Genomic DNA, 57,671 nt, shown 5'->3' on the forward strand with positions numbered 1-57,671 from the left:
CGATGATGTGCGCCAAGCTACTACGCCGGACCGAGGAGGCAACGGAAGGCCGCTTCCACCGCGCCACGGGCCGCTTCTTCGACCGCATGATCGCGGGCTATGGCCGGATGCTGGAATGGGTGTTGCGGCATCAGGGCGCGACCCTGCTCGCGGCGCTGTTGACCCTGGCGCTGACGGTGGCGCTGTATGTGCTGGTGCCCAAGGGCTTTTTCCCGGTGCAGGATACCGGCATCATCCAGGGCGTTTCCGAAGCGCCGCAAAGCATTTCCTTCGCCGCCATGGCCGAGCGCCAGCAAGCCCTGGCCCGCGTGGTGCTGCAAGACCCGGCGGTGGAGAGCCTGTCCTCCTTCGTCGGCGTCGATGGCACCAATCCCACCCTCAACGCGGGCCGCTTCCTCATCAACCTGAAGCCCCTGGAAACCCGCCGCATCCATGCCTCGGCGGTCATCCGGCGGCTGCAACCGCGCCTCGCCCAGGTCGAAGGCATCCAGCTCTATCTACAGCCGGTGCAGGATTTGACCATCGAATCCCGTATCAGCCGCACTCAATACCAGTTCACCCTGGAAAGCGTCGATCCCGATGAATTGTCCCTCTGGACCCGGCGCTTGGTGGAACGGCTGGCCGCCGCCCCGGAACTGGCCGATGTCGCCAGCGATCTGCAAGACCGGGGCTTGCAGGTGTATCTCGCCATCGACCGCGCCACCGCCGGGCGGCTGGGCATCACGGCGGCGGCCATCGACAACGCCTTGTACGACGCCTTCGGGCAACGCTTGGTCTCGACCCTGTTCACCCAGTCCAATCAATACCGGGTGGTGTTGGAGGTGAAGCCGGAATTCCGCGTCGGCCCGGCCGCTTTGGACCAGTTGCGCATCCCATCCAGCAATGGCACCCAAGTCCCGCTGTCGGCCATCGCCACGGTGTCGGAACGTCCGGCCCCGCTAGCGCTGAACCATCTGGGCCAGTTCCCGGCTTCCACTATTTCTTTCAACCTGGCCCCCAACGCGGCGCTGGGCCAAGCGGTGGACGCCATCGAACACGCCAAGGCCGACATCGGCCTGCCCACCAGCGTGCATACCGCCTATCAGGGCGCGACCCTGGCGTTCGGCGCGTCGCTGTCCAATACGCTGTGGTTGATCCTCGCCGCCCTGGTCACGGTGTACATCGTGCTGGGCGTCCTCTACGAGAGCTATATCCACCCCATCACCATCCTCTCGACCCTGCCGTCCGCCGGGGTGGGTGCGCTGTTGGCCTTGCTGCTGGCGGACACCGAACTCGGGATCATCGCCGTCATCGGCCTGGTCCTGTTGATCGGCATCGTCAAGAAGAACGCCATCATGATGATCGACTTCGCCCTGGAAGCCGAGCGCAAGGAAGGCAAGCCGCCGCGGGAAGCCATTTTCCAAGCCTGTTTGCTGCGCTTCCGCCCGATCCTGATGACGACCTTGGCGGCACTGCTCGGTGCTTTGCCCTTGATGCTGGGGAGCGGCATGGGCTCGGAACTGCGCCAACCGTTGGGCCTCGCCCTGGTGGGTGGCTTGCTGCTCAGCCAGGTGTTGACCTTGTTCACCACGCCGGTGATTTATTTGGCTTTCGAGCGGCTGGCGCGGCGGGAGGTGGCGGGTGATTAAGCAGCCGCCAGAAAAACAGAACGGGCGGCCTAAGCCATGAACCTCTCCGCCGTGTGCATCCGCCGCCCGGTCGCCACCACCTTGCTCACCCTGGGCGTGGCCTTGGCCGGGATGTTCGCGTTCTTCCGGCTGCCGGTCGCGCCTTTGCCCCAGGTGGATTTCCCGACCATCGCGGTAATGGCGAACCTGCCCGGTGCCAGCCCGGAAACCATGGCGGCGACAGTGGCGACACCCTTGGAGCGTTCCTTGGGCCAGATCGCCGGCGTCACCGAGATAACCTCGTCCAGTGCCCAAGGCTCGACCCGGATCACCCTGCAATTCGATTTGAACCGGGATATCGACGGGGCCGCCCGCGATGTGCAAGCGGCCATCAACGCGGCGGCGGGACTCTTGCCCACCAACCTGCCGAGCCGCCCCAGCTATCGCAAGATCAATCCGGCGGACTCGCCGATCATGATCCTGGCCCTGACCTCGGACACGATGACCCGCGGCCAGATGTACGACGCGGCCTCCACCGTGCTGGCCCAGAAAATCGCGCAAATCCAAGGCATCGGCCAAGTCACCGTCGGCGGCAGTTCATTACCCGCCGTGCGGGTGGAATTGAATCCCGCGGCCCTGGGCCAATACGGCATCGGCCTGGAGGAAGTCCGCGCCGCCCTCGCCGCCGCCAATGCCAACCGGCCCAAGGGCGTGGTCGAGGCCGGAAACCGGGTCTGGCAAATCCAGGCCAACGACCAAGCCCAAACCGCCGCCGAATATCTGCCCTTGATCGTGGCCTACCGCAACGGCGCGGCAGTACGCATCGCCGATTTGGGCGGGGCGGTGGACTCGGTGGAGGATATCCGCAACGCGGGCCTGAAAGACGGCAAGCCCTCGGTGCTGTTGATCCTGAGCAAACAGCCCGGTGCCAATATCATCGAGACCGTGGAGCGGATCAAAACCCTGTTGCCACAGTTACGGGCCTCGATTCCAGCGGCCATCGACCTCTCCCTGGCCATGGACCGCTCCGCCACCATCCGCGCTTCGGTGGACGAGGTGGAACGCAGCCTCTATATCGCCGTGGGGTTGGTGATCTTCGTCGTGTTCGTGTTTCTGCGCGACCCGCGCTCGACCTTGATCCCCAGCGTCGCCGTGCCAGTATCCCTGATCGGTACCTTCGGCGTGATGTCCCTGTGCGGCTATAGCCTCGACAATCTCTCGCTGATGGCCTTGACCATCGCCACCGGCTTCGTGGTGGACGATGCCATCGTGGTCCTGGAAAACACCGCCCGCCATATCGAGGCCGGCGAGCCGCCGTTCCGGGCCGCGGTGCGCGGGGCGGGGGAAGTGGGCTTCACGGTGCTGTCGATGAGCCTGTCCTTGATCGCCGTGTTCATCCCCTTGTTGCTGATGGGCGGGATCGTGGGGCGCTTGTTCCGGGAATTCGCGGTCACGTTGTCCAGCGCGGTGCTGGTGTCGCTGCTGGTATCGTTGACCACCACGCCCATGCTGTGCGCCCGCTGGCTGAAACAACCCGAACCCCGGCGGCTGGGCCGCGTCCCGGCCTGGACCGAAGCCGCGTTCCTGGGCCTGCAACGGGGCTACGAACACAGCCTCGGCTGGGCCTTGAACCATGGGCCGCTGATGGTCCTGCTGCTGTTGGCGACGGTGGCTTTGAACTTCCATTTGTACGCCATCATCCCCAAGGGCTTTTTCCCGACCCAGGACGGCGGGCGCTTGATGGGGGCGATCCAGGCCGACCAGGGCATTTCTTCCCAGGCCATGCGGCAGAAACTGGCCGATTTCGTGGATATCGTCCGCCACGACCCGGCGATTTCCAGCGTGGTGGGCTTCATCGGCGGGCAACAGGGCGGCAACAGCGGCCTGATGTTCGCGGAGCTGAAACCGCCCGCGGAACGGGGTGCCTCCCTGGACCAGATCATGGGCCGCCTGCGCCAACAACTGGGCCGGGAACCGGGGGCCAACCTGTTCCTGCAACCGGCCCAGGACCTCCGGGTCGGCGGCAGGATGGCGGGGGCGCTGTTCCAATATTCGCTACAGGCGGAAAGCCTGGAAGACCTCCGCGCCTGGACACCCCGGATCGTCAAGGGCTTGGCCGGCCGCCCCGAACTGGCCGATGTCAACACCGACCAACAGGACAAGGGCCAGCAAATCGATGTGGTGATCGACCGTGCCTCGGCGGCGCGGCTGGGCCTGACCCTGGCCCAGATCGACGCCACCCTGAACGACGCCTTCGGCCAGCGCCAGGTCTCGGTCATCTACAATCCTTTGAACCAATACCATGTGGTGATGGAATTGGCCCCCGAATATTGGCAACAGCCGGACAGCCTCAAAACCCTTTACCTGCGGGTTCCGCCCAGCGCCACGCAACCGGACGGCGCGAACGTGCCGCTGACGGCCATCGCCCGGTTCGGGCCGACCAATGCGCCGCTTTCGGTCAACCACCAGGGCCAATTCGCGACCGCGACGGTTTCCTTCAACCTCAAGCCCGGCGCTTCGCTGTCGGACGCGACCCGCGCCATCCGCGCCACCCTGGACGAACTGGGCGTGCCGGAATCGATCCATGGCAGCTTCCAGGGCACGGCCAAGGTGTTCCAGGAATCCCTGGCCAACCAGCCCTGGCTGATCCTCGCCGCCCTGGCGACCGTCTATATCGTCCTGGGCATCCTCTACGAGAGCTATGTCCATCCCTTGACCATCCTTTCGACGCTGCCGTCCGCCGGGGTCGGGGCTTTGCTCGCCCTCCTCGCCTCCGGGACCGAATTCAGCCTGATCGCCCTGGTCGGCGTCATCCTCCTCATCGGCATCGTCAAGAAGAACGCCATCATGATGATCGACTTCGCCCTGCACGCGGAGCGGGCGCTCGGCATGGACCCGCGCGCCGCCATTTCCACCGCCTGCGCCTTGCGGTTCCGGCCCATCCTGATGACCACCTGCGCGGCCTTGTTCGGAGCCTTGCCCTTGGCCCTCAGCACCGGCTATGGTTCGGAACTGCGCCGTCCCCTGGGCATCGCCATTTTCGGCGGTTTGATCGCCAGCCAGTTGCTCACGCTCTACACCACCCCGGTGGTTTATCTCTATCTGGACCGGTTCCAACGTTGGATCGGCCCCCGTCCCGGAAAGACCGCGCCATGACCCAAGCCACGAAACCCTCGGGAACCGCCGTCGCGCTGGCCTTGCTCGCAGGCTGCGCCGTCGGGCCGGATTACGTCAAGCCGGCAGCGCCCGCACCGGAGGCTTTCAAGGAAGCGCAAGGCTGGAAACCGGCGCAACCCCGCGACCACGCCCTGCCTGGCGCGTGGTGGGAAATCTTCGGCGACCCGCAATTGAACGCGCTGGAACAAGCCGCCACCCACGACAATTTCTCCATTGCCCAGGCCGAAGCCCAATACCGCCAAGCCCAGGCCTTGGTGCAATCGGCCTGGTCGTCCTTCGCCCCGACCGGCTCGGCCACCGCTTCGACCAACCGCTCGCGGTCCGCCAGTGGCCAAAGCGTGGCGGTATCGGGAGTGCGCAACCTGTTCAATGTGGCCCTCAGCGCCAGTTGGGAACCGGATTTGTGGGGGGCGGTGCGGCGGCAAGTGGAATCCAGCGAAGCCAGCGCCCAGGCCAGCGCCGCCACCCTGCAAGGCGTGCGGCTCTCGGTCCAGGCCACCCTGGCCCAGGATTATTTCCAGTTGAGGGCTTTGGATGCGCAGAAAAAGGTGCTGGACGATACCGTGGCCGCCTATGCCAAGACCTTGGAACTGACCCGCAACCGCTATGGCGTGGGGGTCGCGGCCAAGGCCGATGTGGTCCAAGCCGAAATGCAACTGGAATCGGCGCGGGCGCAGGCCCTCGACCTGGGCGTGCAGCGGGCGCAACTCGAACACGCCGTGGCGGTGTTGACCGGGAAACCGCCCGCCGCGCTGGACCTCGCCGCCGCGCCGCTCACCGCCAAGCCGCCGCCGGTTCCCGTGGGCCTCCCGTCGGAATTGCTGGAACGCCGGCCCGACATCGCCGCCGCCGAGCGCCAGGTCGCCGCCGCCAACGCCAAGATCGGCGTGGCCAAGGCGGCGTATTTCCCGACCCTGACCTTGTCCGCGTCCAATGGCTTCCAAAGCTACAGCCTCTCCAGCCTCTTCAACGCGGCGCGGCGTTACTGGGCCTTGGGTCCGGCTTCGCTGTCCCTGCTGGTGTTCGACGGCGGTGCCCGCAGCGCCCAGATGAAACAGGCCATCGACGCCTTCGACGCCAGCGCCGCCGCCTACCGCCAAACGGTGCTGACCGGCTTCCAGGAGGTGGAGGACCAGCTGGCCGCCCTGCGTATCCTGGAACAGGAATACGCGGTGCGGGCCAAGGCCGTCAAAGCCGCCCGCGAATCGGTCGCGCTGACCCACAACCAGTACCAAGCGGGCACCACCGGCTATCTCGAAGTGATGGTCGCCCAAGCCGCGGCCCTCGACAACGAGCAAGCGGCGGTGCAGGTGCTGGGCAACCGCATGGTGGCGGCGGTGCTGCTGGTCAAGGCATTGGGTGGTGGCTGGCAGGCATCGGCCCTGCCCAGCCCGGAACAGGCGGGTGGCGAAGTCGAATGGTACGAATATTTCCCAGTGCCGGTGCCGGTGCGCTAGCCCGCATTCGGTTTGGGTGTACGGATAATTCCTGGAGTCCACAGCTTGCTTTGGACGCCGGTTGATTGGCCAGGACCGGACGCCCGCTCCGAAAATCCCCTAGCCTGAAACAATGGGCCGCAGTACAGTCCCGCCCACCCGCCGGTCCAAGCCGGTCTTTTCATCCCCAGCCCTTAGGAGGCTTCCATGCGTCACGCGATCATCCTGGGCTTCACCGCCCTCTTATCCATCGGCAGCGCCCAGGCCGAAACCTATACCATCGATCCCAGGCACACCTTGCCGGTGTTCGAGGTCAACCACCTGGGTTTTTCGACCCAGCGGGGCCGTTTCGATAAAACCTCCGGCAAGATCGAACTGGACCGGGCCAAGCAAACCGGCCAGGTCGATTGGACCATCGACGCCAGTTCCCTCGACATGGGCGAGGATAAATGGAACGAGCATCTGAAATCGGCGGATTTCTTCAATGTCGCCCAGTTCCCGACCATCACCTACCACGCCGACAAATTGGCTTTCAAAGGCGGGGTGCCGGTGGCCGCCGAAGGCACGCTGACCTTGTTGGGGGTCACGAAGCCGGTGAAGCTCGCCATCCACCACTTCACCTGTGGCAGGAACCCGCTCAACCAGAAGGAATTGTGCGCCGCCGATATCGAGGCCAGCCTCAAGCGCTCGGAATTCGGCATGACCAAATACCTGCCTGGCGTCGGTGGCCTGGCCAAAGACCTGATTCCCGGCGTCGGCGACGAGGTGAAGGTGTTGGTGCCGGTGGAGGCGTATAAGGATTGACCGATTTTCCGCCGCGGCGGAATCCAGGCTTCCCGGATTCCGCCGCCCCCGTCCGCAATATCCCCGCCCCCGTAAAACCCCTTACCAATTCCCACCGTCTCCGCAGTCTAACCGCCTGTCCGCCCGGCGGATAAACGCATCCCCTTGGGATGCCGACAGCGACGCACCCGGCCTAGGACAGGCCGGAATAGCCCACAGAGGAAACTTTATGGCCAGCCTGCACCAATCCATCGAGATCGACGTTCCGGTCCAGACCGCCTACAACCAATGGACCCAGTTCGAGGATTTCCCCAGCTTCATGGAGAACATCGAGGAGGTCCAGCAACTCGACGACCAGCACCTGCATTGGCGGGCGTCCATCGGCGGGGCCGAACGCGAATGGGAGACCGAGATCACCGAGCAGATTCCCGACCAGCGCATCGCCTGGCGCACCGTGTCGGGCGCGGAGAACCGGGGCGTGGTGAAATTCGAGCCTTTGGGGGCCGACCGCACTTTGCTCACGGTGGATGTGGAATACCAGCCCGGCACCGTGACCGAAAAGATCGGCGACATGTTGGGCATGGTGTCCGCCAATATCGGGGAGGATTTGGAGAACTTCAAGGAGTTCATCGAAAACCAAGGCGGCGAAACCGGCGCTTGGCGCAGCGAAATCCACTGAGTCCGGTCTTGCGGGTTCCCAGGCATGACTTGGGAACCCGCGCCCCGGACCCAAGGATTATTTGGGCTTGACCGCCAACCCCTTGGCGGTTTTTTTATGCCGGATAACCTTCGTGGGTCTGCGCCTGAAGATCGCCGCAGGCTACAACTCAAGGTGCCCGTGGCGTCGCCGGGGGCGGGGGCGGGGGCGGGGTTGCGGCGACGGCGCCCGGCGGGGGCGCGGGGGCGTCGAGGGTGACTTTGACGATCTGGCCGGTGAAATGGTTCTCGCCCTGTTTGTAATCCGCCGATACCGGGGTTTCCCCGTCCACTCCGACATTGGCGGTTTCGTCCGCCGAGAACAGGTTGGGCACGGTTTTTTCGATCCGGCCTTCCGCGACCTTCTTGCCGTCGATGAACAGGCGACCCGTGCCGCCCTTGCCGCGCCCGCCGCCGTCGTAGGCGAACTCATAGCGCAGGGTGGCTTTGCCTGCGTGCGGAGCTTCGGGCGCGGCGATTTTGTATTGCTCCATCCCCACCCAGTTATAGAGATACACCGGCTTGCCGTCCTTGAAATACAAGCTCCAACCGGCGAAACGCCCGCCCTGGGCCACGACCACACCCTCGGCCCCGCCCTTGGGAATCTCCAGTTCGGCGGTGATGCTGTGGGAGCGGTTCTTGATGTTGATGAAGGCGTTTTCCGCCATGCCCACGCCGCCCGGATACAGGGTGAGCGAGGTGCGCCCGGCCATCAGGTCGGGGCGGCCGGCCACGGTGGGATCGAGCCGCTCGACGGTGCGGTCGTCCAGCGGCAGGACTTGGTATTTCACGGCTTCCTTGAGGAACAGGGCTTGTAGCTCTTTCAGCTTGGCCGGGTTCTTCGCGGCCAAATCCTGCGCCTGGCTGAAATCGTCCACCACCCGGTAAAGCTCCCATTGATCCTGGTCCAGCGCGGCGCGGGGCTTGGGTTCCCACGGTGCCTTGTGGACGGTCCCGGCGAACCAGCCGTCGTGGTAAATCCCCCGGTTGCCCACGATCTCGAAATACTGGGTGTGGTGGCGCGACCCGGCCTTGGCATCGTTGAAGGTGTAGGCGAGGCTGACGCCTTCCATCGGTTTTTGCGTGGTGCCGTTGACCAATTTGGGCTGGGGGATGTGGGCGGCTTCCAGCACGGTCGGGGCGATATCGATCACATGATGGAACTGGCTGCGGATTTCGCCCTTGGCCTGGATGCCCTGGGGCCAGTGGATGACCATCGGGTTCTGGTTGCCGCCGAAACGGGAGGCGACCTGCTTGCCATAGTTGAACGGCGCGTTGCCCGCGTTGGCCCAGCCCACGGCGTAGTGCGGGAAGGTTTCCGGCCCGCCCCAGCTGTCCAGCCGCTTGGTTTTCTGCTCCAAGGATTCCGGAATGCCGTTGAACAGCGAGTTCATCTCGTTGGCGGCCCCGGCCATGCTGCCTTCCGGGCTGGCCCCGTTGTCGCCGACGATATAGACGAACAAGGTATTGTCCATCTCGCCCAGTTCTTCCAAGGTCTGCACCAAGCGACCGATCTCATGGTCGGTGTGTTCGCCGAAACCGGCGTAGACCTCCATTTGCCGGGCGTAGACCTGGCGCTCCGGTTCGCCCAGGGTGTTCCAGGCCGGGATGGCCTCGGGCGTGGGCGCGAGTTGGGTATTGGGCGGGACGACGCCGAGTTGCTTTTGCCGGGCCAGGGTTTCCTCGCGGTAGCGGTCCCAGCCTGCGTCGAAGCGGCCTTTATATTTATCGGCCCATTCTTTCGGCACATGGTGCGGGGCATGGGTGGCCCCCGGCGCGTAATAGACGAAGAAGGGCCGGTCCGGCGTCAGGCTTTGCTGTTGGCGCACCCAGGCGATGGCCTGGTTGGTCATGTCGGTGGTGAAGTGGTAATGGGGATCGCGCGGCGGTTCGACCCGGGCCACGCCGTCGTAGATCGTCGGGGCCCACATATTGGTTTCGCCGCCGATGAACCCGTAGAACTTGTCGAAGCCCGAACGGGTCGGCCAGCGGTCGGTGGGACCAGAGGGGCTGACTTCCCAGGGCGGGGTTTCATGGTATTTGCCGAAGGCGGCGGTGCTATAGCCATTCAGGCGCAGAATTTCGGCCAGGGGCGCGATGGCGTTGGGCCTAACGCCGTTATAGCCGGGAAAGCCGGTGGCGATATCCATCACCGCGCCGGCGTTGGCCGAATGATGGTTGCGCCCGGTGAGCAAAGCCGCCCGCGTCGGCGAGCACAGGGCGGTGACGTGGAACTGGTTGTATTTCAAGCCTTGCTGGGCCAGCCGGTCCAGGGTCGGCATGTTGATCGCCCCGCCGAAAGCGCTGGACTGGCCGAAGCCGAAATCGTCCAGCAACACAATGACCACGTTGGGCGCGCCTGGCGGGGCTTTCACCTCGAAACGCGGCGGGATTTTGGCCTTGCGGGCGTCGAGTTCTTTGATGGCGGGATATTGGGGCGGGGCGATGGGCAGGACCGAGCGGTCCAACGCCGCCGGACCGGGCGCGGGTTTGGCACCCTTGGCGGCGGCGGGAACGGCGGACACCAGGCCCAACAGCGCCAAGGCATAACGGGACAGCGGAAATTTCAGCATGAAGATGCGCTCACGACAGGGTTAAAAATTGAGGGCCACGGAGACCATACCGAGATTACCCTCGAAACGGTGCTGCACATCGTATTCGTGAATCCATTTGCCGATGAAATGCACCTGCTTGTCGCCGAGTTTGGGGCTGTAGCGCACGATGGGACCGACCCCGGCGGCTTCGCCCTGGAACCCGCCGACCTGGGGCAGCAAAGGCTGGCCGGTGGCGTCGCGCATCTGGTTGAGCGCGTTCACCACCCCCTGGAGCTGGCTCAGCATCGGGCTTTTGTCGTTGCTCAACTGGCTGAAATAAAAGCCGGTCACGCCGATGCCGAACGCCTCCGAGAAATGCTGGGCCACGGTGTAATCGAGGTGGAATTCGTCGCCGCTCTGGTATTCGGTGGCGTCGTTCTTGGTGTTGCTGAGGAAGCCGACATTGAACGACACTTCGTGGCCTCGCGTCGGATGCACCCAAGTCAGGCCCAGCACGCTATCGAAGGACCAATAATTCTTGCCCAGGTTGACGATCTGGTCCGGGTTGTAGAAGCCGGTGGGCATGATGATGAATTCGTCCAGTTTCACGTTGAAATCTTCCCACTTCCACACCAGGGACAAGGGCGAAACCCCCATATCGCCCATGCCGCCCTCGTTGCCGCTCCCGGAGCCTTGGCGCGGCCCGGATTCCACCGTGCCCCGCAGATGGGCGTCGAACACGATGGGCATAAAGAGGCTGGCCCCGTAGCGCGCGCCCAGGATTTCGAAATCGCTGACCCAGCCCATCTTGGCGATGGTGAGCCACAGGTCGAGATCGGCATTGACCGCGGTATTGCGGCCCAGGGTCACATCGGGCAAGCGTCCGCCGTAATAGACCAGGTCGTCGCGGAAATACACGCCGGGGTCCATTTGCTTATTCATGAAGAAATCGTTGTAGGCACCGGGGAAATAATGGCTGGTGCCGCCTTCGGTGGCGGGGGCGCAGGCCGGGACCAAGGCCAGGGCCAAGGCGGCGAGCGCCGGGCGCGGGCGGGAAGACAGGGTTTGGAACATGGGTTATCGCTCATGGGGTCGTGGTTTTCGGAGGGGGGTCCCGCGGCTCGTTCAGGTCCGAGCGCACACTGGCCGGGAATTCCAGGCCGCGGGTTTCGGCGATCAACCGGAATTGGCACTCGGGCGCTTCGGTCCCGAGTTCCATCAGCGCGGCCAATCGACTGAAATGCGGCGAGCGGATCATCTGCCGCACCGCCTCCTCCGACTCCCAGGTTTCCACATAGCAGATACAGCGCGGGTCGCCATCCGCCAGGAACAGCCGGGCCGACAAGCAGCCGGGTTCGGCCCGCGCCCAACGGGCCAGGGCGCGGAAGGCGGCGATGACCGGACGGGTGTGTTGCCGGGAGGTGCGGATGAGAAGGCGCAGTTCGATCATGTCCACCGCTATGGCTAAGATCATGCCAGTTCGGCGGCGGCGTGGAAACGGCTTGCGGCGCGGGAGTTTAGCGGCGGAATGTGGCCCTGTCACGACACGGCGGCGCGTTCGATGCCCCGAAATATCGGGGATTCCACGGGATGGCGTGCCCCGGCCCCGCGTTGGACGCCGGCCCAACCGCCACGCCCTCGCGCCCGGCCCGCGGCGGACAGCCATGTCCGGTTTCCTGCTATCGTTACGCTTTTGCCCCAAGGTCGCGCCCCATGAACACGACAACCCCCACCCCCCTGGCCAAGATCATCCTGGTCGGACTCATCGGCAATGTGATGGAGTGGTACGACTTCGCCGTCTACGGCTATTTCGCCACGGTCATCGGCAAGCTGTTCTTTCCCGCCAGCGACCCGGTGGTGTCCTTGATCGCCTCGTTCGGGGCGTTCGCGGCGGGCTTCCTGGTCCGGCCCTTGGGCGGGCTGGTGTTCGGCCGGATCGGCGACAAGGTCGGGCGGCGGCGGGCCATGATCCTCTCGGTGATCGCCATGGCCGTGCCCACGGTACTGATGGGATTCCTGCCGACCTATGGGGCGGTGGGTATCGCCGCGCCCCTCCTGATCATCGCCCTGCGTATCGTCCAGGGCTTGTCGGTCGGCGGGGAATTCACCAGCTCCTTGATCTTCTTGGTGGAACACGCGCCCGAGAACCGGCGTGCCTTCAGCGCCGTCTGGGGGTCGTGGGGGGCTTCGGCGGGGATTTTGACCGGGTCCGGGATGGGTTGGCTGATGAATTGGCTGCTGGACGATGCCGAGATCGTCGCCTGGGGTTGGCGGATTCCCTTCATCCTCGGCGGCTTGATCGCGCTGGCCGGGTACTGGATACGCAATAGCCTGCATGTGGATATCCCAGTGGGCCGCAGCGCCAACCCGGTGCGGGATATTTTCACCCAATACCGCTTGCCGGTATTGCGGGTCGCCCTGCTGAATATCGGCTTTGGGGTGGCTTTCTATACCGTGTTCATTTACGCGGTCAGCTATATCAAGAACATCGACCATTTGTCCGAAGGCGTCGCCCTCAAGCTGAATACCTGGGCCATGTTGCTGCTGCTGCTGGTGTTGCCGTTGGCGGCCTGGCTGTCCGACCGCTTCGGGCGGAAACGGATACTGGGCGTGGCCTCGGTGTTGTTGGCGGCGGGGGCGGTGCCCTTGTTCCAATTGATCCACTCGGGGGATGAATCGGTGATTTTCCTGGGCGAATTGAGTTTCGCCCTGATCGTGGGGCTGATCTCCGGGGGAATCGCGGCGACCAATGTAGAACTGATACCGGCCCCGGTCCGCTGCACCGGCCTGGCCTTCGCCTATAACGCCTCCATCGGGATTTTTGGCGGCAGCACGCCGATGATGGCGGCTTGGCTGATCGATTACACCGACAATCCCATCGCCCCGGCCTATTGGGTGGCGGCGACGGCCTTGGTGTCCTTGCTCACTTTGATCTTCATGATCCACGAGACCCGGTTCCAGCCCTTGCACACTTGAGGCCGACGGCGACGGCCCGGCCTGGATTGGCGGGTTCCCAAGCCCTGCGCGGGAACCCGCGTATGCGCGTCAAACCGGGCGGCGGATGCCGAGCTTGAGCATCCGGCTTTCCAGGGTGCTGGGCTTGAGCCCCAGGATTTCCGCCGCGCCCGCCGCGCCGCGCACCCGCCAGCCGGTAGCTTCCAACACGCGGAGGATATGGCTCCGCTCCACCTCGGCCAGGGTCGCGGGACCGGCCTGGGCGGCGGACGCCGACCCGGCGGCGGGATGCCCCGCCAGCGTGGGCGGTTCGATCCTGAGCAGCGACCCGGAGTTGAGGATCACCGCCCGCTCGATGACGTTACGCAATTCGCGGATATTGCCCGGCCAGGGGTAATTCAGCAGCGCTTTCAAACTGGATTTGGCGACGGCCTCGATGGGTTTGCCCATGGCCTTGGCGAACTCCTCGACGAAGGATTCGACCAGGGGCGGCAGGTCGTCGCGCCGCTCCCGCAAGGGCGGCAGGTGCAGCGGGAACACATTGAGCCGGTAATACAAATCCTCGCGGAACCGGCCTGCGGCGACTTCCCGGGCCAAATCGCGGTGGGTGGCGGCGATCAGGCGCACATCCACCTTGATCGGCCTGGGATTGCCGAGCCGCTCGATTTCCTTCTCTTGCAACACCCGCAACAGCTTGGCCTGGGCTTCCAAGGGCAATTCGCCGACCTCGTCCAGGAACAGGGTCGAACCGTCCGCCAACTCGAAGCGGCCGATCTGCCGGGCCAGCGCCCCGGTATACGCGCCCTTTTCCCGCCCGAACAATTCGCTTTCGATCAAGGCCGCCGGGATCGCCGCGCAATTGACCCGGATCATGGCACGGCCCCGCCGGGGGCTGGCTTCGTGCAGGGCGGTCGCCAGCACTTCCTTGCCGGTGCCGGTTTCGCCGGTAATCAGCACCGAGGCCGGGGTCGGGGCCACTTGGCCGACCTGGGCCAGGACGCGGCGCATCGAGTCGCTGCGGCTGGCGATGCGGGTCGCGCCCTGGTGTTCCTCGATTTCGCGGCGCAGGTAGACGTTTTCCTGTTGCAACTGGTCCTTGAGGGTTTGGATTTCGGCCAGGGCCCGCCGCAAAGCGGTTTCCGCCTGTTTGCGCTCGGTGATGTCGATGCCCGCGCCCATCATCCGCCCAGGACGGCCATCGCCGCCCCACTGGCATTGGCCGGTGGCGCAAATCCACCGGGTCTGGCCGTCGGGATGGCGGATGCGGTATTCCTCGCGGTAGGTGCCGCCCCCCGCGAGCGCCTGCTGGATCGCCCGCTCCACCCTGGGCCGGTCTTCCGGCACCAGCCGGTCCAGGAACAGCCCGATGGTGACCGGCGCGTCCGCCGCCATGCCGTAGAGGGTCCGCGCCCGGTCGGTGCCCCAAAGGGTGTCCCCTGGAATATCCCAGACCCACAGCCCGACCTGGGCGGCCTCGGCAGCGAGGCGCATCTGGGCCTCGCTTTCCCGTAGCGCCTGGTCGGCCCGCCGCCGCGCCAGGGCGTTGGCGAACACATCGGCGATGAGGCGCAAGCCCCGCACCACCCGTTCCGGCCAATCGCGGGGCGTGGCCGAGGAAAACGCCAGGCCGCCGCGCAACTCCCCACCAACAATCAGCGGGAAAACCAAATCGGCGCGGGTGCCATAGCGCAGGAAATTCTCGCGGTCGGTGGCCTCCTCCAGGTCGGCCACATCGCGGACAATCAAGGTTTCGCCTGCGAACAGGGTTTTCATGACCAGGGGCACTTCGGTCATGACCGATTGGACCTTGTTGGGGGGAATGCAGGCTTTGGCATAGCAATGGGTGACGAAGCCGTCCTGGCCGTCGGCGGTGACTTCGCCCAGGGTGGCGCGGTCGATGCCCAAGGTTTCGGCGATACGTTGCAGGCTGGCGTTGATGACCCCGTCCACTCGGTCCGAAGGCAGGTTGACGAATTGGGCGGAGAGTTCCGCCAGCAGCATCTCGAAATGGGGCATGTCCATGGGTCCGGGCTGGGTCGTGGGGGGGCGGTAGTTTAATGCCACGTTATTTCGGAGCGGCAATCCCCGCGTCCGCCGCGTAACATAGGCGGTATGAAAAAACACACCCGCCCACATCGATCCCGGCCCCCTGGACATCCAGCCCGGTCCGGCGTGTGGGCCGCGCTGGCAGCGGCGCTGCTGTTCGGGGCCGGGACGCCTTTCGCCAAGCTATTGCTGGCCGGGGTCGATCCCTGGCTGATGGCGGGTTTGCTCTATCTGGGGTCCGGCTTGGGCCTGGGAATCTACCGGGCCTTGCGCCGGGCACCCCGCGCCGGGCTGGCTCCGGGCGAATGGCCTTGGCTGGCCGGGCGGTGTTGGCGGGCGGCGTGGTGGGTCCGGTGGCGCTGATGTTCGGATTGCGGGGCATGCCCGCCTCGGAAGCCGCCTTGCTGCTCAACGCGGAGGGCGTGTTCACGGCGCTGCTGGCTTGGTTCGGCTTCCGGGAGAATTTCGACCGGCGCATCGCCTTGGGGATGGCCTTGATCGTGGCCGGGGCGCTGGTGCTGGGTTGGCCGGAACGGGCCGGTGTATCGGCGTCCTGGCCCGCGCTGGCGGTGTTGGGGGCATGTTGCGCCTGGGGTTTGGATAACAACCTGACGCGCAAGGTGTCCCTGGCCGACGCGGGTTGGCTGGCGGCGGTCAAGGGCTGGACGGCGGGGACGACGAACTTGGCCCTGGCCTGGACCCTGGGGGCGGCGTGGCCGTCGGCGCGGGAAGTGGCGGGAGCGCTAGTGTTGGGCGGTTTGGCCTATGGGGCCAGTTTGAGCCTGTTCGTGGTGGCTTTGCGCCACCTGGGCACGGCCCGCGCCGGGGCTTATTTCTCGGTGGCCCCGTTCTTCGGAGCGGCGTTGGCGCTGCCGCTATTGGGCGAACCGGCGGAACCGCGCTTGCTCCTGGCCGGGGCGCTGATGGGCTGGGGCGTCTGGCTGCACCTGACCGAGCGCCATAGCCACGAACACCGCCACGAGGCCCTGGAACACTCACACGCCCACCACCATGAGGACGGCCATCATGACCACGGGCACGAAGAGTCGGTACCCGCCGGCACGCTCCATAGCCATCCTCACCGCCACGCGCCGCGAATCCACGCCCATCCCCATTTCCCCGACGCCCATCATCGGCATCGGCATTGACGGGCCGGACGTCAGGTCGAACCATCCCCGAACAAGCCGCCCCAGGTCTGGACCTGGGCCACGCTGCCCACCATGACCCGCTCGCCCAGTTTATCGTGCCCCGGCATCCTGGCTTTGTGGACGACGATCAGCGAATTCCTGAATTCGATGGCGTCGATCCAGCCATCGAGGATGAAGGCCGGGGTATCCTTGACGGGGAAGAAAGTGTGCAGATGGGTGTTGAGGGTCGCCTGCCCGCTCCAGAACTGGAAGTTCACCACATCGGTCAGGCGCTTGAAGAAAGCGTGGGCGGCGACTTCGTTCAGCAAGCCGCCGCCGAAATCGTCCATGTACAGGCAATGGGTGTCCTCGATCACATAGACGCCGCCCGGTGCCAGCCGGGGGAAATAGCCGACGAAGGCTTGGATGATATCGGCGGAGCGGTGGGAACCATCGTCGATCACGATATCGAATTGGGGCGCGAGGGCGGCGATGCGCTGGCGGGCGTCCTCGCCGTTGGCGTCGCCGACCACGACCGTGATCCGGGGGTCTTCGTAGCGCAGGGCGGCGCAACGGGGATCGATGTCGCAACCGACCAGGATTGCCGCCGCGTGGAAATACCGCGCCCAGGTTTCCAGGGAACCGCCGTTCTGCACGCCGATTTCCAGCAGGCGCACCGGGTGGTCGCGCCAGGGCCGGAACAGCCGGTCGTAATAGGCGAGATAGGAAGACCATTTATCGCTGACCTTGCCGGTCTTGCCACGGTGCAAGGCTTCTATCGAACCGGATTCCATCGTCGTGGCCTGCTCTATGTGGTGGGGGCGGAACCGCCCCGGTGGAACGGATCGGCGGGCCCGGCGCGCGGACGGGACGCCATGGGAACGGGCCGCCAAGCCGCGCCGGCCCGGTTTATTTGAACGCTGGGAAGCCGGTTTCCAGCAGCCAGCGGTTCTTGTCCTCATCGTAGCGCCAGCGTTGGTCCTGGGTCATGCTGCGCTCGACCATTTGGTTGCCCCGGACATAGCGGATTTCCACCGTCTGCAACACCACATTGCCCTCGTCCAGCACATCCCGGAACAGCGGCTGGTAATAGGTGACTTTGATGTCCTTGAGCGCCTGCCAGTCCGGCAAGGGCGAAGGGGGCCGGGCATAGTAGTCCAGCGACTTCTTGAACAGGCTCCAGCGGATCGCTCCGGCATAGCCGTTCAATTGCTCGTCCATCCGCATCAACTGGTAATCGTGGGTGCAGGCCGGGAGCGCCGGGCCGAGACCCAACCAAACGGCCACCCCCCATATCCGCGCGCGTTTCTTCATCAGGCAACGGGGGTTCCGTGGTGGGGGCCGAAGAACTCGCAAGCCTCGGCCAGGCGGGCGAGTTCCAGCAGGTTGGCGGTGTCGGTCTTGGCCAGGATGTTGGAGCGGTGCATCTCCACGGTGCGGTGGCTGATGCCGAGGATGCGGGCGATCTCCTTGTTGGAATGGCCGCGCATCAACTGGGTCAACACCTCGCGCTCGCGCTCGGTCAGCACCGAAAGCCGCTTGAACAGGATGGCGTTGGCCCGCTCCCGCTCGCGCCGTTCCTCTTCCTGGGCCAGCGCGGTGCGGACCCGCTCGATCAAGAGTCCCGGATCGACCGGCTTGGTCAGGAAATCCACCGCCCCGCCCCGGATGGCCTGGGTGGCGATGGCGACCTGCTCGCAGGCCGAAAGATAGACGATGGGCAGGCGCACCCCGCGCTGGGCCAGTTCGGCCTGGAGTTCCGGCCCGCTCATGCCGGGCATCGCCACATCCAACAAGATGCAACCGTGGTGCTTCTTTTCGCACACGGACAGGAAAGCCTCGGCGCTGGCGAAATTCTCGGCGGCGAGTCCGACAGCGCCCAGCACGATGGATAGTTGCTCATGGATTACGGGATCGTCGTCGATGACGAAAATGCTGGTTGGATTGGTCATGGCGGAATTGGCTCGGCCAAGTGAAGGGACATAGTGTACGTGGGTCCGGGCAGGTTCCGCGAGATTTTCGCGCTGTGTGTTCCCGGTCCAAACCAGGGCGTTTTCACATCGGTCGTAGGCACGGATCGACTCATATTCCAAACCTGGACGGAAAGTCCCGCCCTTATTACATGGCCGTCATCGATTCGGGCCACGCCCGCCAGCGCGGGCCACGCCCTGATTAATCGACCTGCAAATCGCGGCGTATCGCCAAGTTGGTGGCGATGTTTTCGATCTGGTCGAAGGGGATCGGCTTCCCCAGCACCAGGATATCGTCGGGCAAACCGCCCCGCTCCTCGACCTCGCCGACGGACAGTCCGGTCACCACCACCACTTCCATGTCGGCCAATTCGGGCAGGGCGCGGAGCTTGCGCAGCATCTCGAAGCCGTCCATGGACGGCATCAGCAAATCGGTGATGAGCAGATGGGGTTGTTCCAGCCCGATACGGACCAGAGCCTCGAAGCCATTCTTGGCGAACACGGTATCCGGGGCCATCCGCCATTTCCTGAGCCGCATTTGGTAGAGCATCAGCAGGTTGGGCTCGTCCTCGACCACCAGGACGCGCAGGCGGGGTTTGCGCTCCGACTTTTGGGATGGCTCGCCCCGGTCGAGGTTGCGGAACTCCTCCGAGGCCAACAGGCGCTCCAGGGATTCCAGGGTGATGCGGCGGTGCCCGCCTTCGGTCTTCCAGGCGCGGAGCAAGCCGTTCTCCGCCCAGAGCTGCGCGGTGCGCACGGACACCCCGAGCCGGTCGGCGGCCTCGGTGGTGGTGCAGAAGGTCTTGGCGACCTTGGCACGGGGGGGTTTGGGGCTGGGCGTTCTCACGATGGGATACTTCTTCGATTGAATACGGCGGGCCGATGGCTATCGGCGATCCCAAGCTTTACGGCTTGAATTTACCGGGCGCCTGCCGATGGCGTCCCAAAGCGGGGATGTCCTAATCAACGGGAATCGTGGGAGGATCGATCTCTTCACAGGAGCGCAAGACTGAATCATTTTCTACACTAAAAATCAGATTTTATCAAAACTTTAGGCGGTCCGGGGGTTTTCAACCCCACCCCTCCCCCGCCCGGCGGAAACGCCCCCCATCCCGCCGGGCTCATCAACGTAGGTATACACCGTCTTCGCCAATCTTGCCCGGCCCGTCCAGCACATAGACGCCCGCCGAATTGCCCTTGACATGGAAACCCAGCACACCATGGGCGGCGTGGATTTCCTGGCCGGTCACGGCATCGCGGTAGAGGCCGGGCCGGACGCCCTCGACCCTCACATCCTGCCCGCCGCCGATGGCCAGCCCCACCACGGCATAGCTGCCGCCGACGGAATAATCCCGGATGAAACTCATGCCGCCGCCCCATTCCGCCACCCGCTCCATCCGCGCCTTTTGCAGGGCCGGGATGGCGCGGCGGATCAGGTTCAGCCGCCGGATATGCTGGTACAAGGGATGGGCCTGGGTGTGGGCGATGCGGTCCCCGGCCAGATAATCGCCGAAATAGGCCCGGCCCGTCTGGTCCAGGGTGTCCTTTTCGCCTGCCACATCCTGCGGCGCGCCCTTCATGAATTCGACTTCCTCGCCGTAGTACAAGCAGGGAATGCCGCGGGCGGTCCAGATCAGGTTATAGGCCGCCGCCGCCATCCAGGTTTCGCCCTTGAAGCGGTATTTGAAATCGTTGTCCGGGCCGACATCGTGGTTTTGCAGGAAGGTCACCAATTGGGTGGCATCGCCATAAATCCAATCCATGCCGAACACCTGGCCGGTGCCACCGTAGGTGCCCTTGCTGACGGTGTCGCGGAAGGTCGAGAACAGGCCGAAATCCAATTGCGGGAACCCCGAATCGCCGCCCGCGTTGGGATTCCGGGGATCGTGGCCCAGCCGGGTATACCACCAGGGCCGGATTTGCGATGGGCCGTTGTCGCCGCCGCCCAGATCACCCCAGCCATAGCCCTTCACCAGATTCTCGCCGAACACGAACAGGCCGGGTTTGTGGGCTTTCCAAGCATTGACGTATTCCAACAGGTTGCCGCGCTCGATGTGCTTCACCGTGTCGATGCGGAGCGCATCCACGCCCATGTCGAGATAACGGTTGATGGCCCCGATAAGGTAGTCCTTGACGTTCTGGCGCCCAGTGGCGAGATCGATGCAATCCCCGGCCAGATGCTTGTGTTGCAGGGGATGGGCGCTCTCCCAATCGCCGCCGCAGATGAAGCCTTCCTGGTGATACCACTCGGGGTCGAGTTGGTTGGCGTCGATGCCGAAGAAGCGGCCTGGGTTGTAGCCGGGCTTGGGGACGGTCTCGCCGGTCTTGGGATCGACCAGGGGCACGCTGCCCTCGGGGTCGGTGGCGTGGCGTTCCCGGTACCACTCGGGCGCGACCGGATTATCGATATCGTCGCGGTTCGGCCAGGCGTAATTGCCCAAACTACCCTGGTACGGGCCATTGTCGATCCGGCCCGGCTCCGAACCCTGCGGCACGTAATACTTGATCGGCAAATGATCGATATGGACCTGGCCGCGGATGCCGTATTGGCAGGAATGGTTCACCACCACATCCTGGATGATCTTGATGCCCTGGGCATGGGCCGCGTCGATCAAATCCTGGTAGGTGGCGTCGGGCGATTCCAGGCGCGGATCGATGCGGGTCCAGTCGTAGGCGTGGTAGCCGTGATAATCCAGGCCCGAGCGGTTCTCGACCGGCGGCGTGATCCAGATCGCGCTGAAACCCAACTCCTTGATGTAATCGAGGCGCTGGATCAGCCCCTTGAAATCGCCGCGCCAATGCGGGTCTTCCGGTGCGCCGGTCGCGGGATCGAACTTGATACGGTCGCGGCAAAAGAAATTATTGGTGGGATCGCCGTCGTGGAAGCGGGTGGTGATGAGGAAGTAAATGGTCTCCTCGCGGAAATCGACCCGCTCATGGCACGGGGCCAATGCCGGCAAGGGGGCCGAACACACGGGCGGGTGGATTTCATCCAGGGTCGGCGGATGGTCGAACCAACGCCCATCGGCGAACCACCCCTCCCGTTCCCAGGCCAAATCGCTGGTCTGCCGCCCGCGCCCGTCGTTGAATAGGAACTGGAGGCCGGCCTCTTCCAACGGGAAGCCAAACCAACCCCCGCCCTCCGCCCGCATCGGCACGCCGGGCCAGGGGGTATGCGGTTGGGATTTGACGGGATGCCAATAATGGATCAGGACGGGTTCCGCCCAATCGGCGGGTTTTTTGAAGTGCAGGGTGAAGCCGGGCATAGGAGATCGTTCTGGCAAAGCGGGAAGGATGGAGGAACGGGCGCGGGACCGGAACGGCCAGCGGGGCCGGCGCGCGCACCGGCCCCGCGCCACGCCGCCTATTTTTCGCGGATATAGTCGTAGATGTTCAAATAATCCCGCCCCGGATGGTTCCAGGAATTATCCGAGCGCATCCCGTTCTTCATCAGTTCGCGGAAATGATCGGGATATTCGTAATAGCAGGAAATCGCCCGGCCCAGGGCCGATTCCAGCCCGGTGCCGTCGTAGTTCTCGAACACATAGCCATTGCGCTCGTGCAAGGCGCGGTGCGAATAATCCTTGTCGAACACCGTATCGGCCAAGCCACCCACCGAGCGCACCACCGGCACCGTGCCATAGCGCAGCGCGATCAACTGGGTCAGGCCGCAAGGCTCGAACCGACTCGGCACCAGGATCATATCGGCCCCGGCATAGATGAGGTGGGACAGTTCCTCGTCGAAACCGATCTCCAGATGGCAATCCGGGCTTTCGTTCAACATCCGCTTGAGGTTCCAGAAATCTTCGTTGATGCCCTGGTAGGGGCTGGAACCCAGCAGCACAAACTGGGCGTCGCGCTGCAAGCTGTAGAAGATGGCGTGGCGCACCAAATCCAAACCCTTCTGCGGATCGAGGCGGCCAATGAAGGCCACGATGGGCTTGGCGTTGTCGGCCAACATCAGGCGATGGCGCAAGGCCCGCTTATCATCGTACTTGCGCTCTATCGTATCCACGCCGTATTGCGCCGGGATATGCCGGTCCACTTCCGGGTTCCAGACATCGTAATCGATGCCGTTGACCACGCCGCCATACTTGAGGTGGTGGGTGTGCAGGGTCGGCTCCAGCCCGAAGCCCTGGCCCTGGTCCTTGGTCTCATAGGCATAGCGCGGCGACACCGTGGTGACGAAATTGGAATAGACGATCCCGCCCTTGAGCAGGTTCAAGGCGTTGGGATGCTGGTTGTCGCGCAGCCGGTTGTAATCGAAGAAGCGGGCCGGATCGTGCAGCCCGGTGGCCTTGAGCAATTCCGCCCCGGTCACGCCCTGGTGCTGGAAGTTGTGGATGGTGAGGCACACCCTGGGGTGGGTCATGCCCAAACGCTGGTAGAACTCGTACAGGAACACCGGCACCAGGGCGGTCTGCCAATCATGGCAATGGATGATGTCGGGATGCTTGCCGGACTTCCACAGGAATTCGATGGCGGCGCGGGAGAAGAAGGCATAGCGCAGCACATCGTCCTTGAAGCCGTAGATACTGCCGCGGTTGAAGAAATTGTCGTTGGAATGCGGCTCGATGAAGAAACATTTGCGGTCGTAGACGAAGCCGAAGTACACCGTGCAATGGATCGCACCGTCGTACCACGGCACCCACAGGTCTTTGTACACCTCCTTCAAATCGTAGATATGGTCGTAGCGCATACCGCTGTATTTGGGCAGGATGATTTCGACATGGTTGCCGCGGATCGCCAATTCACGGGTCAGGCCGAACACCACGTCGGCGAGGCCGCCGACCTTGGCCACCGGGGCCATTTCCGGGGCGATTTGCACGATGAACAGGCTGGGGCGGTGATGGTGATGCACTTCCGGCTCTTCGAGGTGGACTTCGACGGGTTCCTGGTCGGGCAAAGGCTCTTCGACGTGGGTGGATTGGGGTTCGGCGGGTTCGCCTTCGGGTTCCGGGTCGATGAGGGGCGGAGCGGCGGGAACGGGTTCCGCCACGATTTCGGCGGCTTCCGGTTCGACTACGGCAGCCTCCGGTTCGACAGGAACGGTTTCCACCACAGCTGTGACGGCTTCCGGTTCGGCGGCAACGGGTTCCACCACGACGGCGGCGGTTTCCGGTTCGGCGGGGACAGGCTCCGCTATGGCTGCCACAACTTCCGGCGCGGCGGGAACGACAGCCTCGACCGGGGTTTCCGTCGCCACGACCTCGACCGGGGCCGGTTCCAAGGGCAACGTTTCCTGGGTGGGCGCGGCGGGAATCACCGGAGCCGGGGACGGCGCGGCGGCGGCGGGCTTCTTGGCCGGGGCGGTGGGCTTGGCCGGTTTGGCTGCGGCCTTGGTTTTATCGGGACTGGTGGGTTTCTTGGCCATGGAGATGTTTCCTAAGATGATGGGATTCTTCGCGGCTGCCGCCCCGGCCGCTGCCACGTAGCCCGGATGGAACGATAGCGGAATCCAGACGCTTGCAGGCACCCGGATTCCGTCGCACGCTGTCCGGGCCAGGGGCCGGATCGATTCGGGGCGGTATGGATCAAGCGGCGGGTTCCGCCGGGGTGGTTGGCGCCGCGGGAAGGACGCTCGCGGGTTCGTCCGCCAAATCGGATTCGGGCACGGGTTCGGGCTTGAGTTTCAAGACGATACCGGCCAGCGGCGGCAGGGTGATGACGACCGAATAGGGCTGGTTCATCCAGGCCCGTTCCTCCGCGTCCAAGGACCGCGCCCCGTTGCCCAGGCCGCTCCCGGCGTAATCAAGGGCGTCGGAATTGACCAATTCCCGGTAGGTGCCCAGGGCGGGCACGCCGATCCGGTAATCCTCGCGCGGCACCGGCGTAAAGTTGACCGCGACCACCACGGACTCCCCACCCGCGCGGCGCTGATAGACCAGGGTCGAATTCTGCCCATCGTGGCAATCGATCCACTCGAAGCCCTGCCAATCGAAATCCAGCTCGTACAAGGCCCGCTCGGCGCGGTAGAGCCGGTTCAGGTCTTGGAGCAGACGCTCGATGCCCTGATGGAAGGGGAATTCCCGCACGTACCAATCCAGCACCGCCGTGCTGTCCCATTCCCGGCCCTGGCCGAATTCGCCGCCCATGAACAGCAGCTTCTTGCCGGGATGGGTCCACATGTACACATACAGCATCCTGAGGTTGGCGAAACGCTGCCATTCGTCGCCGGGCATCTTGTAGAGCAGGGATTGCTTGCCGTGGGCCACTTCGTCGTGGGAGAACGGCAGCAGGAAATTCTCGGTGAAGGCGTAGAGCAGGCTGAAGGTCAGTTCGCCGTGGTGGTATTGGCGGTGGATGGGGTCTTTCGCCATATAGCGCAGGGTATCGTTCATCCAACCCATGTTCCACTTGAGGTCGAAGCCCAGGCCACCGACATAGGTCGGCTTGGTCACTTGCGGCCAGGAGGTGGATTCCTCCGCCATGATGAGCGTGCCCGGCGCTTGGCTGTGGGTGACTTCGTTGAGTTCGCGCATGAAATCGATGGCTTCGAGGTTCTCGCGTCCACCGTATTTATTGGGAATCCATTCGCCTTCCTTGCGCGAATAATCCAGGTACAGCATCGAGGCCACCGCGTCCACCCGGAGACCATCGACATGGTATTCCTCCAGCCAGAACAGGGCGCTGGAAATCAGGAAGTTCTTCACCTCGTAGCGCCCGAAGTTGAAGATCAAGGTGGACCAATCCTTATGCTCGCCCAAGCGCGGGTCGGCGTGTTCGTACAAGGCCGTGCCGTCGAAATAGGCCAGGCCATGGGCGTCCTTGGGGAAATGGGCCGGCACCCAATCCAGGATCACGCCGATGCCGTGCCGGTGGCAATAATCGACGAAGGCGCGGAAATCGTCCGGCGTGCCGAACCGGCTGGTCGGGGCATAATAGCCGGTGGTTTGGTAGCCCCAGGATTTATCGTAGGGATGTTCGGTGATCGGCATCAATTCGATATGGGTGAAGCCGAGCCGCTGGACATGTTCGACCAAGAGGGTGGCGAGTTCGCGGTAGTTGAGCATCTCGCCTTCGGGGCCGCGCTGCCAGGAACCCAGATGCACCTCGTAGATCGACAGGGGCCGGTGCTGCCAATCGAAGCGGGCGCGGGTGTCGAGCCAGGTTTGGTCGGTCCAGCGGAAGGCGCTGGGCGCTTCGACGATGGAGGCGTTGTCGGGCCGTAGTTGGAACTGGCGGCCATAGGGGTCGGATTTCAGGAAAATATCGCCGTTCTTGGCGCGGATTTCGTATTTGTAGATGACCCCATGCGGCAGGTCCGGGATGAACAACTCCCAGACGCCGTTGCCATGCACCCGCAGCGGATGGGCTCGGCCATCCCAGCGGTTGAAGTCGCCCACCACGCTGACCCGTTCGGCGCTGGGCGCCCAGACCGAGAACAACACGCCGGTCGCGCCGTCGGCCTGGTGGACCCGCGCCCCCAACAGGCGGTGGGCGTGCCAGTGCTTGCCCTCGCCGAACAAATGCAGGTCGAAATCTGAAAGCTGCGGCGGATAGCAATAAGGATCGTGGGCGATATGCTCGCGGCCCTGGTCGTCACGCCAGATGAGGCGATAGCGCTCGGGTACCTGCTCGGCCTTACCGTGCCACTCGAACAAATCGGTGCCTTCGATCCGGTGCAGGCGGTGGCCGCCTTCGGCGATGGACACTTCCTCCGCGTGGGGCAGCATGGCCCGCACCCACACGCCGCCGCGCTCGGGATGTCGGCCCAGCACCGCGAAGGGGTCGTTGTGGCGGGCATTGACGATCTTTTGCAACTCGGGCGAGAGTTTTGGCTGGTTCATCCTGGATACCTCTTTATTGTGGTTGTTGGGGCGGGCCGCCGACTCGGTGCGGAACAGGACGGGCGGACCGCCACGGCGCTATTTTAGGCGCAAGCGGCGGGGAACGCTTGGCGGGAATGTCGGGATTTTTTGACGGGACCGAAGGCAATGGCACGGCGACGGTCCTGGCGCATGGCCTGGGTGGCACCGGGATGGTCTCCCGATCCCGTCGGCATGAACCCCTGTTTTCTTGCCGGATTAAACCCACCGCGCTTGAAGAAAAGCCCGCCTTCGCCTACATCTATCCATAGCAATTCCGGGCATCGCCCCCCACCCCAGCAGAAATCCCGGCATGGCAGCAAAAAACATCCTCCCCCCCGATAGCCCGCCCGTCCCGGTGACCGCGCCCCCATCCCCCATGCGGCTCAGTATCCTGGTCGCCGAGGATTCGGTCTCGGCTTTGCGGGTCATCATGACGATCCTGTCGGCCTCGGGCCATACGGCGGTCGGGGTCGGCGATGGCATCGCCGCGGTGCGGGAATTCCAAAGCCAATCCTTCGACCTGGTCCTGCTGGACATCCTCATGCCGGGTATGGACGGCTTCGAGGCCACCCGCGCCATCAAACGGATCGCCGCCGAACGGGACGAATGGGTGCCGGTGCTGTTGATCAGCGCCGTGGAGCAACACGGGGCCATCGTCAAGGGACTCTCGACCGGGGCCGACGATTTCATCCCCAAGCCCTGGCTGATCGAAATCCTGGACGCCAAGATCGATGGCTTCGCCCAATCCATCCAAGCCATCCGGCAGATCCGCGCCCAGGAGGCGGAAGCCCGCGACATGGTGAAACGGCTGGCCGAACTGAACGCCCATACCCAAACCGAATTGGACATGGCGAACCGGATCATGAACCGGCTGGTCTCCTGCGAGCGGCTCATCGATCCCCAGGTACGCTATTTCCTGATGCCTTCCGACCGTTTCAGCGGCGATGTGGTCGCCATCTCCCGCGCACCGAACGGCACCCTCTACGCCATGCTGGCGGACGCCACCGGGCATGGCCTCACCGCCGCCATCAGCGTCCTGCCCGCGCTCTGGGTGTTCGAAGGCATGGCCCGCAAGGGTATGCCGGTCGCGGATATCGCCACCGAAATCAACCGTCGGCTGAAAGAAACCCTGCCGACCGGCTATTTCGTGGCGGCGCATATCGTCGCGTTGGACAACGGCTCGGGAAAGCTGTGGATTTGGAGCGGGGGCATGCCTCCGGCCCTCTTGATCGACGACCAGTTCAATACCCTACAGGTATTGGACTCCCCCCACGTCGCCCTGGGCATCCTGGGCGGCGGCGCATTCGACCCCAGTTGCCAAGCCATAGAGGCCAATTTCCAGGGGCAATGCTTGCTGTATTCGGACGGTGTGATCGAAGCCCGGGCCGGGGATGGTCCGATGCTGGGCGAAGAGCGTTTGCGCGGGGCATTGCTGGCCGCCGAACCGGGTGCCCGGATCGACCATACGATCCATTTGGTCGAGGCGCATTTATCGGGACAGGCTCCGCCGGATGATACGTCCCTCCTCGCCATCAGGCTGTCCGCCGATGGAGTGGATTTCGGCGCGTGAATCCGCGTTGTCCTTGTCAAGCCCAACGCACTATGCTTCGATAGATACCGTCACGCCAATTTGGCAAGCGCACAGCCCATTATTTCGACATTCCGTACCAGCGGACCGCAAAGGTTCCGCTCATTATCAAACCAGCGGCAAAAATAGCCATGCATCACCCCGAATATTTCGCAAGCATCCTGGCTTTCGTGCGTAGAATCGGCATCGCTGTCGAGTTGCAACCGATCTCCGGCCCAAGCTTCTTGCCGGGGATCGTCATCCGGTCTGGGGCGCTGGTGGTGGACCCGGACACGCTACAGTGGCCCGGCGACCTCCTGCACGAAGCGGGGCACCTGGCCGTCTTGCCGCCGGAGCGCAGGGCCGGGGCCTCGGACGACCTATCGGACACCAGCATACCCGGCGGAGGAGAACTGGAAGCCCTGGCCTGGTCGTTCGCGGCGGCGCATCGGTTGGGACTGCCCCCATCCGTCCTGTTCCATCCCGGAGGCTACAAGGGACAGTCCGAAGGGCTGATCTTGTCCTACACCTTCGGCGTGTGCCCAGGCTTGAAGGGGCTTTGCGAGGCGGGCATGGCGACCGCGCCCGGCTTCGGCTCCATCGCCACGGCCCCGCCCTATCCCCATATGATTCGCTGGCTGCGGATATAGCCCGGTGGGCCTGTACTCATCATGCCCACCACCTCCGAACATTGCGGTGGACTGGGAGTACCAGCCCACCCTACCCAGCTAAAACGGGTGATACTGGAATAACCAAGTCTCCGACACCGCCTTATCCCGGAGCCGCAGGAAGCAGCGCAATTCCACCGGGTCCGCCCCATCGGCCTTGAGGTCGAAATGGGTGCGCCAATGCCCCGCCACATCGTCCGGCACCGGCTCGATCTCCACCCGCGAAATCTCGCCCCGCGACGCCACGATCACCGGCTCCGGCTTCTCGCCCCAGGCCAGCGCATCCAGCGGTTTCCCCAGGAATTCCACCATGAATTTACGCACGCCCTTGGGCCGGGGCTTGCCGGGTTGGCCGCCATTGCCCAGACGGGTGGCGACGCAGCGGGCCAGCGGGAAGTTGCTCGGGTCTTCGTTCAGCCACGACAGCCGGTATTTGAATTCATAGCTCTTGCCCGCCGTGGCCGGTTCCTTGGGCACCCACATCGCCACGATGTTGTCGTGGATTTCGTCGTCGGTGGGGATTTCGGTCAGTTGCACCGCGCCCGCGCCCCAATCGCCCAGCGGTTCCACCCAAGCGCAGGGCCGCAGGTGGTAGCGCACCCCGTCCTGGTAATGGTCGAACAGCCGGTCGCGCTGGAATAGGCCATAGCCCTTGGGCGCTTTATCCATGAAGCTCGACACCGAGATGTGCGGCGGATTGTTCAAGGGTCGCCACAGGTGTTCGCCATTGCCGTTCAACATCGCCAGCCCATCGGAATCGTGGACTTCGGGCCGCCAATCGCTGCCCGCGCCCTTGGCGGTTTCCGAGAACCAATACATCGAGGTCAAGGGCGCGATGCCCAGGCGCTCGATATCCTTGCGCAGGAACAAGGCCGATTCGATGTTCATCACCACGCCCTTGCCACGGCTCAAGGCGAAACGATAGGCACCGCTGAGGCTGGGACCGTCGAGCAAGGCGTAGATGATGACGGGATCGGTGGGCTTGGGCGCGGGCTCGAACCAGAACGCCACGAAATCGGGGAATTCCTCCGGGTTGGAAGTGCCCGGCGCGATGGCGATGCCGCGGGCGGACAGGCCGATCTGGCCCTGGTCGCCATTCGCGCCCACCGCCCGGAAATAGGACGCGCCCAGGAAGGTGGCCCAGGGTTCCAGTTTCTTCCAATCCGGCCCGCCGCGCTTCTCATGCACCCAGAACCCGGCGAAGGCCGAAGGCTCCGGCGCGAGTTGACGGGCCACATGGTCGGGACCGGCGGCGAACAAATCCGGGTCGTAGACGATGGAGCGGGCCTGGCCGTGTTCGACCACGTTCATTTTCACGGTCTTGGGGAAAAACATCCCCACATGCTGGAAGCTGATGGGATAGGCGCTGCCGCCCTCGGCCCAGAGCGCGGCATCTTTACGGTATTGCAATTTGCCGTGGGCGTCGTAGTCGATTTGCTGGACGATGGCGGGGTCGGGACGCGGCGGCGGGGTGTAGTCGCGGGTGGCGGCGTCGCGGGCCATCGCCTTGAGCGCGTCGAAGCTGAACGGCGTGGCCGGGCCGAATTGCAGCTTGGCGGGATTGGCTTGGGCGGCCGGCATCCTGAGGGCGTAGAGGGCGTTGACGGCGAGGGAGAGTTGCAAAAAATGTCGGCGCGTTAAGCTCATAGGAATTCCATGGACAGGGAGTAGTGGCCGGGACACTAGGCCCGGCCTGTTATTTTCACCGCGTGCGTATCAATCTTCAAAAGCCGGGATGACCTCGGTTTCGGCCCGGCCCGCTTCGATCCATTCCGACATGGCCGGATGGCCCAGCACCGTGTCGCGATAGGCGAGGGCCACCGCGTCGGCTTCGAGTCGGTAGGTCCAAAAGCGCAGGGCGACCGGCGCGTACATAGCATCGGCGATGGTGAAGCGCCCGAACAGCCAGGGACCGCCCGCCGCCCGTTCCCGGCACTCCCGCCAGATTCGCCCGATCCGGGCCACGTCCTTATGTACCGCTTCCGGCAGCTCCTTGTGGGGCGGGGCCGGTGGACGGCGGCAATTCATCCCGCAATGGGTCCGCAGCGCCTGGAAGCCGGAATGCATTTCCGCCGAGAGGGCGCGGGCCTGGGCCCGGTCGGCAGGCGCTTCCGGCCAGCCCTGGGTTGCCGGGTAGCGCTCGGCCAGATATTCCAGGATGGCGAGCGAATCCCACACCGTGATGCCGCCGTCCACCAACACCGGCACCTTGCCCGCCGGACTGTGGGCCGCGATGCGGGCCTGGGAATCTTCCCGGTACAGCGGGATGCGGATTTCCTCGAACGGGATACCGTGGTGCTTGAGGAACAGCCAAGGGCGCAAGGACCAGGAAGAATAGTTTTTGTTGCCGATAACCAAGGTCGGATTCATGGCGTCGTTTTCCGAAGTGAAGGGGGCCGACGCCGGTCCCGCGCTGGCGGGACCGGCCCGGCGGGCGCTGTTATGACAAATATCGCCGTCCGGGGCAATGGGGCGGATCGCCGGTGCGGAAACTCAGGCCGCTCCCAACGCCGCCTCGATATCCTCCACCAGTTCCTCTGGCTTGGTCATCGAGCCATAGCGCTTGACCGGCTTGCCCTCGCGGTCGATCAGGAACTTGGTGAAATTCCACTTGATGCCCTCGCTGCCCAAGGTGCCGGGCAAGGCGTGCTTGAGATAGGCGAACACCGGATGGGCGCCCTCCCCGTTCACCTCGACCTTCTCCGACAAGGGGAAACTCACGCCGTAATTCTTCTCGCAGAACGCGCCGATCTCCACGGCGTCGCCCGGCTCCTGCGCTCCGAATTGATTGCAGGGAAAGCCGACCACCACCAAGCCCCGGTCTTTATAGTCCTGGTACAGCTTTTCCAGTCCGGCGTATTGCGGGGTGAAACCACAACGGCTGGCGGTGTTGACGACGAGGATGGCTTTGCCCCGGAATTGGGCGAAATCCAGGGGCTCGCCGGTCAGGGTCTTGGATTGGAAAGCATAGATATCAGCGCTCATGGTCGGCTCCTATGGGATGGGGGAACGGGGGTGTTCCCAAGTGCCGCAGTTTACGCCGATTCGGGCCGATCCCGCGCCCATGAGTCCCGGCGCTGGAACGCGGCAGTGAAACGCCCCATTTTGGGGCCAGCTTCCATCCCTGCCAATGAATCGCACCAAAATAGGCCATAATTCCCATCATGCCGCTCCGGTTTCCCTGCGGAAACCCGCACGGCCACCCAACCCGCTCCCGGCATCCGGCCCGCCATCGGCACATCCCCGCGGTCCAAGGGCACCCGGCGGACATGGCCCCCATATTGCTTCGCAAGCCGCAATGAACCACGAAGACACCCCCAACCTGCACCATCGCATCCTCGACCATCTCACCGACGCCGTCTTGCTGTTCGACCCGGAATACCGGCTGGTCTACATCAACATGGCAGGCGAGATGCTATTCGCCGTGAGCGCCCGCCAAGTGCTGGGCGTCCGGGCCGAGGAAATCTTTTTCCTGTACGACAAGGACATCGAAAAAGACTTGCAGCGCACCTTGGAACACGCCGAGACCCTGACCAAGCGCAATCTCGCGCTGGAACTGCCCAGCCAACCCATCACGGTGAACCTGACCCTCACCCCGATGATGGAACAGGACCGGCGAGTGGCCGCCCTGGTGCAGATCGAGCAGGTGGATAGGCACCTCCGCATCTCGATGGAAGAGCAATTGCTGGCCCAGCAAAACGCCGCCCGCATGCTGCTGAGGGGCTTGGCCCACGAGATCAAGAACCCGCTGGGGGGACTCCGGGGCGCGGCCCAACTGCTGGACCGGGAACTGCCCGACGCGGAACTGCGCGAATACACCAAGATCATCATGGAGGAATCCGACCGCCTGCAATCACTGGTGGACCGGATGCTCGCCCCCAACAAACCGCCGCACAAAGCCCCGCTCAATATCCACCGGGTATTGGAACGGGTCCGGCAATTGGTGCAGGTCGAAGCCCCGCCCGGCGTGGTGATCGAACGCGATTACGACCCCAGCCTGCCCACGGTCAACGGCGACAGCGACCAACTGATCCAGGCCATCCTCAACGTGGTCCGCAACGCCGCCCAGGCCGTGGGCCAACAGGGCCGCATCCTGATCCGCACCCGCATCCACCGCCAAGTGACCATCGGCCACCGCAAGAGCCGCCACGCGCTCAAGGTCGAGGTCATCGACGACGGTCCCGGCATCAAGCCGGAACTGTTGGGCCAGATTTTCTACCCCATGGTCACGGGCCGGGCCGATGGCACCGGGCTCGGGCTGTCCATCGCCCAATCGCTGATCAACCAGCATGGCGGCTTGGTGGAATGTTCGAGCGCGCCGGGGCACACGGTGTTTTCTATTTTTTTGCCGCTGGAGAAAGAACATGAATAGCGCGGCCCAAGTCTGGGTGGTCGATGACGACCGCTCGATCCGCTGGGTGTTGGAGAAAGCCCTGCAAAAAGCCTCGATCCAAACCCGTTGCTTCGCGCACGCGGGCGGCTTGCTCGACGCCTTGGCACAGGGCAAACCGGACGCCATCCTCACCGATATCCGCATGCCCGGCATCGACGGCCTGGAACTCCTCAAGCAATTGCAGGGCAAACACCCCGACCTCCCGGTCATCATCATGACCGCGCATTCCGACCTGGAAAGCGCGGTGTCGGCCTTCCACGGCGGGGCGTTCGAGTATTTGCCCAAACCCTTCGATGTGGACGACGCGGTGGATTTGGTGCGCCGCGCCTGCGCCCAGAGCCAGCGCCAGAAACCCGAACCCAGCCCCGCCCCGGCCCCGGAGAAAACCCCCGAAATCATCGGCGAAGCCCCGGCCATGCAGGAGGTGTTCCGCGCCATCGCCCGCTTGGCCCGCTCGCATATCACGGTGCTGATCAACGGCGAATCCGGCACCGGCAAGGAATTGGTGGCCCGCGCCCTGCACCGCCACAGCCCCCGCGCCGACAAGCCCTTCATCGCCCTCAACATGGCGGCGATTCCCCGCGACTTGCTCGAATCCGAATTGTTCGGCCATGAGCGCGGCGCCTTCACCGGGGCGCAGGCCCGCCGCGCCGGGCGTTTCGAGCAGGCCGACGGCGGCACCTTGTTCCTCGACGAAATCGGCGACATGCCCGCCGACCTGCAAACCCGTTTGCTGCGGGTGCTGGCCGATGGCGAGTTCTTCCCGGTCGGTGCCCATACCCCGGTCAAGGTCGATGTCCGCATCATCGCCGCCACCCATCAGCATTTGGATAACTTGGTGGCGGAAGGCCGCTTCCGCGAAGATTTGTTCCACCGGCTGAATGTCATCCGCGTGCATCTGCCGCCCCTGCGCGAGCGCCGCCAGGATATTCCGCTATTGCTCAAGCATTTCTTGCAGGAGGCCAGCCAGGAACTCAAGGTGGAGACCAAGAGCCTGTTGCCCGAGGTGGAAGTCTATCTGTGCCGGTTGGATTGGCCGGGCAATGTCCGCCAATTGGAAAACACCTGCCGCTGGATCACGGTGATGGCGGCGGGCAAGGAGGCCCACTTGGACGATTTGCCGCCGGAATTGCTACAAGTGAAGACGGCGGACGCCGCGGCCCCGATGGCGGATGGCTGGGAGGATTCGTTCCGGCAATGGGTGGACCAGCGCTTGAAGCGCGGCGAGCGCAACATCGCCAAGGACGCCATCGAATCGGCGGAAGGCATCCTCATCACCACGGCGCTGCAAGTGACCCGCGGCCGCCGCCAGGAAGCCGCCAAACTGCTGGGCTATGGCCGCAATACCCTGACCCGCAAGATCACCGAGTTGAACCTGGATGTCTGAAATCGCCTTCAGCCTGGTGCGGCATCACCCCTCACCGGGTCCGCGCCCATTTAAGCCCGCGCTCCTTCGCGAGGATACGCCGATGAATAGCGTGCTGAAGCTGTGCCAAGGCTTGCCGGAACAAAGGTTCGCGCCCGCCGAGGTCTTGCTGGCGGAAGGCGGGACGGATGGGAAGCTATATGTCCTGATCGAGGGCGAGGTGGAGATTTCCAAGGAAAACATCGCCCTCCACAGCCAGGACGATTCCGGCGCGATCTTCGGGGAAATCTCGGTCCTGTTGAACCTGCCGCGCACCGCGACCGTGACCGCCACCCGGCCCTGCCGTGCCTACCGGATCGACGATGGCGCGGCCTTCCTGCGCGACCATCCCGACTTCGCCATCCACCTCTCGACCCTACTGGCCCGGCGGCTCCACAGCATCACCGGCTATCTGGTGGACCTGAAACGGCAGTTCGCCGACCATGCGGACCATTTCGGCCTGGTGGACGAGGTGCTGGACAACCTCCTCTACCAACAGCCCTGGCCCCTCCCCGACGACACCGAACGCTATCCGCAATAGCGCTTGTCCAACCACGCGGGCGCTTCCCGCACCGGACTGGGCCGGAGCGGGGCCATGGCATCCAGCGCGATTTCCTCCACCACCTCGCACGAGGCCCACAAGGCCCGCCGCGCCTGGGTATCGAGGATGATATGGGCCGGCACCGGCCCGAGTTGCCGCCCCGGATTGAACACCCAGGTTGCCCCGATCCGGTCCACCCAGGAGCCGCCTTGCTGGAACGGCGATTGGTGGACATGGCCGACCAGCACCATGCTGGGCGCGAACCGGGCGATCCATTCCACCAACTGCGCATCCCCGCCATAACGCCGCCCGCTCCAACTGGTGGGCGAGGCGTCCGGCGGCGCGTGGTAGATCCAAATCCATTGCGCCTTGGTTTTCCGGCTATCCCGCTCGATCTGTTCCCCCACCCTGGCGCAACGCTTCGGCCCGTCCCACCACGGGCAGATGGTGAACAGAATATCCTCCAGTTCCAGGCTGTCCTCGTCGGTAGGGATGCCGAATTGCCGGGTCCTCAGTATCCAGCGGGCATATTTCTCGTCGTGGAAATCGCGGGCATCCAGATCGTGGTTGCCCGAGCAAACCACCACGCGGGTCTTGGCGCACATCCGCTTGAGATAGGACAGGATGACGGTGATCTGGGCCTGTAGGTCCACCACCGAGGCGATATCCAAATGATCCCCCGCGATGACGACCACATCGTAGGCGGGGGCTTGCTGCAATACCCAATCGAATTGCTTCAAGGTGTAATGCAGATCGGAAACCAGCAGGCATTTCATACGCTTATTCCATAGCGGGGCGTTATTTTCGGGCCGGCCGGGCAGGTATTGTTTTGGTGGACCGCTGGTTCGGGCTGGAAAGCGGTTGCATCCATTCATCCATGGAATGGGACGGGGCCGTGCCGGGGCGGGAAAGCATATAGACAAATGCTATCGACTCCAAGCTTTCCGCGGGGCCATTGCGGGACCGCCGCCGATGGACCGGCCTCCTTAACGATCCGCATCCACCTCCCTCCGCCGCGAACTACTTGAATTATTAGGGTTTAGATGCGGACCGCCGGAGGTGTCCACCGCCCCGACGATCTCCAAGGCCGCCGCCCAGGGCTACACTTCCCACCACTTCCCCCGAACATGTCCTAAGCTTCCCATGAGTTTCGACATAACCCTTTGAACCACTGGCGGCGGGCCACCCTCTCCCGTATCCGTCCGCCCCGGTTCGCCCCGCAATATGGACAACCTTGAACCAGGAGTCCCCCGATGCTTAACAACATGAAAATCCGCGCGAAACTGGCGATGGGTTTCGGCCTGCTCTTACTCTTCGGAGCCATGATCGCCACGGTGGGGATATGGCGCTTGCTAGACCTGCAAGCCGATTTCAAAGCCTTGTCCGGGCCGATCCTGGCCCGCGAACGGTTGACCCACCAAGGTCTGGCCCAAATGGGCGATGGAGTGCATTACTTCAAAAACGCCATCCTGCGGGGCAAGGACTATCCGGCGAAATTCGAGGCGGCGATGGCGGGCATCGAGCAAACGGTCCGCGATTACCGGCTGACCGCCGAGCCCGCCCCGGAAGAACGAGCCTTGCTCGAAACCATCGACCAAGAACTCAAGCAATACCGCAACGCCATGGCCACCGTGGTGGAAATGCTAGCCAAGGGCGCGACCCCCACCCAAATCGACAACAGCGTCGCGGGCGCCGACAAAGCCTTGGCGGCGGCGCTGGAAAAACTCATGGTCATCAACATCGAGCGCGGCACCCAAAGCCAACGGCAATTCAACCAACAACTCGACACCGGCATCCCGGTCTTGCTGGGCATCATGGCGCTGATGATCACCCTGGGCGTATTCACGGCGAAAACCATCATCGCCAATATCACCCGGCCCTTGGCGCGGGCGGTCGAACTTGCCCAAGGCATAGCCGCCGGGAATATCGAGCAAGCCCTCTCCCATCCCACTGGCCGGGACGAAACCGCCGAACTGCTCGCGGCCATGGCGAGCATGGCCGATACCCTCAAAAGCTTTGCCGCCGCCCAGCTCGACAACGTCAAAAAGCACGCATCCGGCGGGCTGGACGATCAAATCGACGCCGGGCGGTTTCCGGGCATTTATGGACAAATGGCCTGTTCGATCAACGACTTGGTGCAATCGCATATCGCGGTGAAAAAACGGGTGGTCGAAATCGTGAAACGCTATGCGCAAGGCGACCTGAGCGTGGACATGGACCGCCTGCCCGGCCAAAAACGCGAAATCACCGAAGCCATCGACAGCGTGAAAACCAGCCTGCAAGCAATCAACCGCGAAATCAAAACCCTGGCGCACTCGGCGGTGAACGGCGATTTCACGGTGCGGGGACGGGCCGACCAATACCACTACGAATTCCGCGAGATGGTGGAAGGACTGAACGCGCTGATGGAAGTCAGCGACCGGGGCCTGGCCGAGGTCGCGCGGGTTCTGGGCGCCTTGGCGGAAGGCGACCTGACCCAGCGCATCGACGGCGATTACCGGGGCACCTTCGGCCAATTACGGGACGCTTCCAACGCCACGGTGGAGCGGCTCAGGGAAATGGTGGAACGCATCCACGAGGCCAGCCAGGCCGTCAACAACGCCGCCCAGGAAATCGCCGCCGGGAACGCCGACCTATCGCGCCGCACCGAGGAACAAGCCAGCAGCCTGGACGAAATCTCCAGCGCGATGGAGCGGCTCAATGCCACCGTGACCGCCAACGCCAGCGGTGCCGGACAAGCCAACGCCCTGGTCCAACACGCCAACGGGGCGGTCGAACAAGGCGGCGACGCGGTGGGACGCCTGGTCGCGGCCATGGGCGAAATCCAGGAACGCTCGCGCAAGATCGCCGACATCACCGGGGTCATCGACGGCATCGCCTTCCAGACCAATATCTTGGCCCTGAACGCCACGGTCGAGGCGGCGCGGGCGGGCGAACAAGGCCGCGGCTTTGCCGTGGTCGCCAACGAAGTGCGGAGCCTGGCCCAACGCAGCGCCTCCGCCGCCAAGGAAATCAAGGGCTTGATCGCCTCCTCGGCGGAAAAAGTGGACACCGGCGTGGCGCAGGCCACCCAGGCCGGCGAGGTCATGGAAGAAGTGGTGGGCGGTTTTGGCCAAGTGAGAACGCTGATGGAGGAAATCTCCACCGCCAGCCAAGACCAAGCCCATGGCATCGGGCAAATCGCCCAGGCCATAGGCCAGATGGATAAGATGACCCAACACAACGCCGCCCTGGTGGAAGAAGCCGCCGCCGCTGCGGAATCCCTGGGAGAGCAGGCCCGCAGCCTGGTCGCGGCGATGAGCGCCTTCAAGCTGGCTTAGGGGGGTGCTGGGGCTTCCTGCCACCCCAGCCCACAGCCTCCAATCCCGTTCCGGGCCCGATGCGGGCGCTGTCGCCCAAACCTATCCAAATCCTGCTGCCGCGGTAAAATCGCCCCCTTCGCCCCGTCCACCCCGCCGCAGTGCGGGCCGGACCGCCGGGCTGCACCATCCCCCCAAGAATTCTCAAAAATAAATAACCCATAGGGTGCGATAACATGGCTAAAAATCTAGGTTTGATCGATACCGCCAACAACGACTTACCGGGCCTCGCCAGCGGCCTTGGAATATTAGCAGGAACCTATATCGGCACCGGGATACTGGAAAGCATCTCCAACAGCGCGTCCAGCGACGTGATCGATTATTACGATTTCCAATTCGATGGCACCGCCCCCATCAATAGCTATATCGAGCTGAACTCACCCGACGTGGTGAATATCAAGGCCCATTACGCCATGACCCTATACCGCTACGACGCGCAAAGCGATAAGTATGTGGAAGTGGCCGACAATTACCAGCTCCCGAATTCCCCTTATACCTATCGCATCGACCTCACCGGCTTGGCGGCGGGCAAATATGTGGTCGGCGTCACCGGGGCCAAATGGTCTTTCGCCAGCTCGGCCACGGGACTTTATGAACTCAGGGTTTCTATACCTTCGCCCACCCAACCCGGCACCGTCATCAACGGCGATAATACGGCTAACGCCCTACTCGGCACCGACGATGAAAACACCATCAATGCCAAAGGTGGCAACGACACCATCAATGGCGGTGCTGGCGACGATACGATCTATGGCGGGAACGGCAACGACAATCTCACCGGCGGTTTGAACAGCGACGTCCTCGACGGCGGTGCCGGCCTCGACAAGGTGGTCGAATCCGGCAATTTGGCGAAATTCATACTCGGCAATAACAGCTTGGTGGGGAATGGCGTCGATGTTTTGCTGAATATCGAGCAGGCGGTATTGACCGGCGGCAATAGCTGGAACCTGCTGGATGCCTCGGCCTTCACCCTGGGTTCCGTCACCCTGGTCGGCGGCGGCAGCGATGATACCTTGCTGGGCGGGGCGGGCGCGGATAGCCTGCAAGGCGACGATGGTTTCGATATCCTCAACGGCGGCGCGGGCGCGGACAAGTTGGTCGGCGGGACCGGGGGCGATCTTTATATCGTCGATAATACCGGGGATATCGTAGTGGAAACCGGTACTTTTGATTATGACCAGATCGAATCTTCGGTTTCTTATACCTTGGGAAAAACCCTGGAGGCACTCAAACTCACGGGTAGCGCCGCCATCAATGGCACCGGCAACAGCCAGGATAACCGTCTCACGGGCAATAGCGCCGCCAATAGCTTATCTGGACTGGATGGGGACGATATTCTGGACGGGGGCCAGGGTATAGATACCTTGGTCGGCGGGCGTGGCGACGACACCTATTATGTGGACAATCCCGGCGATATCGTGGTGGAGGACGCTTCCGCCGGACTCGACGAGGTTAATTCTTCCAGCAAGCGCTATACTTTGAGCGATAACCTGGAACACTTGACTATCATCGGCAATGGTTTGGACGGCACCGGCAATTCGCTGAACAATATCCTGTCCGGCAATGGCTTGGGCAACAAGCTGAATGGGGCGGGCGGCAAGGATACCCTATATGGCTCCGATGGCTGGGATAACCTGAGGGGCGGCAATGGCGACGACTTCCTCTATGGCGGCGCGGATGACGATACGCTGCTGGGGGAGGCCGGCAAGGATTATCTGGACGGGCAAGGCGGCAATGATAAACTGAATGGCGGACCGGGCCAGGATTCCTATAGCGATTGGTCCGGTGCCAATACCTATATCTTCCAGTTCAAGGAATCCTTGCTCAGCGCGCCGGATATTATCGATGGATTTTCGGTGGGCAAGGACAAAATCGACCTGCTCTCCGTAAGCGGGGGCGCCTTGGCCAAGCCGGTCGCATTCACCCGCGCGGCGGATCAAGATTTCAGCCCGTCGCTGGCGTCCATCAACCAAGTCTTCGCGGATGCCAATGGCAAGTTGGCGGGCAATCAACCCTTGGGCCTCAATAGCGCCGCTGTCGTCGACATCGGCGGGTATTACAACGCCTATGTGGTCGTCAACGACAATACCCCAGGCTTCCAAGCCGATACCGATCTGGTCTTCAAGATGGCGACTTTCGGGGATTTGCCGCCCGTCGGCGTGGTGGGGGTCGATCTGTTCTTCGCCTGAACCACGTTTGGCAACAGCAAGCGCGGTCGGCACCGTCCCTCCGCGCTACGCCTCCCCGCCCTCCGAACCTATTTGGCCCATGACAAGGGCCGCCTCCGGGCGCGGCCTTGGAATGCGGCCCGTTCCTGTCCGCGCAAGCGAGCGCGGCGGCGGGCCGCAATAATCAGCCCCAAACCGGACAGCAGCATCCCTCCAATCGAAATAGTCCCGGTGTTCTAATAAGCCCCGCCATGAGGCTTTATTTCACATCGCGAGGCTACCATGACCGAATCCAGCAAAGACCTAGGGATCGCCACCGCCCTGCTGACCCGCTTCACCACCCAACGCCTGCCCAAAGCCTTGGCGCTCAAGGACAAGGTCGATCAAGGCGGCAAGCTCGACGAATGGGATATCGCCTTCCTGCGCGAGGTGTTCGCCGATGCCGAGCAGATCATGCCCCAGGTGGACCGGCATCCCGAATACCAAGCCCTGTGCGCCCAGGCGGTTTCGCTCTACCACGACATCACCGAACGGGCCTTGGCGAACGAACATACACCGGGTTAAACCCCACTCACGAGGATTCAGGCTATGGGCAATCTCTTGGAACAATTGCGCGGCATGACCGTCGTGGTCGCCGATACCGGCGACCTGGAAGCCATCCGCAACTTCACCCCCCGCGACGCCACCACCAACCCTTCCCTGATCGCCGCCGCCGCGCAGATGCCGGAATACCGCGAAGTGGTGGACGGCACCTTGCTGCAAGCCAGGAAGGCCCTGGGACCGGACGCCGAACGCGCCCAGGTCGTGGCCCTGGCCTTCGACCGGCTGGCCATCGCCTTCGGCCTGCGTATCCTGGACATCGTGCCGGGCCGGGTTTCGACCGAGGTGGACGCCCGCTTGTCCTACGACACCGCCGCCACGGTGGAAAAAGCCCGCGACCTGATGGCCCAGTACGCGGCGGCGGGCATCGACCGCTCGCGGGTGCTCATCAAGATCGCCGCGACCTGGGAGGGCATCCGCGCCGCCGAGCAATTGGAGCGCGAGGGCATCCATTGCAACCTCACCCTGATGTTCGGCCTGCACCAAGCCATCGCCTGCGCCGAGGCCGGCGTCACCCTGATCTCGCCCTTTGTGGGCCGCATCCTCGATTGGCATAAGAAGGCAACCGGCCAGGACTACGCCCCCGCCGACGACCCCGGCGTGGTGTCGGTCACGCGCATCTACAACTATTACAAGAAATTCGGCTACAAGACCGAGGTCATGGGCGCGAGCTTCCGTAACCTGGGCGAGATTCTGGAACTGGCCGGCTGCGATCTCCTGACCATTTCCCCGGCCCTGCTCAAGCAACTGGAAACCGGCGACGGACCCTTGCCGCGCAAGCTCGACCCCAGCGCCGCCGCCGATCTGGATATCGCCCCCATCCCCATGGACCTGGCCACGTTCGAGCGGATGCACGCCGCCGACCGCATGGCCAGCGACAAGCTCAGCGAGGGCATCCGGGGCTTTACCCAGGCGCTGGAAAGCACCGAGGCTTTGCTATCGGCGCGGTTGGCCCAGATCGAGGACGGCGCGGCCCTGGGCAAAGTGGTGTCGGAAGGGATGTTCGGACTCTACGACCACGACGGCGACGGCTATGTGACCCGCGAGGAATGGCTGGGCACCGACGCCGTGTTCGACGCCATGGACACCGACCACGACGGCAGGATCAGCCTGGCGGAAATGGGCGCGGCCCTGGGCGCCATCGTGCATTGGGCGACGGCGCGGGCCGCTTGAATCGCGGCCGGAACGGAAGCCCGGAGCCGGGCTTCCGTTCCACGGGACACGGGCGGGAATCCCAGCGTCCACCAAGAGGGAACTGGACGGATGCGCGGCTTTCCCGCACAATAACTTCGGTTTTAAGGCATACCGGTATCATCAATTAACCTTATCCCGGCCCGATAAGGTCCATCCCATGACGCGGCAACCGGCTTCCCGGCCCGGCGATCCAGCCCCCCCGTCCCATCCTCCACCCAAAACAGACCTTGAACAACCAAACCACCGAGTTCAACGATCTCCCGCGTGCGCCCATGGCGACTCCGGCCCATGGCCCGGAACGGGAGGCCGGACGGCGGGCCTTGGCGCGCCTCCTGGAATTACAGGGCGACCACGGCGATTGGGAAGGCGAAATGGTCTGGTGCACCATGATCCTGGCCCAGACCGTCATCGTCCGCACCGTGGCGGGCCGCCCTTATTCCGAGGACGAACGCGCCCGCATCGTCCGCCATTTCGCCCATTACCAGGACGCCGAGGGCGCTTGGGGGATGCATCCCGAATCGCCGGGATATGTATTCTTCACCGCCCTGGCCTATGTGGCGCTGCGCATCCTGGGCTTGCCCGCCACCGACCCCCTGTTGGTCCGCGCCCGGACTTGGCTGCACGCCCAACCCGGCGGGGTGCAGGGGATTCCGACCTGGGGCAAATTCTGGCTGGCCCTGCTCGGCCTCTATGACTACGCGGGATTGAATTCGGTCCCGCCCGAGTTGTTCATCCTGCCCGAAGCGCTGCCGTTCCACCCCCGCCGCTTCTATTGCCATACCCGTTTGATCTACCTGGGAATCGCCTATTTGTTCGGGCTGCGTTTCGTCGCGCCCTTGCCGGATGGGCTGCGGGAAGCACTCCGGGCCGAACTCTATACGGAACCCTACGCCGCCATCGATTTCGCCCGGCTGCGCCATGCCCTCGCGCCGGGCGATGTCTATGTGCCCATCAGCCCCTTGCTGCGGACGCTCTACGACGGGCTGGCCCTCTACGAGCGCTGGCATTCCAAAGCCTTGCGCCGCAAGGCGCTGGCGGCCTGTTTCGAGCGCATCCTGTACGAGCAGCGCAGCACCCGCTATCAAGGCATCTCCCCGGTCAACGGCCTATTGAACTGCCTCGCCATTTTCGCCCACGATCCGCAACATCCCGAATTGCGGGCCAGCCTGGACGGGGCCGAAGCTTGGCGTTGGGAAGACGAGGCCGAAGGCATCCGCTATGTCGGGGCGCGCTCCAACACTTGGGACACCGCCTTCGTGGTGCAGGCGTTCATGGAAGCGCCCGGCACGGTGCCCGGCGCGGTGGCGGCCATGGACCGGGCGGTCGGCTTCTTCAAGCAGGCCCAGATGACCGAGGAACTGCCCAATTATCGGGAGTATTGGCGGGATACGGCGGTGGGCGGCTGGTGCTTCTCCGATGGGCAACACCGCTGGCCGGTCAGCGATTGCACCGCCGAGGCCGTGAGCGCCCTTTTAGCCTTGCGCGAACGCCCCGAATATCGGGATATCCAGCCTTTCGAGGCGGAACGGCTGGGACAGGCCGTGGCTTTCATCCTATCGCGCCAGAACGCCGACGGCGGTTTCGGCACCTACGAAAGCCGCCGCGCCGGGAAATTGCTGGAGACGATCAATCCCTCCGAGATGTTCGGCCAGTGCATGACCGAGTTGTCCTATATCGAATGCACCGCCTCGTCGCTGGCGGCTTTGGCCGATTACCGGAAACATTATCCCGACCCGGACGGCGGGATCGACCGGGCTATCCATCGCGCCATCCGCCTGCTCCGGGCCGCCCAATTGCCGGACGGCGCCTATGCCGGATTCTGGGGGATCAATTACACCTACGCGATTTTCCATGTCGCCAAGGGCTTGCGGGCGGCGGGCATCCCGGCCAGCGACCCCGCCCTGCAAGCCGCCGCCCTTTGGCTGGTCGGCAAGCAACGCGCCGACGGCGGTTGGGGCGAACATTATTCCGGTTGCCTCGAAGGCCGCTATGTCGAGCATTCCCATAGCCAGGTGGTGATGACCAGTTGGGCGCTGCTGGCCTTGTTGGATATCCTGCCACCGGACCATCCCGCGATCACCCAGGGTATCGCTTGGCTCGCCGCCCAACAACAAGCCGACGGCGATTGGCCACGGCTCGGCGTGAACGGGGTGTTCTTCGGCGCGGCCATGCTCGATTACCGGCTTTACCACACGTATTTCCCGGCCTGGGCCTTGGCCCGCCACGCCCGGCTCCACGGAACACGCTAACTCGCCGGACCTTGTTCGTGGTCAAGGCGGACACGGTGCGTCGCTAAGAAAATATCCGCCCCGGACGCAACCGGGTTGGCCTTGGGCAACGCTTTTCATGGGCCGCCGGCTGGGCGGCCTTCGACCTCATTGTTTCATTGAATATCGGGATCGAATATGCAAGAAAAAGAAATGGTAGCGCGGCAGGACGTGGATGTTCTGATCGCGGGCGGAGGCATCGCCGGTTCGGCGGCGGCGGCGGCGCTCGCGCCCCTGGGGCTGAAAGTCTTGATCGTCGAGCCGGGCTCCGCCCACGGCAGGCGGCTGGCCGGGGAATTGATCCATCCGCCCGGCATCAACGGCCTGCGCGAATTGGGCCTCCTCGATGGGGAGTTGGATTTGGGAGCGCCAGTGCAGGGCTTCGCGGTGTTTCCGTTCGCGGGCGGGGAACCCGTGACCGACGCCTGCGAATCCACCGTGCTGCTGCCCTATGACGAATCCCAAGGCACCGGCACCCACGGCCAGGCCATCGAACACCGCCTGCTCAAGGATCACCTGCTGGACACGGTGCAGGGTTTCCCCGGCGTCACGGTCTGGTCCGGGGCGCGGGTCACGGAAATGGAAGCGGGAACAAAAGGCGGCTATACCGCCCTGGTCCGCACCGAGGAAGGCGAAATCCGGGTCGATGCCAAGCTGATGATCGGGGCCGACGGCCCGATGTCGCAAGTGCGCAAGATGATCGGCATCACCCATGTCACCCAGCGCTATTCCGGCATGATGGGGGTCGAGGTCGATGATATCCATCTGCCGCACAAAGGTTTCGGCAATATCTTCTTGAATCCGGCGGGCGTTTCCTACGCCTATGGCATCGGCGGGGGCCGGGCCAGGGTGATGTTCGAAATCCTCAAGGGGGCCGACGCCAAGGACTCGATCCAGACCCATTTGAACGCCTTCCCGCCCAGCTTCCGGCGCGATGTGGAGGCGGAGCTGGCCGAGGGCAAACCCCTGGCCGCCGCCAATTACTGCATCATCCCGGCCCAGAGCGTGAAGCACAACGTCGCCCTGGTCGGCGACGCCCGCGGCTGCTGCCATCCCCTGACCGCCTCCGGCATCACCGCCGCCGTCAAGGACGCCCTGGTGCTGCGCGACGCCCTGCGCGAAGCCAAGCTGGATGTACCCGCCGCCCTGCGCCAATATTCCCGCGTCTGTGCGAGGCTGCAGCTCACCCGCCGCACCCTGGCGGAGGAACTGCGCGAGGCCTTCCTGGCCGAGACGCCGGAAGCCTTGTTGTTAAGCCAGTGCATTTTTTCCTACTGGCGGTCCAGCCCCAGGGGCCGGGTGCGTTCGATGGCGCTCCTGTCCTCGCTGGACAGCAGTATCTTCTCGCTGGCTTACCAATATGGCCTGGTCGCGCTGCAAGCCTTCCGCCTGTTGCCGGAATGGGTGCGGAACCACACCCTCGGCGCTTGGCACCGGGGCGTGTTGCTGTTCCTGTACAAGAGCTTCAAATTCCAGGAAGCGGCGTTGCGGCAAAGATGGCGGGAATTGGGCGCTTACGCCGAATGACGGGACAAACCCGGTGGAATGGAAAAGGCCGCGTCAGCGGCCTTTTTTGTGGGGGAGCGGCGGGAATCCGGTCGTTTCAACGCATTTGCCGCCAACGGTAATGCACCTGCCCGTCATCGCACTGGTAGCCGGCCCGGTTGCTGCCATCGGTGGCGGCCACCGGCACGCAATGGTGGGCGTCGCGGAAGCTGGCCCATTCTTCTTCCCCATTTTTATTGCCCGCCAATAACAGGGCTTCGGCCACGACGGCGAAAGCGACACCGGCGAACATGAGATGGCTGGTCTTCATAAATCCTCCTCGGGTGGCTGGTTGTGGTTATGCGGGCGGGTGGGAAATCCGCCCATCGCCCCGCCCGATGAGACCGGCGGATGGGCGGGCGGGTTCCTGACTCGCGTGCTTGGTTTTCCGCTACGGCCCCCAAAACAAAAGGGCGGCCCCAGTTCCCCAGGCCCGCCCTCCCAAAACGGCTCAAAGCCCTAAAGGCCGCCGCTTAACTCCCTTGCAACAGCGCATTCAGCCGCTTCACGAACGCCGCCGGGTCTTCCAACTGCGCCCCTTCGCTCAACACGGCCTGATCGTACAGGACGTGGGCCAAGTCCCCGAACTTAACATCGTCCGGCTCGAATTTCAGCCGCACCACCAAGGGATGATCCGGGTTGATCTCGAAGATCGGCTTGCTGTTCGGCACGCCACCGCCCTGCCCCACCGATTTCATGATGCGTTCCATGGTGCGGCTCATGCCGTAGGTGTCGCTGACCAAGCAGGCCGGGGAATCGGTCAGCCGCGCCGACACCTTCACCTCAGCCACCTTGTCGCCCAGTACCCTCTTGATACGCTCGATCAAGGGTTCCAGTTCCTTGCTGGCTTCCTCGACATGCTGCTTGTCGGACTCGTCGGCCAAGCTGCCCAGGTCCAGATCGCCCTTCGCCACCGATTGCAGTGGCTTGCCTTCGTACTCGGTGAGATAGCCCACCAGCCAATCGTCCACCCGGTCGCTCAACAGCAGGACTTCCAGCCCCTTCTTGCGGAGGAGTTCCAAATGCGGGCTGTTCTTGGCGGCGACGTGGCTCTCGGCAGTGATGAAATAAATCTTGTCCTGGCCTTCCTTCATCCGCGCGATATAGTCGTCCAGCGACACCGTCTGCTCGGAGCTATCGGTGTGGGTGGAGGCGAACCGCATCAGCTTGGCGATACGCTCGCGATTCTTGAAATCCTCGATAGGGCCTTCCTTGAACGCTTGCCCGAATTCCTTCCAGAAGGTGGTGTATTTCTCGGGTTCGTTCTTGGCGAGGTCTTCCAACAAGCCCAGCACCTTTTTCACCGCGCCGGAGCGGATTTTTTCCAAGAGCTTGTCTTCTTGCAGGATTTCGCGGGAGACATTCAGCGGCAGGGAATCGGAATCGATCACGCCGCGCACGAAGCGCAGATAGCGCGGCATCAGCTTCTCCGAACCCTCCATGATGAACACCTTGCGCACGTACAGCTTGACGCCGTGCTTGGTGTCGCGATCCCACAGGTCGAACGGGGCGCGGGCCGGGAGATACAGCAACAAGGTATATTCGTTGTTGCCCTCGACCCGGCTGTGCAAACGCGCCAGCGGCTCCTGGAAATCGTGGGAGACGTGCTTGTAGAACTCGGTGTACTGCTCGTCGGTGATGTCGTCCTTGTTCTTCGCCCACAGGGCCGAGGCGCTGTTGACGGTCTCCCATTCGATGGTCTTTTCCGCTTCGCCTGCTTCCTCGCCATAGCTCTCCTTGAGCATCACGATGGGCAGGGAAATATGGTCGGAGAACTTGCGGATGATCGAGCGCAGCTTCCAGCCGTCGAGGAAGTCGTCCTCGCCCTCGCGGAGGTGCAAGGTGATCTGGGTGCCGCGCTCGGGCTTGTCGATGGATTCCAGGGTGAAATCGCCCTCGCCCGCCGATTCCCAGCGCACGCCGTGGGCGGCGGGTTCGCCGGCCTTGCGGGTTTCCAGCGTGACCTTGTCGGCGACGATGAAGGAGGAATAGAAGCCCACGCCGAACTGGCCGATGAGCTGGCTGTCCTTGGCCTGGTCGCCGGTCAGCGCCTCGAAGAAATGGCGGGTACCGGAACGGGCGATGGTGCCGATGTTGTCGCGCACCTCGTCGCGGGTCATGCCGATGCCGTTATCGGTGATGGTGAGGGTGCGGGCGCCCTGGTCGAACTCGACCCGGATTTTCAGCTCGGCATCGCCCTCGTACAGGCCATCGTCGCCTAACGCGGTGAAACGTAGCTTGTCCGCCGCATCGGAACCGTTGGAGATCAGTTCGCGCAGAAAGATTTCCTTGTTGCTGTACAAGGAATGGATCATCAAATGCAGGATTTGCTTGACTTCGGCCTCGAAGCCCAAAGTAACCTTGGTGTCGGCGACTGCTGTCATAGTCTCGATAGTCCTCACGGGAAGTGGATGGGAGGGGACAAGGCGGCGCTCCCCGCCGTCGGGGCATTCGGGGCGCAAGCGCCGCCTTCATGGAAATTCCGCGTTTCCCATATTGGGCCGGACACCCTCCTTTTCAAGTGTTCCACGGCGGCGGCGCGGGTCCGCCCAGGCTTCACAAACCCTGCCAAGTGCTACCTTTAGAAGCATAGCCGCCGGGCCAAGCGGACCCTGGAGTCCAAAGCAAGCTTTGGACTCCAAGTTTTGTCAACGCCCTAGATCGGGGGGCGCGGCACAACCCAAGTACCTACAAGAGTACCCATCATGTTCGTCATCATCGGTTATGTCATCGTCATCGGCGCCGTCCTAGGCGGGTTCATCATGGCCGGGGGGCACCTCGGGGTGCTGATGCAGATCAACGAGGTCATCATCATCTTCGGCGCGGCAGGCGGCGCGTTCGTGGTCTCCAACAGCCCCAAGGTGCTGAAAGCCACGGTGGGCGCGGTGATCGGCAGCCTCAAAGGCTCCAAGTACAACCAGGCCTTCTACCTGGAAACCCTGACCCTGCTCTATAAGGTCTTCCTCAAAATCCGCCAGAACGGCCTCCTGTCCATCGAGGGCGACGTGGAAAACCCCGGCCAAAGCGAGGTGTTCAAATCCGCGCCCCTGGTGCTGGCCGACCACCACGCGGTCGAGTTCATCACCGACTACCTCCGGCTGATGTCCAGCGGCAGCCTGGATGTCCACCAGATCGAGAACCTGATGGACCTCGACATCGAAACCCACCACGAGGAAGGCCACGTCCCCATCTCGGCCCTGCAAAAGCTGGCCGACGGCATGCCCGCCTTCGGCATCGTGGCGGCGGTGATGGGCGTGGTGCATACCATGGAATCGGTGGGCATCCCGCCCGCCGAACTCGGCAAACTGATCGCGGCGGCCCTGGTCGGCACCTTCCTCGGCATCCTGATCTCCTACGGCTTCATCGGCCCCCTGGCCAACCTGATGGAACAGCAATTGGGCGAATCCACCAAGTATTACATCAGCATCAAGGCCGGTTTGATCGCCTCCATGAGCGGCTACGCCCCGCCCACGGCGGTGGAGTTCGCCCGCAAAGTGATGTACTCCACCGAAAGGCCGGAATTCAGCGAACTGGAATCCCACCTCAAGAGCAGCAAATAACCGCGCCCCGCCGGAGCCGCCGCCATGGCCGAGAACCAACCCATCATCGTCAAGAAGGTCAAGAAGGGCGGACACGGCCACCACGGCGGCGCTTGGAAACTGGCCTACGCCGATTTCGTCACCGCGATGATGGCGTTCTTCCTGCTCATGTGGCTGCTGGGCACCACCGATCCCTCCTACCGGCAAGGCATCGCCGAATATTTCAAAGACCCCTGGAAACCCTCGGTCGCGGGCGGGGCCAATACCGGCGACGCCACCAGCATCATCAAGGGTGGCGGCGAAGACCTCACCCAATCCGAAGGCCAGGTGAAACTGACCAACAAGGGCAAGCAGGACATCACCGCCGAGGCCGGGGAATCGGAGGAGGCGCAGAACGAGAAGGACTTGGAGCGCAAGGACCAAGCCCAGCTCGAAGCCCTGGAGCAGAAGATCGAAAACATGATCGAAACCGACCCCCTGCTGCTGCCCTATGAAAACCAATTGCAGATCGACATCACCGAGGACGGCCTGCGCATCCAGATCATCGACGAGGAAGGCCGGCCGATGTTCGAATCGGCCAGCGCCCGGATGGCGGGCTACGCCGCGCAAATCCTCCACGAGATCGCCCCGGTCATCAACGAACTGCCCAACAAGATCAGCATCGCCGGCCACACCGACGCCAAGCCCTTCCCCGGCGGCGGCCAGGGCTATAGCAACTGGGAACTGTCCGCCGACAGGGCCAACTCCGCCCGCAAGGAATTGATCCGCGGCGGACTCAAGGAAGACAAGATGATGCGGGTGGTGGGCTTGTCGTCCAGCGTGCCCCTGGTGAAGGACGATTCTTTGCACGCCACCAACCGCCGCATCTCGATCACGGTGATGAACAAGCACACCGCCGACGAAATCACCGAGGGCGATGGCAGCATGAATGTCTCGGCCCAAAAGCCCCTGAACATGCAGGCGCTCGAAGCCGCCAAGGAGGCCGCCAAAGCCGCCGCCCATCCCCCCCGCCGCCGCCGCCCGCGCCCAAGGGCGTGCCCGGCACGCTGACCGGCGGCGGCAAGTCCAGCCTGGCGAAGCCGGGCATCATTCCGGGCACGCTGACCGGGCGGCAAAGCGGCGCACCGCCGCCCGCGCCCACCGCCCCGGCCCATCCACCAGACCATTGAACGGCATGGACGCAGCGCTCTGGATCAAGGTCGTCCTGGCACAGTTCGTCGCGGCGGGATCGGTCGCGCTGGCGCTCAAGGCCGGGCTGCTGACGGGAATCGGGACGACCACGCCCGCGCTGGCCGGACTCGATGGCCTGCTGGCCTTGGGGCTGAGCTGGGCCTGGCGCTTGCCGGTGTGGTGGCGGTGGATACAAGGCGGGTTCGTGCCCGCCCTGGCGGCGGCGGCGGCTGGGCTGCACGCGCCGCCATGGGTCTGGCTGGCGGGTTTCGCGCTGTTGTGGCTGGTGTTCCGGGGCGCTCCGGGCGGGCGGGTGCCGCTCTATCTCAGCAATTCCACCACCTGGGACGCGCTGGCCGGGCTGCTACCGAAAAAGCGGGCCTTCGCCTTGGTCGATCTGGGTTGCGGCCTGGGCGGCGGTTTGGCGCGACTGGCCCGGCGCTTCCCGAATGGTGTGTTCCAAGGCGTGGAGTCGGCCCCGCTGCCTTGCCTATGGGCTTGGCTCCGGGCGCGGGGCCGGGCCAATCTCCGTATCCGCTGGGGCGATTTGTGGAGCGAGGATTTGGGCCGGTACGACGTGGTCTACGCCTTCCTGTCGCCCGAGCCCATGCCGGAACTCTGGCTCAAGGCCCGGCGCGAAATGCGGACGGGTTCGCTCTTGGTCAGCAATAGCTTCGAGGTGCCGGGTTGGGTGCCCGACCACGTCCTCACCCTGGACGATGGGCGGCGGACGCGGTTGCTGATCTGGCGGATGTAATCTCCCGGCCTGTCCCCGCCCGCTACCACAGCTCGCGCTTGCGCCACAAGCCCAATCGCACACACCTTTTCACATCAAGTTCGCGCATTATTCGCCTAGGATAATCCAGGGCGAGGAATATAGTAATGATCAACGCCGCCGCCATCGGGCCAGCGGTGGGAATACCCCCTATTTCCGCCCGATCATTTTGCGCGAGGATATTACCATGAATCAATCCACCCTATTCCGCTCGCTGCTGGGTTTGGGACTATTGCTGAGCGCTTCGGCTGCTTTCGCCGCAACACCGGTCGGGCTGTGGGAAATCCGCTCTTACCGGGAATCCGGCCTCAATTTCGGAACGGTGAACCAAGTGTGTTATCTCACCAACGGCACTTGGTATTCCCTGAGCTTCCCCGGTGCCAATGGCGAATGGTTTCAAAAAGGCGACCGCATCCGCTCGACGGCCTTCTCTCCCCAAAATGGCTGGAACCACGCCCTATTCGGCCAGTTCGCGAGCAATACCCTATTCACCGGGGAATATATCGGCTTTTTGAACAACCCGGCCACCCAACATCCAGATACCACGGAAAAAGGTAATTTCACAGCCGCTTTCATAAGCCGGATATGCCCGCCGAACCCCGCGCCTTAAACCACAACCAGGCCATCCGCGACCTGTGCCGGGCGCGGATGGCCTGGGCGCTCAGAACAAATACGGATGCGCCGCCGTGAACCCATGCACCTTGGCGCGGGGCTTGAACGTGGGCGGCAGCCAAGGCTCCGCCGTCTTGCCCGCGAGGTATTGCGCCAGCCACAACGCCTGCTGGCGGATCGGCATGACATAGGCATAAATCCGCCCGTCGGCGCATTCGACCGCATCGCCCAGGGCGTGGATATCCGGGTCTAGGGTGCGGAGGAACGCATCGACCCGGATGCCCCGATTCACCGGAAGACCCGCCGCCTGCGCCAGGGCGGTGCGCGGCTTGAAACCACAGGCGACCACGATGCCGTGGAAACCGCCTTCCGACCCATCCGCCAATTTCACCGCGTAATGCGCCCCGTCGCGCTCGAAACCCTGCACGGCGGCATCCAGCCGCACCTCGATCCCCATTCCCGTCAGCACCTGGAGCAAAGTGGCCGAATCCGCCTCGACCAATTGCCGCTCCATCAACCTCGGGAGGGCATGGAACAGCGTCACCGCATCGCCCGCCTTGGCGAGATCGGAACCCGCCTCGCAGCCGATCAAACCACCACCCACCACCGCCCAACGCGGGGTTTCGCCCCGCGTCAGAATAGCGGCCCGCTCGCGACGCAGCCCGATCAAATCGTCCAGGCTGTTCACCACCCGGAAATCCCCGAAAGCCCGGAACGGCGGCGGAACCAGGGCGTCCGAGCCGGTAGCCAGCACCAGCTTGTCGTAGCCCAGGCTGAATTCCTCGCCAGCGCGGCGGCATCGCACGGTCTTGGCGGCACGGTCCACAGCCAGCGCCTCGACCGGGGTCAAGATTTCGATACCGGCTTTCCGCAAGTCCTCGAAGGATTTGAGGATGATCTTGGTTTCCACATCGTCCCGCGAGAAGCCATGGGACAGCATGGGGCGGGAGTAGTAGCCGTGGGTTTCCTGGGTCAGCACGGTGATGGCGCTGTCGGGGCTATGTTTCTTGAGTTCCTCGGCGAAGGTGATGCCGGCCATGCCGGAGCCGATGATGAGGGTGTGCATGGGGAGTCCTCTATGGAAAGCCTGGAAACGGGGAAACGCGGGATTTTCCGGCGGGTTCAGCGCGACAACGGCCTAATCCCCACACTCGCCCGCACCTTCTTCATCAAGGGCGCACTATATTCCCGCGCCTTGGCCGCGCCTTCCTGCAACACCTCCTCGATCTTCTCCGGCGCTTCCATCAGAGCATCGTAGCGCTCCCGCGCCGCTTTCAAATGCTCGTTCAGGTACTCGAACAACACGCCCTTCATCTCGCCCCAACCGATGCCTTCTTCATAACGGCGGCGGATGGCGGCGGTCTCCTCCGGGGTGGCGAAGGCTTTGTAGATACTATAGAGCGTGCAGGTATCCGGGTCTTTGGGGACGCCCGGTTCCAGGGAGTTGGTCTTGATCTTGTTGATGAGCTTACGGAACGGTTTTTCCGCCAGGAAGATCGGGATGACATTGTCGTAGCTCTTACTCATCTTGCGGCCATCCAGCCCCGACAAAGTGGCGGTGTCCTCGCTAATGACCGCTTCCGGCAACACGAAATGCTCGCCATAGAGATGGTTGAAGCGGCCCGCGATATCCCGCGCCATCTCGATATGCTGCACCTGGTCCCGGCCCACCGGCACCTTGTGGGCGTTGAACATCAAGATATCCGCCGCCATCAGCACCGGATAATTGAAAAGGCCCATGGTCACGCCCTTGTCGGGGTCGCCTTCGCCGGAATCCTCGTTGGCCTGCACCGCCGCCTTGTAGGCATGGGCGCGGTTCATCAAGCCCTTGGCGGTGACGCAATTCAGCATCCAGGCCAGTTCGGCGATTTCCGGCACGTCCGACTGGCGGTAGAACACCGCGTTGGCGGTATCCAGCCCCAGCGCCAGCCAGGTGGCGGCGATTTCCAGGGTGGAGCGGTTCACCCGCTCCGGATCCTGGCATTTGATGAGGGCGTGGTAATCGGCCAGGAAATAGAACGGCAGCACATCGTGGCGGCGGCTGGCCTCGATGGCCGGGCGGATCGCGCCGACATAGTTGCCGAGATGGGGCGTGCCGGTGGTGGTGATGCCGGTCAGGACGATGGATTGGCTGCTCATGGGATTCAAGGGGTTGGGATAAACAAGGGGGCGCAATATGACATAAAGCCCCCGCCTTGCCAAACCTCGTCCCAGAGTATCCGTTCCCCCCTTTGGACTTGGCTCCGGCATGATGCGCCGCCACGCAATTTCGCTAGACTATAACCCGCCATTCACAGTAAGCCGCCCCGCCAACCTGGGGTAAGCCATATGCTCAATCAGAACAACACCACGAGAGCGCATGACATGAACCATCATCCCAACGAAGACGCCCTGGCCGGGCCGATCATTCCCCCGATGGCGATGAGCCGCCGCAATTTCCTGGGCGTGGGGACCACCCTGCTCGGTGGACTCTGGGCCGAACGGGTGTTCCCCGAAACAGCAGATCAAGCCACCCTCCCGCCCAAGGCATGGCGCGACTTGGCGCTCCGCCTGCAAGGCCGCTTGCTGCGGCCCGGTCAACCCGGCTTTTCCAGCTTGGCCTTGCCGAACAACCTGCGCTATGCCTCGATCCTGCCAGAAGCCATCGCCATCTGCGCCAGCACCGGGGACATCGCCCAATGCCTGCGTTGGTGCGCCGACCACGGGATACCGCTGGTCGCCCGCGGCGGTGGACATTCCTACGCGGGTTATTCGTGTACCTCGGGGCTCATGATCAATCTGTCGGCGATCAACCGGGTCAGCTACGACAAGGCGAGTGGCCGGGTCACGGTGGGCGGGGGCGCGCTCAATGGGGCGCTCTATTCGGCGCTGCAAGCGGTGGGGCGCTCCGTCACCCATGGCCGCTGCCCCACGGTCGGGGCCGGGGGCTTCCTGTTGGGTGGCGGTATCGGCTTCGATATGCGGGCCAACGGCGTCGGCAGCGACAAGGTGGTTTCCACCGAGATCGTCCTGGCCGACGGCTCCCTGGTGACGGCCAGCGCCACCCAGAACCCGGACCTGTTCTGGGCCTGCCGCGGCGGGGCCGGCGGCAATTTCGGCATCAACACCGCGTTCACCTTGGACACCTTCGCCATCGACCGGGTCGCGGTGTTCTCGCTGCAATGGAGCGCGGTGTCCGACGACTTCATCGCCACGCTGTTCCAGACTTTGGAAGCGGCCCCGCGCGGCCTGGGATCGCGGGTCGGCCTCGCGCCGGGCCTGGACGCGGCCAGCGGGGCGCGGGGCATCGATGTGACCCTATTGGGACAGTTCAATGGCTCCGTGGACGAGTTGCGGGATATCCTCCAACCCGTTTTCCTGATGGCGACACCCACCCACCAAATCATCGACCGCATGCACTACTGGACGGGACAGAGCTATATCGTCGATCCCGAAGGGGCCAGCCACTATCAGGAACGCTCGCGCTTCGTCAACGGCGGGTTTCCGGAAGCCGCCATTCCCGTCATCCGCGCCTGGCTGCGGCGCTGGAACCTCGCGGAGGGCAGCGGGCTCATCAAGTTTTTCCAGACCGGCGGCGCGGTCAACGACCCCTCGGCGGACGCCAGCGCCTTCGTGCATCGCTCCAGCCAATGGCTGGCCGCCATCGGCATCCAATGGCAGGGCGACCAATCCGCCGCGGAACAGCAGTGGATGCACCGCTGGCAGGATGGCTTCTACCGGGAAATCACGCCCCTGGCGGGTGGCGGCGCGTTCCAGAACTTCGTCGATCCGTCGCTGGAAAATTGGGAAACCGCCTATTACGGGACCAACCTACCCCGGCTGCGGAAAATCAAGGCCCGCGTCGATCCCACCAACCTGTTCCATTTCCCTCAATCCATCCCGCCCGCCCAAGCCTGACGGCCCTGGTGGGCCCGCCGGTCATGGGCATCCGCTACACACTTTCGTTTACAATGTCCCACCGAACCCGAGGAGCCCCCATGTTGGACTACGAAGAAAAGCGCGACTTCATCCGGATGCAGGCCGAGTGCAAAATGCGGTACCGGCTGGCCGGGGAGGAAACTTATACCGACGGCCAATGCCTTAACCTCAGCGGCTCCGGCATCCTGTTCCAGGGTCCGAAGCCGTTGGAAGCGGGCAAGGCGGCGGAAGTCCACCTCGTCCCCGACCATAAGATCACCCCACCCCTGACCGCCTATCTCGAAGTGGTGCGTTGCGAAAAGGACGGGGACGCCGATGGGCTATACCGCATCGCCGGGGCGATCAAGGGCATCAAGGACGAATGAAACATCCCCTGTCCGCCCAAGCCCGACAGGAATACCGCCATCACCGGCCCGAACCCATCCCGCCCGGCCCCGTCCGGGCGGTCTTAGACGAAGATGTTCACGATCACCAAAGAAGTCTATTTCTGCTACGGCCACCGCCTGATGCGGCATCCGGGCAAATGCCGCCATTTGCACGGCCATAGCGTCAAGGCCGCCATCACGGTCCAAGCCGCCGGATTGAACGAACAGGGCATGGTCTGCGATTTCGCCGATATCGCCCGCATCGCCTCCGACTATATCGACCGCGAACTCGACCACAACCTCCTCTTGCACCGCGACGACCCGCTGGTCCCGCTGCTGGCCGCGGCCGGCGAGCGCTACTCGCTGCTGGACGAGCATCCCACGGCGGAATACCTCGCCCAACTCATCTACCGCCACGCCCAAAGCCAGGGACTCGCGGTCGCCAGCGTGACCCTATGGGAAACCGCCAGCGCCTGCGCCACCTACTCCGAACCCTGATGAGCGCCTTCCACCCCCTGGACAAGGCGTTCTGGCTGCACCAGGTCTGCGAGTCCAACTACCAAAAGCTCTCCGACCTCATCCCCGGCCTCGCCGGGATCGAGGCGTCCGCCACCGCCCTGGCCGGGGGCAAACCCGCCTTGCACCTGCATGTGCTGAAACGCTCCCGCTATACCCTGCTGCTGGAACTGACCCACGCCTTCGCCCCTGGCCAGGGCATGGCGCTGGAACCCAAGGTCAGGATCAGGGTCTGCCTGGACGCCAAGACCGCCGAGGCGCTGTGCGACACCGACCATCCTTCGGTTTGGGACGCGCTGGAGGCCGCGCCCAGCCCGCGCCGGGTGTTGGATTACAAATGGGGGCTGAATTATTTCCTGGCCCGCTGGCTGGACCATTGTTTGTCCAACGACTACCGCTTCGGCGGGGCGCGGGCCGGCCACGGAGCCTGCTTGGCGGTACCGTGACGGCACGGCCCGGTGCCCGGCTCACCAGCGGTAGACCGCTCGCACCCGGTTCCCCGTCCCCAGGAACTCCACCGACTCGCACAAATCCTCGACCAAGCCGATGCCCCGCCCACCGTGGGGCGGGGATTGGCGGGAACCACGCCGCCAGCGCTCGTAATCGAAGCCCGGTCCGTCATCCTCGATACCGATTTCAAGCCATCCGCCATCGGCGTCCGACCGGGCCGCGAGGCTGATATGGATGCGTCCACGCTCTAGCCCGGTTAGGCGCTCGCGCCGCTCGCGGAAATAGCGGGCGAACCCTTCCGGGTCCGCCTTGATTCGCGCTTCCAGCCGCAGCACCCCATGGTCCAGGGCGTTGCTGAACAACTCCGATAAGATGGTGAACACGGGCTGGCGGCACACTCTCAAGCCTTGCAGATCGACCAGGGTATCCACCAGCAAGGGCACCACGTCCAGGCGCTTGAGAGCGGAAGCGCCCAGT

48 protein-coding genes (2 of these 48 running past the window's edge) are annotated in these 57,671 nt (G+C 63.8%); 28 read left to right on the top strand and 20 right to left on the bottom strand.

Features of this window, described 5'->3' with window-relative positions:
- The 5 genes from B9N93_RS16400 to B9N93_RS16420 form a co-directional block, all read left to right on the top strand.
- Positions 1-1,628, top strand: the 3' portion of a protein-coding gene (locus B9N93_RS16400) for an MdtB/MuxB family multidrug efflux RND transporter permease subunit (RefSeq protein ID WP_085215328.1). It extends 1,483 nt beyond the left edge of the window; 1,628 of the gene's 3,111 nt are visible here — the last part of the coding sequence; its start codon lies off the left edge, out of view; its stop codon occupies positions 1,626-1,628.
- Between the two features lie 36 nt (positions 1,629-1,664).
- Positions 1,665-4,763: a multidrug efflux RND transporter permease subunit gene (locus tag B9N93_RS16405; protein WP_085215329.1), complete on the top strand. Its 3,099-nt coding sequence runs from the start codon at positions 1,665-1,667 to the stop codon at positions 4,761-4,763.
- Complete coding sequence (locus B9N93_RS16410) at positions 4,760-6,241, top strand: efflux transporter outer membrane subunit (RefSeq protein ID WP_085215330.1); 1,482 nt, start codon at positions 4,760-4,762, stop codon at positions 6,239-6,241. The genes B9N93_RS16405 and B9N93_RS16410 overlap by 4 nt, the downstream gene beginning before the upstream one ends.
- Positions 6,242-6,427: 186 nt before the next feature.
- A complete protein-coding gene (locus B9N93_RS16415; RefSeq protein WP_085215331.1) occupies positions 6,428-7,024 on the top strand; it encodes a YceI family protein in 597 nt (198 codons plus the stop codon).
- A 208-nt stretch (positions 7,025-7,232) separates the two neighbouring features.
- On the top strand, positions 7,233-7,682 hold the full coding sequence (locus B9N93_RS16420) for an SRPBCC family protein (RefSeq protein WP_085215332.1): 450 nt from the start codon (positions 7,233-7,235) through the stop codon (positions 7,680-7,682).
- 148 nt (positions 7,683-7,830) lie between these two features.
- Here the strand turns inward: B9N93_RS16420 and B9N93_RS16425 are convergent, their stop codons facing one another.
- From B9N93_RS16425 to B9N93_RS16435, 3 genes are read right to left on the bottom strand one after another with little or no spacing between them, the layout of a single operon-like run.
- Positions 7,831-10,272, bottom strand: coding sequence for an arylsulfatase (locus tag B9N93_RS16425; RefSeq protein WP_085215333.1), 2,442 nt, complete (start codon positions 10,270-10,272; stop codon positions 7,831-7,833).
- 21 nt (positions 10,273-10,293) lie between these two features.
- Positions 10,294-11,307, bottom strand: a complete 1,014-nt coding sequence (locus B9N93_RS16430) for a SphA family protein (protein WP_085215334.1) — start codon at positions 11,305-11,307, stop codon at positions 10,294-10,296.
- 10 nt (positions 11,308-11,317) lie between these two features.
- Positions 11,318-11,707, bottom strand: a complete 390-nt coding sequence (locus tag B9N93_RS16435) for a putative quinol monooxygenase (RefSeq protein WP_176225292.1) — start codon at positions 11,705-11,707, stop codon at positions 11,318-11,320.
- 239 nt (positions 11,708-11,946) lie between these two features.
- Between B9N93_RS16435 and B9N93_RS16440 the strand changes: the two genes are divergently transcribed.
- Positions 11,947-13,209, top strand: a complete 1,263-nt coding sequence (locus tag B9N93_RS16440; protein WP_085215336.1) for an MFS transporter — start codon at positions 11,947-11,949, stop codon at positions 13,207-13,209.
- A 69-nt stretch (positions 13,210-13,278) separates the two neighbouring features.
- Here B9N93_RS16440 and B9N93_RS16445 read toward each other — a convergent pair whose 3' ends face one another.
- Positions 13,279-15,204, bottom strand: coding sequence for a sigma-54-dependent Fis family transcriptional regulator (locus B9N93_RS16445; RefSeq protein ID WP_176225293.1), 1,926 nt, complete (start codon positions 15,202-15,204; stop codon positions 13,279-13,281).
- A 96-nt stretch (positions 15,205-15,300) separates the two neighbouring features.
- Between B9N93_RS16445 and B9N93_RS26415 the strand changes: the two genes are divergently transcribed.
- Both B9N93_RS26415 and B9N93_RS16450 read left to right on the top strand, forming a co-directional pair.
- Positions 15,301-15,597 carry an EamA family transporter gene (locus B9N93_RS26415; RefSeq protein WP_254899411.1) on the top strand — a complete coding sequence of 99 codons (297 nt, stop codon included), beginning with the start codon at positions 15,301-15,303 and terminating at the stop codon, positions 15,595-15,597.
- On the top strand, positions 15,540-16,382 hold the full coding sequence (locus B9N93_RS16450; protein ID WP_254899412.1) for a DMT family transporter: 843 nt from the start codon (positions 15,540-15,542) through the stop codon (positions 16,380-16,382). Before B9N93_RS26415 ends, B9N93_RS16450 begins: the two co-directional genes overlap by 58 nt.
- A gap of 11 nt (positions 16,383-16,393) precedes the next feature.
- Here the strand turns inward: B9N93_RS16450 and B9N93_RS16455 are convergent, their stop codons facing one another.
- The 7 genes from B9N93_RS16455 to glgB all read right to left on the bottom strand — a co-directional run bounded on the left by B9N93_RS16455 (position 16,394) and on the right by glgB (position 26,121).
- Positions 16,394-17,155, bottom strand: a complete 762-nt coding sequence (locus B9N93_RS16455) for a class I SAM-dependent methyltransferase (RefSeq protein WP_176225294.1) — start codon at positions 17,153-17,155, stop codon at positions 16,394-16,396.
- A gap of 115 nt (positions 17,156-17,270) precedes the next feature.
- Complete coding sequence (locus B9N93_RS16460) at positions 17,271-17,675, bottom strand: hypothetical protein (protein ID WP_085215339.1); 405 nt, start codon at positions 17,673-17,675, stop codon at positions 17,271-17,273.
- Positions 17,675-18,313, bottom strand: a complete 639-nt coding sequence (locus B9N93_RS16465; RefSeq protein WP_085215340.1) for a response regulator transcription factor — start codon at positions 18,311-18,313, stop codon at positions 17,675-17,677. Before B9N93_RS16465 ends, B9N93_RS16460 begins: the two co-directional genes overlap by 1 nt.
- Positions 18,314-18,533: 220 nt before the next feature.
- Positions 18,534-19,178 carry a response regulator gene (locus B9N93_RS16470; RefSeq protein ID WP_085215341.1) on the bottom strand — a complete coding sequence of 215 codons (645 nt, stop codon included), beginning with the start codon at positions 19,176-19,178 and terminating at the stop codon, positions 18,534-18,536.
- 277 nt (positions 19,179-19,455) lie between these two features.
- The gene (locus B9N93_RS16475; protein WP_085215342.1) at positions 19,456-21,597 is read right to left on the bottom strand and encodes an alpha-amylase family glycosyl hydrolase; all 2,142 of its coding nucleotides are present in this window, start codon (positions 21,595-21,597) and stop codon (positions 19,456-19,458) included.
- 98 nt (positions 21,598-21,695) lie between these two features.
- On the bottom strand, positions 21,696-23,705 hold the full coding sequence (gene glgA, locus B9N93_RS16480) for a glycogen synthase (protein WP_085215343.1): 2,010 nt from the start codon (positions 23,703-23,705) through the stop codon (positions 21,696-21,698).
- A gap of 160 nt (positions 23,706-23,865) precedes the next feature.
- Positions 23,866-26,121 (bottom strand): 1,4-alpha-glucan branching protein GlgB, encoded by a 2,256-nt coding sequence (gene glgB, locus B9N93_RS16485; RefSeq protein WP_085215344.1) that lies wholly within the window; start codon positions 26,119-26,121, stop codon positions 23,866-23,868.
- 331 nt (positions 26,122-26,452) lie between these two features.
- On the opposite strand from glgB, the gene B9N93_RS16490 reads away from it, so the two are divergent.
- Positions 26,453-27,712: a PP2C family protein-serine/threonine phosphatase gene (locus tag B9N93_RS16490; RefSeq protein ID WP_085215345.1), complete on the top strand. Its 1,260-nt coding sequence runs from the start codon at positions 26,453-26,455 to the stop codon at positions 27,710-27,712.
- Between the two features lie 149 nt (positions 27,713-27,861).
- Positions 27,862-28,359 (top strand): hypothetical protein, encoded by a 498-nt coding sequence (locus B9N93_RS16495; protein WP_085215346.1) that lies wholly within the window; start codon positions 27,862-27,864, stop codon positions 28,357-28,359.
- Positions 28,360-28,437: 78 nt separating this feature from the next.
- Here the strand turns inward: B9N93_RS16495 and B9N93_RS16500 are convergent, their stop codons facing one another.
- From B9N93_RS16500 to B9N93_RS16510, 3 genes are all read right to left on the bottom strand, one after another.
- Positions 28,438-30,024 carry an OpgD/OpgG family glucan biosynthesis protein gene (locus B9N93_RS16500; protein ID WP_085215347.1) on the bottom strand — a complete coding sequence of 529 codons (1,587 nt, stop codon included), beginning with the start codon at positions 30,022-30,024 and terminating at the stop codon, positions 28,438-28,440.
- Between the two features lie 69 nt (positions 30,025-30,093).
- Positions 30,094-30,747: a glutathione S-transferase family protein gene (locus tag B9N93_RS16505; RefSeq protein WP_085215348.1), complete on the bottom strand. Its 654-nt coding sequence runs from the start codon at positions 30,745-30,747 to the stop codon at positions 30,094-30,096.
- Positions 30,748-30,870: 123 nt separating this feature from the next.
- Complete coding sequence (locus B9N93_RS16510) at positions 30,871-31,362, bottom strand: glutathione peroxidase (protein WP_085215349.1); 492 nt, start codon at positions 31,360-31,362, stop codon at positions 30,871-30,873.
- A gap of 313 nt (positions 31,363-31,675) precedes the next feature.
- On the opposite strand from B9N93_RS16510, the gene glnL reads away from it, so the two are divergent.
- The 3 genes from glnL (at position 31,676) to B9N93_RS16525 (ending at position 34,716) form a co-directional block, all read left to right on the top strand.
- Positions 31,676-32,749: a nitrogen regulation protein NR(II) gene (gene glnL, locus B9N93_RS16515; protein WP_085215350.1), complete on the top strand. Its 1,074-nt coding sequence runs from the start codon at positions 31,676-31,678 to the stop codon at positions 32,747-32,749.
- A complete protein-coding gene (gene ntrC, locus B9N93_RS16520) occupies positions 32,742-34,157 on the top strand; it encodes a nitrogen regulation protein NR(I) (protein WP_085215351.1) in 1,416 nt (471 codons plus the stop codon). Before glnL ends, ntrC begins: the two co-directional genes overlap by 8 nt.
- Positions 34,158-34,239: 82 nt before the next feature.
- A complete protein-coding gene (locus B9N93_RS16525; RefSeq protein ID WP_176225295.1) occupies positions 34,240-34,716 on the top strand; it encodes a cyclic nucleotide-binding domain-containing protein in 477 nt (158 codons plus the stop codon).
- On the opposite strand, the gene B9N93_RS16530 is transcribed toward B9N93_RS16525, so the two are convergent.
- A complete protein-coding gene (locus B9N93_RS16530; RefSeq protein ID WP_085215353.1) occupies positions 34,704-35,492 on the bottom strand; it encodes a metallophosphoesterase family protein in 789 nt (262 codons plus the stop codon). The genes B9N93_RS16525 and B9N93_RS16530 overlap by 13 nt on opposite strands.
- Before the next feature lie 477 nt (positions 35,493-35,969).
- Between B9N93_RS16530 and B9N93_RS16535 the strand changes: the two genes are divergently transcribed.
- The 6 genes from B9N93_RS16535 to B9N93_RS16560 all read left to right on the top strand — a co-directional run bounded on the left by B9N93_RS16535 (position 35,970) and on the right by B9N93_RS16560 (position 45,831).
- A complete protein-coding gene (locus B9N93_RS16535; protein WP_085215354.1) occupies positions 35,970-38,036 on the top strand; it encodes a HAMP domain-containing methyl-accepting chemotaxis protein in 2,067 nt (688 codons plus the stop codon).
- Between the two features lie 215 nt (positions 38,037-38,251).
- Positions 38,252-40,264, top strand: coding sequence for a calcium-binding protein (locus B9N93_RS16540; RefSeq protein WP_085215355.1), 2,013 nt, complete (start codon positions 38,252-38,254; stop codon positions 40,262-40,264).
- Positions 40,265-40,525: 261 nt separating this feature from the next.
- Entirely contained in the window at positions 40,526-40,807 is a 282-nt protein-coding gene (locus B9N93_RS16545) for a hypothetical protein (protein ID WP_085215356.1), read from the top strand.
- 24 nt (positions 40,808-40,831) lie between these two features.
- Positions 40,832-42,016, top strand: coding sequence for a transaldolase (locus B9N93_RS16550; protein WP_085215357.1), 1,185 nt, complete (start codon positions 40,832-40,834; stop codon positions 42,014-42,016).
- A 248-nt stretch (positions 42,017-42,264) separates the two neighbouring features.
- Positions 42,265-44,286, top strand: coding sequence for a 2,3-oxidosqualene cyclase (locus tag B9N93_RS16555; RefSeq protein WP_254899413.1), 2,022 nt, complete (start codon positions 42,265-42,267; stop codon positions 44,284-44,286).
- Between the two features lie 156 nt (positions 44,287-44,442).
- Positions 44,443-45,831: an FAD-dependent oxidoreductase gene (locus tag B9N93_RS16560; RefSeq protein ID WP_303246065.1), complete on the top strand. Its 1,389-nt coding sequence runs from the start codon at positions 44,443-44,445 to the stop codon at positions 45,829-45,831.
- A 76-nt stretch (positions 45,832-45,907) separates the two neighbouring features.
- Here B9N93_RS16560 and B9N93_RS16565 read toward each other — a convergent pair whose 3' ends face one another.
- Together B9N93_RS16565 and htpG are read right to left on the bottom strand one after the other, a co-directional pair.
- Positions 45,908-46,120 (bottom strand): hypothetical protein, encoded by a 213-nt coding sequence (locus B9N93_RS16565; RefSeq protein WP_085215358.1) that lies wholly within the window; start codon positions 46,118-46,120, stop codon positions 45,908-45,910.
- 202 nt (positions 46,121-46,322) lie between these two features.
- Positions 46,323-48,233: a molecular chaperone HtpG gene (gene htpG / locus B9N93_RS16570; RefSeq protein WP_085215359.1), complete on the bottom strand. Its 1,911-nt coding sequence runs from the start codon at positions 48,231-48,233 to the stop codon at positions 46,323-46,325.
- A gap of 321 nt (positions 48,234-48,554) precedes the next feature.
- Between htpG and motA the strand changes: the two genes are divergently transcribed.
- From motA to B9N93_RS16590, 5 genes are all read left to right on the top strand, one after another.
- Positions 48,555-49,409 (top strand): flagellar motor stator protein MotA, encoded by an 855-nt coding sequence (motA, locus tag B9N93_RS16575; protein ID WP_085215360.1) that lies wholly within the window; start codon positions 48,555-48,557, stop codon positions 49,407-49,409.
- Between the two features lie 24 nt (positions 49,410-49,433).
- Complete coding sequence (gene motB / locus B9N93_RS16580; protein ID WP_085215361.1) at positions 49,434-50,438, top strand: flagellar motor protein MotB; 1,005 nt, start codon at positions 49,434-49,436, stop codon at positions 50,436-50,438.
- Positions 50,423-50,557: a hypothetical protein gene (locus B9N93_RS26420; protein ID WP_254899414.1), complete on the top strand. Its 135-nt coding sequence runs from the start codon at positions 50,423-50,425 to the stop codon at positions 50,555-50,557. The genes motB and B9N93_RS26420 overlap by 16 nt, the downstream gene beginning before the upstream one ends.
- A gap of 5 nt (positions 50,558-50,562) precedes the next feature.
- The gene (locus B9N93_RS16585) at positions 50,563-51,315 is read left to right on the top strand and encodes a hypothetical protein (RefSeq protein WP_085215362.1); all 753 of its coding nucleotides are present in this window, start codon (positions 50,563-50,565) and stop codon (positions 51,313-51,315) included.
- A 205-nt stretch (positions 51,316-51,520) separates the two neighbouring features.
- Positions 51,521-51,943 carry a hypothetical protein gene (locus tag B9N93_RS16590; protein ID WP_085215363.1) on the top strand — a complete coding sequence of 141 codons (423 nt, stop codon included), beginning with the start codon at positions 51,521-51,523 and terminating at the stop codon, positions 51,941-51,943.
- A 51-nt stretch (positions 51,944-51,994) separates the two neighbouring features.
- Here the strand turns inward: B9N93_RS16590 and B9N93_RS16595 are convergent, their stop codons facing one another.
- Both B9N93_RS16595 and B9N93_RS16600 read right to left on the bottom strand, forming a co-directional pair.
- The gene (locus B9N93_RS16595) at positions 51,995-53,011 is read right to left on the bottom strand and encodes an NAD(P)/FAD-dependent oxidoreductase (RefSeq protein WP_085215364.1); all 1,017 of its coding nucleotides are present in this window, start codon (positions 53,009-53,011) and stop codon (positions 51,995-51,997) included.
- A 56-nt stretch (positions 53,012-53,067) separates the two neighbouring features.
- Complete coding sequence (locus B9N93_RS16600; RefSeq protein WP_085215365.1) at positions 53,068-54,084, bottom strand: tryptophan--tRNA ligase; 1,017 nt, start codon at positions 54,082-54,084, stop codon at positions 53,068-53,070.
- Between the two features lie 225 nt (positions 54,085-54,309).
- Here B9N93_RS16600 and B9N93_RS16605 point away from each other — a divergent pair, with 225 nt between their 5' ends.
- The 4 genes from B9N93_RS16605 (at position 54,310) to B9N93_RS16620 (ending at position 57,190) form a co-directional block, all read left to right on the top strand.
- Complete coding sequence (locus tag B9N93_RS16605) at positions 54,310-55,842, top strand: FAD-binding oxidoreductase (protein ID WP_176225296.1); 1,533 nt, start codon at positions 54,310-54,312, stop codon at positions 55,840-55,842.
- Between the two features lie 80 nt (positions 55,843-55,922).
- The gene (locus tag B9N93_RS16610; protein WP_176225297.1) at positions 55,923-56,228 is read left to right on the top strand and encodes a PilZ domain-containing protein; all 306 of its coding nucleotides are present in this window, start codon (positions 55,923-55,925) and stop codon (positions 56,226-56,228) included.
- Positions 56,229-56,321: 93 nt separating this feature from the next.
- The gene (locus B9N93_RS16615) at positions 56,322-56,726 is read left to right on the top strand and encodes a 6-pyruvoyl trahydropterin synthase family protein (protein WP_085215368.1); all 405 of its coding nucleotides are present in this window, start codon (positions 56,322-56,324) and stop codon (positions 56,724-56,726) included.
- Positions 56,726-57,190: a DUF1249 domain-containing protein gene (locus tag B9N93_RS16620; RefSeq protein ID WP_085215369.1), complete on the top strand. Its 465-nt coding sequence runs from the start codon at positions 56,726-56,728 to the stop codon at positions 57,188-57,190. Before B9N93_RS16615 ends, B9N93_RS16620 begins: the two co-directional genes overlap by 1 nt.
- A gap of 21 nt (positions 57,191-57,211) precedes the next feature.
- Here B9N93_RS16620 and B9N93_RS16625 read toward each other — a convergent pair whose 3' ends face one another.
- Positions 57,212-57,671, bottom strand: partial view of an ATP-binding SpoIIE family protein phosphatase gene (locus tag B9N93_RS16625; RefSeq protein ID WP_176225298.1) — the end only. The gene runs 1,262 nt beyond the window's last position; only the last 460 of its 1,722 coding nucleotides appear in the window; its start codon lies beyond the right edge, outside the window — the gene reads right to left on this strand; its stop codon occupies positions 57,212-57,214.

Origin of the sequence: Methylomagnum ishizawai (assembly GCF_900155475.1) — a bacterium.
Classification (GTDB): Bacteria; Pseudomonadota; Gammaproteobacteria; order Methylococcales; family Methylococcaceae; genus Methylomagnum; species Methylomagnum ishizawai_A.

Coding starts and splice junctions, on each gene's coding strand:
- motB (WP_085215361.1), top strand. CDS start 49,434: ATGGCCGAGAACCAACCCATCATCGTCAAGAAGGTCAAGAAGGGCGGA.
- B9N93_RS16460 (WP_085215339.1), bottom strand. CDS start 17,675: ATGAAGAAACGCGCGCGGATATGGGGGGTGGCCGTTTGGTTGGGTCTC.
- B9N93_RS16530 (WP_085215353.1), bottom strand. CDS start 35,492: ATGAAATGCCTGCTGGTTTCCGATCTGCATTACACCTTGAAGCAATTC.
- B9N93_RS16540 (WP_085215355.1), top strand. CDS start 38,252: ATGGCTAAAAATCTAGGTTTGATCGATACCGCCAACAACGACTTACCG.
- B9N93_RS16610 (WP_176225297.1), top strand. CDS start 55,923: ATGTTGGACTACGAAGAAAAGCGCGACTTCATCCGGATGCAGGCCGAG.
- B9N93_RS16585 (WP_085215362.1), top strand. CDS start 50,563: ATGGACGCAGCGCTCTGGATCAAGGTCGTCCTGGCACAGTTCGTCGCG.
- htpG (WP_085215359.1), bottom strand. CDS start 48,233: ATGACAGCAGTCGCCGACACCAAGGTTACTTTGGGCTTCGAGGCCGAA.
- B9N93_RS16565 (WP_085215358.1), bottom strand. CDS start 46,120: ATGAAGACCAGCCATCTCATGTTCGCCGGTGTCGCTTTCGCCGTCGTG.
- B9N93_RS16545 (WP_085215356.1), top strand. CDS start 40,526: ATGACCGAATCCAGCAAAGACCTAGGGATCGCCACCGCCCTGCTGACC.
- B9N93_RS16595 (WP_085215364.1), bottom strand. CDS start 53,011: ATGCACACCCTCATCATCGGCTCCGGCATGGCCGGCATCACCTTCGCC.
- B9N93_RS16450 (WP_254899412.1), top strand. CDS start 15,540: ATGGCCTTGGCTGGCCGGGCGGTGTTGGCGGGCGGCGTGGTGGGTCCG.
- B9N93_RS16430 (WP_085215334.1), bottom strand. CDS start 11,307: ATGTTCCAAACCCTGTCTTCCCGCCCGCGCCCGGCGCTCGCCGCCTTG.
- B9N93_RS16500 (WP_085215347.1), bottom strand. CDS start 30,024: ATGAGCTTAACGCGCCGACATTTTTTGCAACTCTCCCTCGCCGTCAAC.
- B9N93_RS16455 (WP_176225294.1), bottom strand. CDS start 17,155: ATGGAATCCGGTTCGATAGAAGCCTTGCACCGTGGCAAGACCGGCAAG.
- B9N93_RS16510 (WP_085215349.1), bottom strand. CDS start 31,362: ATGAGCGCTGATATCTATGCTTTCCAATCCAAGACCCTGACCGGCGAG.
- glnL (WP_085215350.1), top strand. CDS start 31,676: ATGAACCACGAAGACACCCCCAACCTGCACCATCGCATCCTCGACCAT.
- B9N93_RS26415 (WP_254899411.1), top strand. CDS start 15,301: ATGAAAAAACACACCCGCCCACATCGATCCCGGCCCCCTGGACATCCA.
- B9N93_RS16550 (WP_085215357.1), top strand. CDS start 40,832: ATGGGCAATCTCTTGGAACAATTGCGCGGCATGACCGTCGTGGTCGCC.
- motA (WP_085215360.1), top strand. CDS start 48,555: ATGTTCGTCATCATCGGTTATGTCATCGTCATCGGCGCCGTCCTAGGC.
- B9N93_RS16420 (WP_085215332.1), top strand. CDS start 7,233: ATGGCCAGCCTGCACCAATCCATCGAGATCGACGTTCCGGTCCAGACC.
- B9N93_RS16405 (WP_085215329.1), top strand. CDS start 1,665: ATGAACCTCTCCGCCGTGTGCATCCGCCGCCCGGTCGCCACCACCTTG.
- B9N93_RS16490 (WP_085215345.1), top strand. CDS start 26,453: ATGGCAGCAAAAAACATCCTCCCCCCCGATAGCCCGCCCGTCCCGGTG.
- B9N93_RS16425 (WP_085215333.1), bottom strand. CDS start 10,272: ATGCTGAAATTTCCGCTGTCCCGTTATGCCTTGGCGCTGTTGGGCCTG.
- B9N93_RS16435 (WP_176225292.1), bottom strand. CDS start 11,707: ATGATCTTAGCCATAGCGGTGGACATGATCGAACTGCGCCTTCTCATC.
- B9N93_RS16505 (WP_085215348.1), bottom strand. CDS start 30,747: ATGAATCCGACCTTGGTTATCGGCAACAAAAACTATTCTTCCTGGTCC.
- glgA (WP_085215343.1), bottom strand. CDS start 23,705: ATGGCCAAGAAACCCACCAGTCCCGATAAAACCAAGGCCGCAGCCAAA.
- B9N93_RS16560 (WP_303246065.1), top strand. CDS start 44,443: ATGCAAGAAAAAGAAATGGTAGCGCGGCAGGACGTGGATGTTCTGATC.
- B9N93_RS16620 (WP_085215369.1), top strand. CDS start 56,726: ATGAGCGCCTTCCACCCCCTGGACAAGGCGTTCTGGCTGCACCAGGTC.
- B9N93_RS16410 (WP_085215330.1), top strand. CDS start 4,760: ATGACCCAAGCCACGAAACCCTCGGGAACCGCCGTCGCGCTGGCCTTG.
- B9N93_RS16465 (WP_085215340.1), bottom strand. CDS start 18,313: ATGACCAATCCAACCAGCATTTTCGTCATCGACGACGATCCCGTAATC.
- B9N93_RS16495 (WP_085215346.1), top strand. CDS start 27,862: ATGCATCACCCCGAATATTTCGCAAGCATCCTGGCTTTCGTGCGTAGA.
- B9N93_RS16525 (WP_176225295.1), top strand. CDS start 34,240: ATGAATAGCGTGCTGAAGCTGTGCCAAGGCTTGCCGGAACAAAGGTTC.
- B9N93_RS16590 (WP_085215363.1), top strand. CDS start 51,521: ATGAATCAATCCACCCTATTCCGCTCGCTGCTGGGTTTGGGACTATTG.
- B9N93_RS16605 (WP_176225296.1), top strand. CDS start 54,310: ATGAACCATCATCCCAACGAAGACGCCCTGGCCGGGCCGATCATTCCC.
- B9N93_RS16445 (WP_176225293.1), bottom strand. CDS start 15,204: ATGCCCCATTTCGAGATGCTGCTGGCGGAACTCTCCGCCCAATTCGTC.
- ntrC (WP_085215351.1), top strand. CDS start 32,742: ATGAATAGCGCGGCCCAAGTCTGGGTGGTCGATGACGACCGCTCGATC.
- B9N93_RS16415 (WP_085215331.1), top strand. CDS start 6,428: ATGCGTCACGCGATCATCCTGGGCTTCACCGCCCTCTTATCCATCGGC.
- B9N93_RS16615 (WP_085215368.1), top strand. CDS start 56,322: ATGTTCACGATCACCAAAGAAGTCTATTTCTGCTACGGCCACCGCCTG.
- B9N93_RS16535 (WP_085215354.1), top strand. CDS start 35,970: ATGCTTAACAACATGAAAATCCGCGCGAAACTGGCGATGGGTTTCGGC.
- B9N93_RS16475 (WP_085215342.1), bottom strand. CDS start 21,597: ATGCCCGGCTTCACCCTGCACTTCAAAAAACCCGCCGATTGGGCGGAA.
- B9N93_RS16600 (WP_085215365.1), bottom strand. CDS start 54,084: ATGAGCAGCCAATCCATCGTCCTGACCGGCATCACCACCACCGGCACG.
- glgB (WP_085215344.1), bottom strand. CDS start 26,121: ATGAACCAGCCAAAACTCTCGCCCGAGTTGCAAAAGATCGTCAATGCC.
- B9N93_RS16440 (WP_085215336.1), top strand. CDS start 11,947: ATGAACACGACAACCCCCACCCCCCTGGCCAAGATCATCCTGGTCGGA.